50 protein-coding genes (2 of these 50 cut by a window edge) are annotated in these 57671 nt (G+C 62.7%); 25 read left to right on the top strand and 25 right to left on the bottom strand.

Features of this window, described 5'->3' with window-relative positions:
- Window positions 1-2585 carry the 3' portion of a mechanosensitive channel MscK gene (gene mscK, locus LOY35_RS02335; protein WP_258630259.1) on the top strand. Its footprint begins 778 nt before the window's first position, so 2585 of the gene's 3363 nt are visible here — the last part of the coding sequence; its start codon lies off the left edge, out of view; it ends in the stop codon at window positions 2583-2585.
- 36 nt (window positions 2586-2621) lie between these two features.
- Window positions 2622-4085 (top strand): protein adenylyltransferase SelO, encoded by a 1464-nt coding sequence (gene selO, locus LOY35_RS02330; RefSeq protein ID WP_258630254.1) that lies wholly within the window; start codon window positions 2622-2624, stop codon window positions 4083-4085.
- An 18-nt stretch (window positions 4086-4103) separates the two neighbouring features.
- On the opposite strand, the gene LOY35_RS02325 is transcribed toward selO, so the two are convergent.
- The 3 genes from LOY35_RS02325 to LOY35_RS02315 all read right to left on the bottom strand — a co-directional run bounded on the left by LOY35_RS02325 (window position 4104) and on the right by LOY35_RS02315 (window position 5245).
- On the bottom strand, window positions 4104-4505 hold the full coding sequence (locus tag LOY35_RS02325) for a type II toxin-antitoxin system HigA family antitoxin (RefSeq protein WP_258630252.1): 402 nt from the start codon (window positions 4503-4505) through the stop codon (window positions 4104-4106).
- A complete protein-coding gene (locus tag LOY35_RS02320; protein WP_258630250.1) occupies window positions 4502-4798 on the bottom strand; it encodes a type II toxin-antitoxin system HigB family toxin in 297 nt (98 codons plus the stop codon). The genes LOY35_RS02325 and LOY35_RS02320 overlap by 4 nt, the downstream gene beginning before the upstream one ends.
- Before the next feature lie 168 nt (window positions 4799-4966).
- Entirely contained in the window at window positions 4967-5245 is a 279-nt protein-coding gene (locus tag LOY35_RS02315) for a hypothetical protein (protein ID WP_258630248.1), read from the bottom strand.
- 147 nt (window positions 5246-5392) lie between these two features.
- Here LOY35_RS02315 and trxC point away from each other — a divergent pair, with 147 nt between their 5' ends.
- A complete protein-coding gene (trxC, locus tag LOY35_RS02310) occupies window positions 5393-5827 on the top strand; it encodes a thioredoxin TrxC (protein ID WP_258630247.1) in 435 nt (144 codons plus the stop codon).
- 120 nt (window positions 5828-5947) lie between these two features.
- Here the strand turns inward: trxC and LOY35_RS02305 are convergent, their stop codons facing one another.
- Entirely contained in the window at window positions 5948-6718 is a 771-nt protein-coding gene (locus tag LOY35_RS02305; RefSeq protein WP_258630244.1) for a ParA family protein, read from the bottom strand.
- 348 nt (window positions 6719-7066) lie between these two features.
- On the opposite strand from LOY35_RS02305, the gene LOY35_RS02300 reads away from it, so the two are divergent.
- The 21 genes from LOY35_RS02300 to LOY35_RS02200 all read left to right on the top strand — a co-directional run bounded on the left by LOY35_RS02300 (window position 7067) and on the right by LOY35_RS02200 (window position 29016).
- The gene (locus LOY35_RS02300) at window positions 7067-7795 is read left to right on the top strand and encodes a beta-ketoacyl synthase chain length factor (RefSeq protein ID WP_258630239.1); all 729 of its coding nucleotides are present in this window, start codon (window positions 7067-7069) and stop codon (window positions 7793-7795) included.
- The gene (locus tag LOY35_RS02295) at window positions 7771-8580 is read left to right on the top strand and encodes a 1-acyl-sn-glycerol-3-phosphate acyltransferase (protein WP_258630236.1); all 810 of its coding nucleotides are present in this window, start codon (window positions 7771-7773) and stop codon (window positions 8578-8580) included. Before LOY35_RS02300 ends, LOY35_RS02295 begins: the two co-directional genes overlap by 25 nt.
- Window positions 8561-8818, top strand: coding sequence for a phosphopantetheine-binding protein (locus LOY35_RS02290; protein ID WP_024779865.1), 258 nt, complete (start codon window positions 8561-8563; stop codon window positions 8816-8818). The genes LOY35_RS02295 and LOY35_RS02290 overlap by 20 nt, the downstream gene beginning before the upstream one ends.
- Before the next feature lie 9 nt (window positions 8819-8827).
- On the top strand, window positions 8828-9082 hold the full coding sequence (locus LOY35_RS02285; RefSeq protein ID WP_024779866.1) for an acyl carrier protein: 255 nt from the start codon (window positions 8828-8830) through the stop codon (window positions 9080-9082).
- A complete protein-coding gene (locus LOY35_RS02280; RefSeq protein ID WP_258630231.1) occupies window positions 9079-9639 on the top strand; it encodes a hypothetical protein in 561 nt (186 codons plus the stop codon). Before LOY35_RS02285 ends, LOY35_RS02280 begins: the two co-directional genes overlap by 4 nt.
- Window positions 9636-11315 carry an AMP-binding protein gene (locus LOY35_RS02275; RefSeq protein ID WP_258630229.1) on the top strand — a complete coding sequence of 560 codons (1680 nt, stop codon included), beginning with the start codon at window positions 9636-9638 and terminating at the stop codon, window positions 11313-11315. Before LOY35_RS02280 ends, LOY35_RS02275 begins: the two co-directional genes overlap by 4 nt.
- Before the next feature lie 176 nt (window positions 11316-11491).
- Window positions 11492-12226: a glycosyltransferase family 2 protein gene (locus LOY35_RS02270; protein ID WP_258630228.1), complete on the top strand. Its 735-nt coding sequence runs from the start codon at window positions 11492-11494 to the stop codon at window positions 12224-12226.
- Window positions 12223-13167 (top strand): glycosyl transferase, encoded by a 945-nt coding sequence (locus LOY35_RS02265; protein WP_258630227.1) that lies wholly within the window; start codon window positions 12223-12225, stop codon window positions 13165-13167. The genes LOY35_RS02270 and LOY35_RS02265 overlap by 4 nt, the downstream gene beginning before the upstream one ends.
- Window positions 13148-14692 (top strand): histidine ammonia-lyase, encoded by a 1545-nt coding sequence (gene hutH / locus LOY35_RS02260; RefSeq protein WP_258630225.1) that lies wholly within the window; start codon window positions 13148-13150, stop codon window positions 14690-14692. The genes LOY35_RS02265 and hutH overlap by 20 nt, the downstream gene beginning before the upstream one ends.
- Window positions 14685-15110, top strand: coding sequence for a thioesterase family protein (locus tag LOY35_RS02255; RefSeq protein WP_258630224.1), 426 nt, complete (start codon window positions 14685-14687; stop codon window positions 15108-15110). Before hutH ends, LOY35_RS02255 begins: the two co-directional genes overlap by 8 nt.
- Window positions 15107-15706, top strand: coding sequence for an outer membrane lipoprotein carrier protein LolA (locus tag LOY35_RS02250; RefSeq protein WP_258630222.1), 600 nt, complete (start codon window positions 15107-15109; stop codon window positions 15704-15706). Before LOY35_RS02255 ends, LOY35_RS02250 begins: the two co-directional genes overlap by 4 nt.
- A complete protein-coding gene (locus LOY35_RS02245; protein ID WP_258630219.1) occupies window positions 15690-18029 on the top strand; it encodes an MMPL family transporter in 2340 nt (779 codons plus the stop codon). The genes LOY35_RS02250 and LOY35_RS02245 overlap by 17 nt, the downstream gene beginning before the upstream one ends.
- A gap of 50 nt (window positions 18030-18079) precedes the next feature.
- Window positions 18080-19330, top strand: coding sequence for an NAD(P)/FAD-dependent oxidoreductase (locus tag LOY35_RS02240; protein ID WP_258630218.1), 1251 nt, complete (start codon window positions 18080-18082; stop codon window positions 19328-19330).
- 1 nt (window position 19331) lies between these two features.
- Window positions 19332-20060 carry a class I SAM-dependent methyltransferase gene (locus tag LOY35_RS02235; protein ID WP_258633446.1) on the top strand — a complete coding sequence of 243 codons (729 nt, stop codon included), beginning with the start codon at window positions 19332-19334 and terminating at the stop codon, window positions 20058-20060.
- The gene (locus LOY35_RS02230; RefSeq protein ID WP_258630216.1) at window positions 20057-20551 is read left to right on the top strand and encodes a DUF3261 domain-containing protein; all 495 of its coding nucleotides are present in this window, start codon (window positions 20057-20059) and stop codon (window positions 20549-20551) included. The genes LOY35_RS02235 and LOY35_RS02230 overlap by 4 nt, the downstream gene beginning before the upstream one ends.
- On the top strand, window positions 20548-21744 hold the full coding sequence (locus tag LOY35_RS02225) for a beta-ketoacyl-[acyl-carrier-protein] synthase family protein (RefSeq protein ID WP_258630215.1): 1197 nt from the start codon (window positions 20548-20550) through the stop codon (window positions 21742-21744). Before LOY35_RS02230 ends, LOY35_RS02225 begins: the two co-directional genes overlap by 4 nt.
- Complete coding sequence (locus LOY35_RS02220; RefSeq protein ID WP_258630214.1) at window positions 21741-22208, top strand: hotdog family protein; 468 nt, start codon at window positions 21741-21743, stop codon at window positions 22206-22208. The genes LOY35_RS02225 and LOY35_RS02220 overlap by 4 nt, the downstream gene beginning before the upstream one ends.
- Window positions 22205-22933, top strand: a complete 729-nt coding sequence (gene fabG, locus LOY35_RS02215; protein ID WP_258630210.1) for a 3-oxoacyl-ACP reductase FabG — start codon at window positions 22205-22207, stop codon at window positions 22931-22933. Before LOY35_RS02220 ends, fabG begins: the two co-directional genes overlap by 4 nt.
- Window positions 22933-24159: a beta-ketoacyl-ACP synthase gene (locus LOY35_RS02210; protein WP_258630207.1), complete on the top strand. Its 1227-nt coding sequence runs from the start codon at window positions 22933-22935 to the stop codon at window positions 24157-24159. The genes fabG and LOY35_RS02210 overlap by 1 nt, the downstream gene beginning before the upstream one ends.
- Window positions 24160-24189: 30 nt before the next feature.
- Complete coding sequence (locus LOY35_RS02205; protein ID WP_258630204.1) at window positions 24190-24636, top strand: excinuclease; 447 nt, start codon at window positions 24190-24192, stop codon at window positions 24634-24636.
- Between the two features lie 312 nt (window positions 24637-24948).
- The gene (locus tag LOY35_RS02200; RefSeq protein WP_258630199.1) at window positions 24949-29016 is read left to right on the top strand and encodes a dermonecrotic toxin domain-containing protein; all 4068 of its coding nucleotides are present in this window, start codon (window positions 24949-24951) and stop codon (window positions 29014-29016) included.
- 172 nt (window positions 29017-29188) lie between these two features.
- On the opposite strand, the gene LOY35_RS02195 is transcribed toward LOY35_RS02200, so the two are convergent.
- Window positions 29189-30103 carry a LysR family transcriptional regulator gene (locus LOY35_RS02195; protein ID WP_258630194.1) on the bottom strand — a complete coding sequence of 305 codons (915 nt, stop codon included), beginning with the start codon at window positions 30101-30103 and terminating at the stop codon, window positions 29189-29191.
- A 224-nt stretch (window positions 30104-30327) separates the two neighbouring features.
- Between LOY35_RS02195 and LOY35_RS02190 the strand changes: the two genes are divergently transcribed.
- Window positions 30328-31497 (top strand): MFS transporter, encoded by a 1170-nt coding sequence (locus LOY35_RS02190; RefSeq protein ID WP_408981238.1) that lies wholly within the window; start codon window positions 30328-30330, stop codon window positions 31495-31497.
- A gap of 1466 nt (window positions 31498-32963) precedes the next feature.
- On the opposite strand, the gene LOY35_RS02185 is transcribed toward LOY35_RS02190, so the two are convergent.
- The 20 genes from LOY35_RS02185 to LOY35_RS02090 form a co-directional block, all read right to left on the bottom strand.
- Window positions 32964-33419, bottom strand: a complete 456-nt coding sequence (locus tag LOY35_RS02185; protein WP_258630187.1) for a type II secretion system protein M — start codon at window positions 33417-33419, stop codon at window positions 32964-32966.
- Window positions 33419-34522 carry a type II secretion system protein GspL gene (gene gspL / locus LOY35_RS02180; RefSeq protein WP_258630185.1) on the bottom strand — a complete coding sequence of 368 codons (1104 nt, stop codon included), beginning with the start codon at window positions 34520-34522 and terminating at the stop codon, window positions 33419-33421. The genes LOY35_RS02185 and gspL overlap by 1 nt, the downstream gene beginning before the upstream one ends.
- Window positions 34522-35367 (bottom strand): type II secretion system protein GspK, encoded by an 846-nt coding sequence (locus LOY35_RS02175; RefSeq protein ID WP_258630181.1) that lies wholly within the window; start codon window positions 35365-35367, stop codon window positions 34522-34524. The genes gspL and LOY35_RS02175 overlap by 1 nt, the downstream gene beginning before the upstream one ends.
- On the bottom strand, window positions 35364-35897 hold the full coding sequence (locus LOY35_RS02170) for a type II secretion system protein GspJ (protein WP_258630176.1): 534 nt from the start codon (window positions 35895-35897) through the stop codon (window positions 35364-35366). Before LOY35_RS02170 ends, LOY35_RS02175 begins: the two co-directional genes overlap by 4 nt.
- Window positions 35890-36273, bottom strand: coding sequence for a type II secretion system minor pseudopilin GspI (gene gspI / locus LOY35_RS02165; protein WP_258630175.1), 384 nt, complete (start codon window positions 36271-36273; stop codon window positions 35890-35892). The genes LOY35_RS02170 and gspI overlap by 8 nt, the downstream gene beginning before the upstream one ends.
- Window positions 36266-36733: a type II secretion system minor pseudopilin GspH gene (gspH, locus tag LOY35_RS02160; RefSeq protein WP_258630174.1), complete on the bottom strand. Its 468-nt coding sequence runs from the start codon at window positions 36731-36733 to the stop codon at window positions 36266-36268. Before gspH ends, gspI begins: the two co-directional genes overlap by 8 nt.
- 2 nt (window positions 36734-36735) lie before the next feature.
- Window positions 36736-37191: a type II secretion system major pseudopilin GspG gene (gene gspG, locus LOY35_RS02155; protein WP_258630173.1), complete on the bottom strand. Its 456-nt coding sequence runs from the start codon at window positions 37189-37191 to the stop codon at window positions 36736-36738.
- 3 nt (window positions 37192-37194) lie between these two features.
- A complete protein-coding gene (gene gspF, locus LOY35_RS02150) occupies window positions 37195-38403 on the bottom strand; it encodes a type II secretion system inner membrane protein GspF (RefSeq protein WP_258630172.1) in 1209 nt (402 codons plus the stop codon).
- Between the two features lie 4 nt (window positions 38404-38407).
- A complete protein-coding gene (gene gspE, locus LOY35_RS02145; protein WP_258630171.1) occupies window positions 38408-39880 on the bottom strand; it encodes a type II secretion system ATPase GspE in 1473 nt (490 codons plus the stop codon).
- Entirely contained in the window at window positions 39877-41793 is a 1917-nt protein-coding gene (gspD, locus tag LOY35_RS02140) for a type II secretion system secretin GspD (RefSeq protein WP_258630170.1), read from the bottom strand. The genes gspE and gspD overlap by 4 nt, the downstream gene beginning before the upstream one ends.
- A gap of 8 nt (window positions 41794-41801) precedes the next feature.
- Window positions 41802-42317: a type II secretion system protein N gene (locus tag LOY35_RS02135; RefSeq protein ID WP_258630168.1), complete on the bottom strand. Its 516-nt coding sequence runs from the start codon at window positions 42315-42317 to the stop codon at window positions 41802-41804.
- Window positions 42318-42383: 66 nt separating this feature from the next.
- The gene (gene gbpA / locus LOY35_RS02130) at window positions 42384-43850 is read right to left on the bottom strand and encodes an N-acetylglucosamine-binding protein GbpA (RefSeq protein WP_258630167.1); all 1467 of its coding nucleotides are present in this window, start codon (window positions 43848-43850) and stop codon (window positions 42384-42386) included.
- A gap of 384 nt (window positions 43851-44234) precedes the next feature.
- Window positions 44235-45305: a uroporphyrinogen decarboxylase gene (gene hemE, locus LOY35_RS02125; RefSeq protein WP_258630164.1), complete on the bottom strand. Its 1071-nt coding sequence runs from the start codon at window positions 45303-45305 to the stop codon at window positions 44235-44237.
- Window positions 45306-45573: 268 nt separating this feature from the next.
- Window positions 45574-46992, bottom strand: coding sequence for an FAD-dependent oxidoreductase (locus tag LOY35_RS02120; RefSeq protein WP_258630162.1), 1419 nt, complete (start codon window positions 46990-46992; stop codon window positions 45574-45576).
- 33 nt (window positions 46993-47025) lie between these two features.
- Window positions 47026-51474, bottom strand: coding sequence for a glutamate synthase large subunit (gene gltB / locus LOY35_RS02115; RefSeq protein WP_258630159.1), 4449 nt, complete (start codon window positions 51472-51474; stop codon window positions 47026-47028).
- Window positions 51475-51823: 349 nt separating this feature from the next.
- Window positions 51824-53383, bottom strand: a complete 1560-nt coding sequence (locus tag LOY35_RS02110; protein WP_258630150.1) for an AAA family ATPase — start codon at window positions 53381-53383, stop codon at window positions 51824-51826.
- A 10-nt stretch (window positions 53384-53393) separates the two neighbouring features.
- Window positions 53394-54494 carry a 3-dehydroquinate synthase gene (aroB, locus tag LOY35_RS02105; protein ID WP_258630149.1) on the bottom strand — a complete coding sequence of 367 codons (1101 nt, stop codon included), beginning with the start codon at window positions 54492-54494 and terminating at the stop codon, window positions 53394-53396.
- 148 nt (window positions 54495-54642) lie between these two features.
- A complete protein-coding gene (aroK, locus tag LOY35_RS02100; protein WP_042731985.1) occupies window positions 54643-55161 on the bottom strand; it encodes a shikimate kinase AroK in 519 nt (172 codons plus the stop codon).
- 4 nt (window positions 55162-55165) lie between these two features.
- Window positions 55166-57238: a type IV pilus secretin PilQ gene (gene pilQ, locus LOY35_RS02095; protein WP_258630146.1), complete on the bottom strand. Its 2073-nt coding sequence runs from the start codon at window positions 57236-57238 to the stop codon at window positions 55166-55168.
- Window positions 57235-57671, bottom strand: the 3' portion of a protein-coding gene (locus LOY35_RS02090; RefSeq protein ID WP_258630143.1) for a pilus assembly protein PilP. 106 nt of this gene lie beyond the right edge of the window; the window shows 437 of its 543 coding nt (coding positions 107-543); its start codon lies off the right edge, out of view; it ends in the stop codon at window positions 57235-57237. Before LOY35_RS02090 ends, pilQ begins: the two co-directional genes overlap by 4 nt.

Here is a 57671-nt window from a genome sequence, read left to right as displayed (position 1 = left end):
AAGCCCAGAAGGCCGGCGGCAGCAGTCTGCTGGCAACCGAAAGCGCGACCAATCTGAAGCTCTCCGACTACCTGCTCAAGAGTACCGACCGCCTCAACGAAGTGACCCAGCAGAACCTGCGGACCAAGCAGTTGCTGGACAGTGTCACCCAGACCGACGCAGCCCTGGATGAGCAGATCAGCGTGCTCAAAGGCAGCCTGTTGCTCTCCAAGATCCTCTACAAGCAACGCCAGACCTTGCCGCGTCTGAAGCTGGACCAGAACCTCGCCGACCAGATCGCCGACATCCGTCTGTACCAGTTCGAAGTCAGCCAGCAACGGGAGCTGCTGAACAATCCGGGCACCTACGTGGACAACCTGTTGGCGTCCCAGCCGTCGGAGCAAGTCACGCCGCAGTTGCGCAAGACTCTGCTGGACCTGGCCCTGACCCGCATCGACCTGCTGGAACGCCTGAGCCGCGAATTGAGCGCGGTGCTCAACGAATCCATCACCCTGCAGCTCAACCAGAAACAATTGCTCAGCACCGCGCAAAGCCTGCGGGCGACACTCGAAGAACAGATGTTCTGGATTCCCAGCAACAAACCGCTGGATTTCGAATGGATGCGTGCCGTGCCGGCTCGCCTGGAAAAGCAGGTCAACTCGTTGCCCTGGACCTCGAGCCTCAGTGAACTGGCCGACGGCCTGACACAGCGGCCGCTGCTGTTTCTGCCCCTGGCTTTGGTGATCGGTGCGCTGCTGTGGCGACGCAAGCATCTCTATGCCCGGTTGAACAAGGTTCATCAGGACGTGGGCCACTTCAAGCGCGACAGCCAATGGCACACACCCCAGGCGATCCTGATCAATATCCTGCTGGCAATGCCAGTGGCCCTGGCGCTGGCCCTGTGCGGCCTTGCGTTGCAGATCGATGCCCGCGGCCAGAACGCCAACCTCGGCGCAGCCTTGTTGCAGATCGGCCAGGCCTGGCTGGTGTTCTATACCGCCTATCGCGTGCTGGCACCCGGCGGCGTGGCCGAGTTGCATTTCCGCTGGGAGAAACCGCAGGTCGAATTCCTCCAGGGCTGGATCCGTCGCCTCGGGCTGGTGGTGCTGGCGCTGGTAGCCGTGGTGGCTGTGGCCGAGTTGCAGCCTTCGACACTGGCCGATGACGTGCTGGGCATGCCAGTGGTATTGACCTGCTACGCCCTGATGGCCTGGCTGCTCAGCCGCCTGTTGCTCAGCAGCCCGACCCACCGCAATGCCTCCCTGTTCCGCAAGGCCGTCGGGGTGATTTTCACCGCGTTGCCCATCGCGCTGTTCGTCGCGGTGTGCTTCGGCTACTACTACACCGCGCTGAAGCTCAGCGACCGGCTGATCAATACCCTGTACCTGTTGATGTTCTGGCTGGTGATCGAGGCCACCTTCGTCCGCGGCCTGTCGGTAGCGGCCCGGCGCCTGGCGTACCAGCGTGCCCTGGCCAAACGCCAGGCGGCCAAGGAAGCCGGCGATGGCGAAGCAGTGGTCGAGGAACCGACCCTGGACATCGAGAAGGTCAACGAGCAGTCCCTGCGGCTGATCCGCCTGGCCCTGCTGGGCGGTTTCATCGCGGCGCTGTACTGGGTCTGGTCGGACCTGATCAGCGTGTTCTCCTACCTGGACAACATCACCCTCTACGAATACACCAGCGGCACCGGCGTCAACATGAGCATGGTGCCCATCAGCATCGGCGATTTGCTCGGTGCATTGATCATCGTCGGCATCACCTTCGCCCTGGCGCGCAACCTGCCCGGCCTTCTGGAAGTGTTCGTGCTGTCAAAACTGAACCTGGCCCAGGGCAGCGCGTACGCCACCACCACGTTGCTGTCCTACGTGATCGCCGGCGTCGGCTTCGTCACCACCCTGTCGACCCTGGGGGTGAGCTGGGACAAATTGCAATGGTTGGTGGCCGCGCTATCGGTGGGCCTGGGCTTCGGCATGCAGGAGATCTTCGCCAACTTCATTTCCGGGATCATGATCCTGTTCGAGCGTCCGGTACGGATCGGCGACACCATTACCATCGGCAACCTGTCGGGCACGGTCAGCAAGATCCGCATCCGCGCGACCACCATCACCGACTTCGACCGCAAGGACATCATCGTCCCGAACAAGACCTTCATCACCGGGCAACTGATCAACTGGTCGTTGACCGATACCGTCACCCGGGTAACCCTGAAACTGGGCGTGGACTACGGCTCGGACCTGGATCGGGTCCGGGAATTGCTGCTCAAGGCTGCCCGCGACAACCCGCGGGTACTGAAGGAACCGGAACCGATCGTGTACTTCCTGAACTTCGGGGAGAGTACCCTGGACCACGAATTGCGCATGCACGTGCGCGATCTCGGCGACCGCAACCCGGTACTGGACGAGATCAACCGTTTCATCAACCGTGAGTTCAAGAAGGAGCACATCAACATCTCCTTCCGGCAGATGGAAATCTATCTGAAGAACCTCAGCGGCCAGGAATACAAGCTGGTGCCCACCGAGCCCGACAAGAAAACCATTACGCCCGTGCCCTCGACCGTAGCCAGCATCAAACCGGTGCCAGAGCCGCCGCAAGACACACTCGACTGATGCGCGGTGCCACAAGGCATCGCGCCGGAGACGGCCATGAAAACGCTGGAAACCTTGTCCTTCGATAACCGCTTCGCTCGCCTGGGCGACAGTTTTTCGGCCCATGTGTTGCCCGAACCCATCGACAACCCACGACTGGTCGTCGCCAGCCCGGCAGCCATGGCGCTGCTGGACCTGGACCCGGCCGAAGCCCAGGCACCGCTGTTCGCCGAGCTGTTCGGCGGGCATAAGTTGTGGGCCGAAACCGAGCCCCGGGCGATGGTGTACTCCGGACATCAGTTCGGCCACTACAACCCACAACTGGGTGATGGCCGAGGCTTGCTGTTGGGCGAGGTGTACAACGAAGCCGGTGAACACTGGGACCTTCACCTCAAGGGCGCGGGCCAGACGCCGTTCTCCCGGATGGGCGACGGACGAGCCGTGTTGCGTTCTTCGATCCGTGAATTCCTGGCATCCGAAGCGCTTCATGCCTTGGGTATCCCCACCACCCGCGCCTTATGCGTGATCGGCTCGGACACCCCGGTGTGGCGTGAAAAGCAGGAGCGCGCCGCCATGGTGCTGCGCCTGGCGCCGAGCCATGTGCGTTTCGGTCATTTCGAGTACTTCTACTACACCAAGAAACCCGAGCTGCATGCAGCCCTCGCCGAACACGTGCTGAACCTGCACTTCGCCGAATGCCGCGAACAGCCGGAACCGTACCTGGCGATGTTCCGCGAAATCGTCGAACGCAACGCCGAACTCATTGCGAAATGGCAGGCCTATGGTTTCTGCCATGGCGTGATGAACACCGACAACATGTCGATCCTGGGCATCACTTTCGACTTCGGGCCGTTTGCCTTCCTCGATGACTTCGACGCCAATTTCATCTGCAATCACTCCGATGACCAAGGGCGCTATTCCTTCAGTAACCAGGTGCCCATCGGCCAGTGGAACCTCAGCGCCCTGGCCCAGGCCCTGACGCCGTTCATCAGCGTCGAAGCCTTGCGCGCGACCCTGGGCCTGTACCTGCCGCTTTACCAGGCCCATTACCTGGACCTGATGCGCCGGCGCCTCGGCCTGACCCGCGCCGAGGACGATGACCAGAAACTGGTGGAGCGCCTGCTGCAACTGATGCAGAACAGCGGCGTCGACTACAGCCTGTTCTTTCGGCGGTTGGGCGATCAATCTCCAGAACAGGCCGTCGCCAGGCTGCGGGACGACTTCGTCGACCTTATGGGCTTCGACGCCTGGGCCGCACTTTATATCGCTCGCGTCGGCCGTGAAGGCAGCGTCGATCAGGAGCAGCGCCGTATCCGCATGCACGCGGTGAATCCGCTGTATGTGCTGCGCAACTATCTGGCGCAGAACGCCATCGATGCAGCCGAGTCGGGCGACTACGAAGAGGTCCGCCGCCTGCATACCGTGTTGAGCCGCCCGTTCGAGGAGCAACCGGGCATGGACAGCTACGCGCAACGGCCGCCGGAGTGGGGCAAGCATCTGGAGATCAGTTGCTCGTCCTGAATGCCTGTGGCGAGATCATCAGATGAAGGTCTCGACCGATACGCCAAAGCGCTCGGCCAACCAGCGGATCTGCCGCAAGTTGAGCTGACGCTTGCCACTCAATATTTCCGAAACTACCGACTGGGTACCTACGCCCGGCAAATCACTCTGGCTCATGCCGTGCTCGCGCATCAGATAACGAAGCGCCTCGACACCGCTAGCCTTGGGCATGGGCCGGTGTTGATGGTCCCAGGCCTCGATCCATTCTCCAATGATGTCCACCAGGCTCATCAACGGATGTGCCTCATCTTCACCCACCCGCTCCAGCAACTCATCAAGAGCACCGGCCAGCCGATCGTAATCCTCTTCGTCCTTGGGTTTGCGCAGCAGAGGCGAGACAAACTCCCAATGGGCGGCCACTTGTTCTATTAGCGCACTCATTCCCTTTCCTCCTTCCACTTGCCTCTGTCGTATTCTTGATGATCCAGCACACATTTGATGTACAAGCGCTGAGGCCGGTATCGAACCACAGCGATCAGGCGCAACTTGTTTCCACCAATATCAAAAACATGCAGCGGGCCGACTTTATCGGTGGCGGGAAAAATGGCCTTCATCGCTGCGAAGTCCGACGGACTGTTGCGCTTGATCAGTCGATACCATTGGTCCAATGCACCGGCCGAGCGTGGCCACCTCTCCTTTGCTTCCCAAATGCGCTTCTCAGTGATCACATGCATGCAACGTCCTTATCGCATTTTGCTATGGAGGAGTTAAACACAAATTCGGAGTATCGCAAATTGCGATTAAACCGAAGAGGCAGACGCTAGGCTGCCGTCCTACTCAGCCTAGCTATCTGAAAGTTGAGGCCTCACTTAAAAGATGTGAGCAGATATGAAGAAACCCGCTTACCCGACCTTATCGTTCCCCTGCTCAGGCGTCTCGATTCCCGGCTCTGCCTCTGCGGCATCCTTGTCAGTTGGTTTGGCCGGCGTTTTTTTCTCGGGATAGCCGGGCAGGCCGCGGGCATCTTCCGGGGTCAGTTCGTCTCGTTCGTGACGACGATCAATGGCATAGGCTGGAGCGGCGTTCGGGTCTTCGTCGCGACCGGCGGTGCCGAGTACCCAGCCGTCGTCGTTGGGGTTGTCCTGCGGTGCGTGCGTGACAGGTTCTCGAGGATGGCTCATGGGACCTCCTTGGGTTGCGAACAGATGCGTTGTGGTCTTTTTGAGGCCATCGAAGGGCGTCAGTGCGGCGCATCTGATGAATGGCAACCTTGATAAACCGCCTCGGCGACACCAGATCAGCGTCATGACTGTTTTTTGGAGCCCACCATGTCTGAGCCGATGCTGATTCCCTGCCCCCATTGCAACGGGCTCAATCGCCTGGCTGCCGAACGTTTGGGCGACCAGCCCAAGTGCGGGCGCTGCAAGGCCCCGGTGCTATTGGACAAGCCGTTCGAACTGAAACAGGGTGACTACGCCAGCCAGGTCAAGGGCGACCTGCCGCTGTTGGTGGATGTGTGGGCGGATTGGTGCGGGCCCTGCAAATCCTTTGCGCCGGTATTCGAGCAGGCTGCCACGCAACTGACCGGCAAATGCCGGCTGGCCAAGCTCGACAGCGAAGCCAATCCCCAGCTGTCGGCACAGCTGGGGATTCGCTCGATTCCCAGTCTGATCCTGTTCAGGAATGGCAAGGAGGTCGCGCGCCAGAGCGGAGCGTTGCCCTTGCCGCAATTGATGAGCTGGCTGCGCAGCCAGGGGATCTGAAGCTACTTCATTGTGGGAGCGAGCCTGCTCGCGATGCGCAGGCACATTCAACATCAATGTGCCTGTCAGTCCGCTATCGCGAGCAGGCTCGCTCCCACATGGGCGGCAGAAGCCTGTTGATCAGGCGTTTTCCAGCAACCCATGCAACTCCACGAACTGCTGGGTCAGCTTGTGCCGTGCGTCCAGGTGAATCAGCGGGAGGCTGGCCTGATGGGATTCACGCATGCGCACCGAACTGCTCAGGTACACCGGCAGCACCGGCAAGCCCTCGGCGATCAGTTCGTCGAGTATCTGTTGCGGCAGGCTGGCCCGGGCCTGGAACTGATTGACCACGATGCCTTCGATCTCCAGGCCCTCATTATGGTCCTCCTTGAGTTCTTCGATTTCCGCCAGCAGGCCATACAACGCCTGACGGGAAAAACTGTCGCAATCGAACGGGATCAATACCCGATCTGCCGCAATCAACGCTGAAACCGCATAGAAATTCAGAGCCGGCGGCGTATCCAGGTAAATCCGATCGTAATCCTCGTCCAACTCTTCGAGCAGTTTGCGCAGCTTGTTGATCTTGTGTTTCGCCTCAAGCTTGGGCTGCAGATCCGTCAGCTCGGCAGTGGCGGTGATGACATGCAGGTTATCGAACGGCGTTTCGTAGATATCGACCTTGTTCTTCTTCGAAAAGGGGCCGGACGACAGGGTTTGCTTGAAGAATTCGGCAATGCCCATGGGGATGTCGTCGCCGGTGAGGCCGGTCAGGTATTGGGTGGAATTGGCCTGTGCATCCAGGTCAACCAACAACGTGCGATACCCTTCGCTGGCACTGACGGCCGCCAGATTGCAGGCGATGCTGGACTTGCCCACGCCACCTTTCTGATTGAATACCACGCGCCGCATGTCAAAACCTCCGTGTATCAAAGATCCCCGAGTGTAGTAGGCGATGACACCGCTTCGCTACCTTCAACACGGATGGCCTACAGCGTTAGTGGCTTTTTCCGGTCAATAAGCGTCAATTCGCCAGGAGGATGACGGAAGCAACTGACAGACAGCTTGGGCATAATCGCAATAATGAGATGGCCGAGCCGGGACGAACCCACCGTCAGGTTTTCCCGCTTAAATGTAACCATTGTTTGCTACAAGCCAACGGCACCGGGATAATGCGCGCCATTTGGGTCGCAAGGCCATGCTGGGTTGAACGCGGGTCAAACCACTGAACCGTGACAATAAAAAGCCCGCAGGGGTGGGATGAATCTTTTGCTCAATTTCAATATCGCCCAATGGCGCGCATGGGCCCCTGGGCTCGAAAGCGTGGACGACTGGCAGGCGTGGAGCCGACAGCCGGTGATATTGCCCGCCAACGATGTCGCCCCCGATGTCTCGTTCCTGCCGGCCATGCAGCGCCGCCGTCTCAGCCGCCTGGCGCGGATGGCCTTCAGCGTCGGCTGGCCCCTGGCCGAAGGCCGGCCGAACCTGCCGTTGGTCTTTATTTCCCGCCACGGCGAAACCCCGCGCACGTTCGAGATCCTCAAGGACCTGGCAGCCGACCAGCCGTTGTCGCCCACCCAGTTCAGCCTGTCGGTGCATAACGCAGTGATCGGCCTGTGGTCGATCATGCGCAACGAAACCAGCGAGATGACCGCCCTGGCCGCCACCGGCGACGGGCTGGAACATGGTGTACTGGAAGCCGCCGCGCTGTTGAATGAAGGTGCACCAGCGGTATTGCTGGTGATCACCGAAGAACAACCGCCCCAGGTCTATGCGCCTTGGGTCGACGACGTACCGTTTCCCTATGCGATGGGGCTTCTGCTGACCCGGGGCGACGACTGGCAACTGGCCCTGTCCACCCCGGAGGTTCAACCGCCGGGCAGCGACTGGCCCCATGCCCTGGATCTGCTGCGTACGCTGCTGAACAACGAAACCACCTGCCAACATGCCTGGAAGAATCGTGTATGGACCTGGCAACGCAACCGGTGACCGGCAAGCATCGCGACGCCTATTACTGGCGCCTGCTCGCGACCGCCGCAAGCTTCGCCCTGTTCGGGCTGGGCGGGCTGTGCCTGCGGTTGCTGGTGTTTCCGCTGCTGGCCTGGTGGCCCGGCGATCCCGAGGTCCATCGGCAACGGGCCCGGCGCACGGTTGGACGGCTGTTCTGGTTCTTCATCCGGTTCATGGCCCGCACCGGCGTGCTCACCTATCAGATCGACGGGGCAGACAAACTCGGCCGGCCCGGGCAGATGATCATCGCCAATCATCCGTCGCTGATCGACGTGGTGTTTCTGATCGGACTGGTGCGCGATGCCAACTGCGTGGTCAAGCAAAGCCTCTGGGACAATCCCTTCACCCGCGGCCCGTTGCGCTCCACCCAGTACATCAGCAACGACGGCAGCATGGACATGCTCGACGCCGCCAGCGACGCCCTGAAGAATGGCCAGACCCTGATCGTGTTCCCCGAGGGTACGCGCACCCAGCCAGGCAAAGCGCCGGCCTTTCATCGGGGTGCCGCGGCCATCGCCCTGCGGGGTGCGAAAATCCTTACGCCCGTGACCATCAAGGTCAGCCCGACCACCCTGACCAAGGCCGAACCCTGGTATCGCATTCCCCAACGCCGCGTGCACTTCAGTTTTCACGTGGGGGCCGATATAGATCCACAAGCGTTCACCACGCTCGGCCCACCGCCCCTTGCTTCGCGCAGGCTCAACGATTTTTTGCATCACTATTTCATCAAGGAGCTCGCCGAAGATGAGCGATCTGCACCGTGACATCAAACAGCTGATCATCGACGCCCTCGGCCTGGAGGACATCGAGGTCGACGACATCGGTGATCACCAGACCCTGTTTGGAGAAGGCCTGGGCCTGGACTCCGTGGATGCCCTGGAGCTTGGCCTGGCGATCCAGAAACAGTACGGCATCAAGATAGATGCCGACGCCAAGGACACCCGCAACCATTTCAGCAATGTGGCAAGCCTTGCGGCCTTCGTCACTGCAAAACGCGCTTGAGACCGGACCATGCAAACTCGTGACGACATTTTCAACACCCTGCGCGATGCCCTGGTGGAGCTTTTCGAACTGGACCCTGAGCGCGTGACGCTGGAATCGAACCTGTATCAGGACCTGGAAATCGACAGCATCGACGCAGTCGATCTGATCGACCACATCAAGCGCCAGACCGGGAAGAAAATCGCGGCCGAAGAATTCAAGACAGTGCGCACCGTCAACGACGTGGTCGAGGCGGTCTATCGACTGGTCCAACCGGCCGCATGAGCCGGCTGATTGGCCTTGGCCTGCTATTGGCGGGCCTGTTGTACCCCTTTGCGGTGTATTTCGGCATGGAGCATTTCGCCCCCTGGCAGTTCGGACTGCTGCTGGGTAGCCTGTGGCTGGCTCGGGCCTTGCTCGTCAACCGGAGGCTCGGCAAAGGCGGGCCGGGCAATTTCTGGATGGCGATCGCGGCGATCATGTTCTGCGGGTTGCTCGCGCTGTTCGATAACCCGCTCCTGCTGCGTTGGTATCCGGTACTGATCAGTGCCTTCATGCTCGGGATATTCGCCCTGAGCCTGAAATACGGCCCGCCGATGATCGAACGCATAGCCCGCCTGCGTGAGCCGCAACTGCCGGCAAAAGCGGTGGTGTATACCCGCCAGGTCACGGTGGCCTGGAGTGTGTTTTTCCTGTGTAACGGTTTGCTCGCCGCCGCCCTGACCCTCTGGGCACCGCTGAGTTGGTGGATGTTGTACACCGGCCTGATTTCCTACGGATTGATGGGGCTGCTGTTTGCCATTGAATGGCTCATACGACAAAGGGTAAGAGGCCGCCCATGAATTGGATAAAACTTGAGCAGGTGCTGCTCAAGGCTCAGCCGGAGCGCGCAGTTGCAGTCGATCCGGCGCTCAGTCATTCGCAGCTGCGGGACGAGGCGCTGTGCCTGGCCGCAGGCCTGCGCGCTCGCGGTGTACAGCGTATGGCCGTGCACCTGGAAGACGCCGCCGACCTGGCCATAGCCCTGCTCGGTGCCTGGGGTGCCGGGGTGCGCGTCCTGCTTCCGGCCGACCTTCAGGCCCAGACCCGCCAGCGCTGGTCGGCCGAGGTCGACCTGTGGCTGACCGACCAACCTGGCGACACCCAGCCTGGCGACCTGCGGCTGGCCCCCCTGGAGCCTGTCGAGCTGGACCTCGACCAATGCTGGCTGAGCCTGTGCACCTCCGGCTCCAGCGGCGAGCCCAAGCGCATCGAGAAAAACCTGCGCCAGTTGAGCAATGAAGTCCAGGCCCTGGAGCAGTTGTGGGGCGACGACCTGGGCACGGCCTGCATGATTGGCAGCGTCGCCGCCCAGCACATCTATGGGCTGTTGTTCCGGGTGCTGTGGCCGCTGTGCGCCGGACGGCCGTTCGTGCGCCGGCAATTGGCGTTCCCGGAAGACCTGCAACGCGCCAGCCGCGAGCACCCGGTCTTCGCCTGGGTCGCCAGCCCGGCGCTGCTCAAGCGCATGGGCGACAACCTCGACTGGGCGGCCCTGAGTAGCGTGCGTCGGGTGTTCTCCTCCGGCGGCGCCTTGCCGGTCGAGGCCGCCCGGAGCCTGCGGCAGCGCCTGGGCCAATGGCCGACGGAGATATTCGGCAGTTCGGAAACCGGTGGCATCGCTTGGCGCCAGGGTGATGAACGGTGGCTGCCCTTTGCCGGTGTCGAACTGAGCCAGGACAGCGACGGCGCCTTGCTGATCGTCTCGCCCTATCTGCCGCCCGGCCACGTGGAACACACCGCAGACGCAGCGCGGATTGACGCCGATGGGCGCTTCGAACTGCTCGGACGCCTGGACCGCATCGTCAAGCTCGAAGAAAAGCGCATCTCCCTGCCAATGCTGGAACAGGCACTCATGACCCACGACTGGGTAAGCGAAGCGCGGCTGGGCGTGGTGCGGGAGAATCGCGCCTCCCTCGGCGCTCTGTTGGTACTGAGTGAAACAGGCCTGCGCGCCTTGCGTAACCAGGGCCGTCGCGCCGTGACCGAAGCGTTGCGTCGTCACCTGAGCGGGCATTGCGAGACACTGGCCCTGCCACGGCGCTGGCGCTGGCTACGCCAGTTGCCCCTCAACGCCCAGGGCAAGCTGCCCCAGGCCGAGGTCGAAGCCCTGCTGATGGCAGCGCGTCCAAAGACGCCTGACGTGCTGGAGCAGGTCGAGACCGACGGCGAATGGAACCTGCAATTGGTCGTGCCACCGGACCTGGCGTACTTCAGCGGCCACTTTCCCAGCGCCCCTGTCCTGCCCGGCGTGGTGCAGGTCGACTGGGCCCTGAGCCTGGGCAGGCAACTGCTGAACCTGCCGCCGCGCTTCGTCGGGATGGAAGTGTTGAAGTTCCAGCAACTGGTACGTCCTGGCGATGAAATCCAGCTGCATCTGCGCTTCGACCGCGAGCGCGGCAAGCTGTACTTTGCCTACCGCAATGATACGGCGGCGTGCTCCAGTGGGCGGATTGTCTTGGGGGCGGCTGATGCCTGATTTTCCTGAACACACCGCCCCATTGTGGCGAGGGGATTCATCCCCGCTCGAGTGCGCAGCACTCGCCAACGAATTGTGGTGCTGCACAGGACTTGGGGTCGCTGCGCAACCCAGCAGGGCGGTGCGACGCTTCGCTGAATCCCCTCGCCACAAGGATTCGGTGGAAGGCAAAAGACATGTATAACCCCTGCGCCATCATCCCCGTCTACAACCACGAAACCGCCATTACGGCAGTGGTCCAGGCCTTGCTCGCCAATGGCCTGCCCTGTGTATTGATCGACGACGCCAGCAGCCCGGCCTGCGCGGCGGTGCTGGAGCAACTGGCGGTCGATGAGCGGGTTCATCTGGCCAGGCTGGCGGTCAACCAGGGCAAGGGTGGCGCCGTTATGACCGGCCTGCGGGAAGCCGCGCGCCTGGGCTTCAGCCATGCCTTGCAGGTGGACGCCGATGGACAGCACGATCTCGGCGATGTGAAAACTTTCATCGAACAATCCCGCGTCCACCCGGAAGCGGTGATCTGCGGTTACCCGCAATACGACGCCAGCGTGCCGAAAGGTCGCCTGTACGCTCGCTACCTGACCCACGTCATGGTCTGGATCAACAGCCTGTCCTTGCAGATCCGCGACTCCATGTGCGGCTTTCGGGTCTACCCCCTGCCGGCGACCCTGGCGCTGATCAACTCGACGAACATTGGCAAGCGCATGGATTTCGATTCGGACATCCTGGTGCGACTGGCCTGGCGCAACCAGCCGATGTACTGGCTGCGCACCCGGGTCCACTACCCCCAGGACGGGGTTTCGCACTTCCGTCTGTTCCGCGACAACGTACTGATTTCCAGCATGCACACCCGCTTGTTCTTCGGCATGCTGGTACGTTCTCCCCTGATTCTCTGGCGACGGTGGCGGACATGAGTCTTCAGGCAGACAAACAGCACTGGGCCGACCGTCAGGAGCGCGGCAGTTTCTGGCTGATGAAACTCACGGCGTTCGCCGCCAAAGTGCTCGGCCGTCGTTTGCTGAGCCCGGTGCTGTACGGCATCGTCCTGTACTTCTTCATTTTCGGTCGCAGCGCTCGCCAGGCAGCCTGGCAGTATCAGCAGCGCCTGGCCGACTGGAGCGGCCGTATCGAGCTGCGCCCGACCCACCGGAAAGTCTTCGGGCAGTTCATGGCGTTCGCCGACTCGCTGCTGGACAAGCTCGACGTGTGGAACGGCAAACTGAGCATCGACCAGATCGAAATCGTCGATACGGCACTGCTGCGCAATCATCTGCGTGACACTCGCGGGCAGATGCTGGTGGGCGCGCATCTGGGCAACCTGGAAATGTGCCGGGCCCTGGCCGAACTGGGCGAAAAAGTCACCATGAACGTGCTGGTGCACACCAAGCACGCCGAGCAATTCAATCGGCTGCTGGGTGAAGCCGGCGCCACGCATCTGCGGCTGATCCAGGTCAGCGAATTGGATCCGGCGGTGATGCTGCAACTGAGCGAGCGCCTGGAGCGTGGCGAGTGGCTGGCGATTGCCGGTGACCGCGTACCGCTGCATGGCGGACGCAGCGTGACCGTGGACTTCATGGGGCACCCGGCCGCGTTCCCCCAGGGGCCGTGGTTGATGGCCGGCCTGCTGAAATGCCCGGTCAACCTGCTGATGTGTCTCAAGCACGAGGGGCGTTATCGCGTCACCCTCGAGCCCTTCGCCGATGCCGTGGTGTGGAAACGCACCGAACGCGAGCGAGTGATTGCCCACTGGGCCGGTCGCTACGCCGAGCGCCTGGCGCAGTATTGCCTCCAGGCCCCCCAACAGTGGTTCAACTTTTACCCATTCTGGAAGACCGATGACGATGCCCACTCTTGAGCCGGTAACCTTCGGCGAACACGCCCTGCGCATCGAAGACGTGCTGGCCCTGGCCAACCGCCAGGCGCCGACGCAGTTGCAGGATGATCCGGCGTTCCGCCAGCGCATCGCCAAGGGTGCGCAATTTCTCGACTCCCTGCTGGACAAGGAAGGCGTGATCTACGGCGTGACCACCGGTTATGGCGATTCCTGCGTGGTGGCCGTGCCGTTGCACCACGTCGAGGCCCTGCCGCGCCACCTGTATACGTTCCACGGCTGCGGCCTGGGCAAGTTGCTGGATGCCCAGGCCACCCGCTCGGTGCTGGCCGCGCGCTTGCAGTCGCTGTGCCATGGCGTCTCCGGGGTACGGGTCGAATTGCTGGAACGCCTCCAGGCCTTTCTCGAACACGACATCCTGCCGCTGATTCCGGAAGAAGGTTCGGTGGGTGCCAGCGGCGACCTGACGCCGCTGTCCTATGTGGCCGCGACACTCTCCGGTGAACGTGAAGTCATGTACCGTGGCGAGCGCCGGCTGGCCGCCGATGTACACCGCGAACTGGGCTGGACCCCGCTGGTGCTGCGACCCAAGGAAGCCCTGGCGCTGATGAACGGCACCGCCGTGATGACCGGCCTCGCCTGCCTGGCCTTCGCCCGGGCCGACTACCTGCTGCAACTGGCGACCCGCATCACCGCGCTGAACGTCGTCGCCCTGCAAGGCAACCCCGAGCACTTCGACGAGCGCCTGTTCGCCACCAAGCCACACCCGGGACAGATGCAGGTTGCCGCGTGGCTGCGCAAGGACCTGGCGATCGATGCGCCGACCGCGCCGCTGCACCGCCTGCAGGATCGCTACTCCCTGCGTTGCGCGCCCCATGTGCTCGGCGTGCTGGCCGACAGTCTGAACTGGTTGCGCGCGTTCATCGAAACCGAACTCAACAGCGCCAACGACAATCCGATCATCGACGCCGAAGCCGAGCGGGTGCTGCACGGTGGGCATTTCTATGGCGGGCACATCGCCTTCGCCATGGACAGCCTTAAGAACCTGGTGGCCAACGTCGCCGACCTGCTCGACCGGCAACTCGCCCTGTTGGTGGACGAGCGCTACAACCATGGCCTGCCGAGCAACCTGTCCGGCGCCAGCGCCGAGCGGGCGATGCTCAACCATGGCTTCAAGGCCGTGCAGATCGGCGCCAGCGCCTGGACCGCCGAAGCCCTGAAAAACACTATGCCGGCCAGCGTGTTCTCGCGCTCCACCGAGTGCCACAACCAGGACAAGGTCAGCATGGGCACCATCGCCGCCCGGGACGCGATCCGCGTGCTGGAGCTGACCGAACAGGTCGCCGCCGCGACATTACTGGCGGCCAACCAGGGCGTGTGGCTGCGCAGCCGTGCCGAGGACGCGCGCCCGCTGCCCCCGGCCCTGGCCGCCATGCACGAACAGCTGGCCGGGGATTTCCCGCCGGTCATCGAAGACCGCGCCCTGGAAGCCGAACTGCGCCTGTGCCTGCAACGCATCGCCGAGCAACACTGGAGGCTGCATGCGTAGCCAGGGCGTGCTGCATGTCGAGACGCAGATTGTCGTGCCGTTTTTCGACGTCGATTCGATGCACGTGGTCTGGCACGGCCACTACGTCAAGTACCTGGAAGTGGCCCGCTGCGCCTTGCTCGACCAGATCGACCACAACTACAACGACATGCTCGCCGCCGGGTACGCGTGGCCCGTGATCGACCTGCAGTTGCGCTACGTGCGCAGCGCGGTGTTCGGTCAGGCCCTGACCGTGCGTGCCAGCCTGGTGGAGTGGGAGAACCGGTTGAAGATCAACTACCTGATCAGCGACACGCTCACCGGCGAACGCCTGACCCGTGCCAGCTCGGTGCAGGTGGCCGTGGACGTCACGACCCGCGAGATGCTGCTGGTCTCGCCCCGGGTGTTTGTCGACGCCGTCGAAAGGAAACTGTCATGAAACGCCTGTCCCTCTGGTTGCTACTGTTCTGCCTGTCGCCCCTGGCCGAGGCCCAAACCTTCGACTTGCAGCAACTGAGCGAACAGCTGGCCCGCCCGGATGTCATCCACGGTCAGTTCATCCAGGAAAAGCACTTGCGCGCCCTGCCTCAACCACTCGTCAGCAAGGGGCATTTCGTGCTGGCGAAAAAGCAAGGCCTGCTGTGGCTGCTGCGGACGCCGCTGCAACAGGACTACCGCATCACCGCCCAGGGCATCGCCCGGCGGGATGGCAATGCTTGGCAGATGCTGCCGAACAAGAGTGCCGGCGCCGAGCAGAACCGGCTGTTCCTGGCCGTTTTGCAGGGTGACAGCACTGGCCTGCTGCGGGATTTCGAGCTGAGCCTGTCTGGCGAGCCGCAGCAGTGGAGGTTGACCCTGACCCCGCGCTCGGTGTTGCTCAAACAGGTGTTCAACCAGATCAACATCGACGGCGGCGACCTGGTACAGCGCATCGAATTGCTGGAAACCCAGGGCGACAGCACGGTGTTGCGCATGCAGGACAGCGTCGCCACGCAACCCTTGAGCGAAGCGGAGCAACATGATTTTGCCGAGTGAACGCAGCCTGCCACGACTGTTCCTGATCCTGCTGCTGGCAGTGCTGGCGCTCGCCGGTTGGCAATGGCGCAACGGGGCGCCACTGTCGGTCAATCTCATGGAGTTGGTGCCGGGCACGTCCCCCGATGCCCTGGAGCTTGTCGCTGAACAGCGCATGCAGGAGCCGCTGAATCGCGAGGTGCTGGTGCTGGTCGGTCATGCCGACCGCCAGCAAGCCATCGCTCTGGCGCAAACCCTTGGCGAACAATGGCAGGCCAGCGGCCTGTTCGATAAGGTCCAGTGGACGCTGCAAGCCGATTTGCCGGCGTTGCGTACGCAATTGCTGAACGGACGACTGGCGATGCTCTCGGGTGCGGATCGTCAGCAACTGATCGAACAGCCCCAGGCGTTCATCCAGCAGCGGGTGCAGGCTCTGTTCGACCCGTTCAGCGGCTTCAGCCTGGTACCGAGCCAGGATGACTGGCTGGGCCTGACCGGGCGCATCCAGAACAGCCAGCCCCAACGCGGCTCGATACAACTGGATGTGGGCAGCGGTGCATTGATCGCCGATGCCGACGGAAAAAGCTGGGTGATGCTACGGGCTCGCACCCAAGGCAACGCCTTCGACATGAACCTGCCGCTGCAAGTGGCCGATCTGCTGCAACGCAGCCGCGACCAGGCAAGCCAGGCCCAGGGCCAGCTGTTGGCAGCCAGCGGCTTGCTGTACGCCGCCAGCGGCCAGCAACAGGCATCAAAGGAAATCACCTGGGTCGGCGGTGGCGCGACCGTCGGCATTCTGTTGCTGTTGTTGCTGGCCTTCCGACGCCTGCGGGTGTGGCTGGCGTTCGTGCCGGTGCTGGTGGGCATGCTGTTCGGTGCGGTGGCCTGCGTGGCGCTGTTTGGGCACATGCACATCATGACCCTGGTACTGGGCTCGAGCCTGATCGGCGTGGCGGTGGACTATCCGCTGCACTACCTGTCCAAGAGCTGGAGCCTCAAGCCGTGGCGCAGTTGGCCGGCCCTGCGCCTGACCCTGCCGGGGCTGAGCCTCAGCCTGGCGACCACCTGCATCGGCTATCTGGCCCTGGCCTGGACGCCCTTCCCGGCCCTGACCCAGATCGCCGTGTTTTCCGCCGCCGGGCTGGTCGGCGCGTACCTGACGGCGGTCTGTCTGCTGCCAGCGCTGCTCAAGGGCATGGACCTGCGTCCCGCTCAATGGCCGCTACGGTTCTGCGAGCAATTGCTCAAGGTCCGCGAAGCACTGCTGGCTCGGGTTCCCGCGCCGATCCTGCTGGCGCTGCTGCTGATTTTCTGCGCCGGTGGGCTTTGGCACCTGAACACGAAAAACGACATCCGCCAATGGATCGGCACGCCCCAGCACCTGACTGACGAGGCCCGCGACATCGCCCGCATCACCGGTTTCCAGCCCACCAGTCAGTTCTTCCTGATCCGTGCCGATAATCAACCCCAATTGCTGGAGCGCCAGACCGCCCTCAACGAGCGGCTGGAACAGTTGATCGGCCTGGAAAAACTCCAGGGCTACCTGTCGCTGAACCAACTGGTCAGCGCGCCAGCCGAACAACAGAAGGTTCGTGAAGCCCTGGCCCGGCTCCCGGCGTTCTGGCACCCCCTATTGGACCTCGGCGTACCGGTCGCTGCCTTGCAGGCGGAGCTGGCCCAATTGCAGGCCTTGCCGGTGGAAGACATCGATGCTGCACTGTCCGGTCCGTTGGCCGAGCCATACCGCACCCTCTGGCTCGGCCCGACCGCGCAAGGCGTGGCCGCGATAGTCAGCTTGCAAGGCTTGAACGACGCCGCGCTGCTGCGCTTGCAGGCGGTGGACCTGCCCGGTGTGCAATTGGTGGATCGCCTGGGCGATCTGAACCGGGTGTTCGCCGCCACGCAGATCAGCGCCGCCGAACTGAAACTGGCTTCCTGCGTACTGATCGTGCTGGTACTGATCTGGCCGTTCGGCGTCAGGGCAGCTTTGCGCATCGTGGTCCTGCCGCTGCTGGCCGCGCTGTGCAGCCTGGCGAGCCTGGGCTGGCTGGGGCAGCCGCTGACGCTGTTCAGTCTGTTCGGTCTGTTGCTGGTGACGGCCATCGGTGTCGATTACGCGATCCTGATGCGCGAGCAGATCGGCGGCGCCGCCGTAAGTCTGCTGGGCACCTTGCTCGCGGCGATCACCACCTGGCTGTCGTTCGGCTTGCTGGCGCTTTCCAGTACGCCGGCAGTGAGCAACTTCGGCCTGGCGGTAAGCCTGGGGCTGGCGTTCAGCTTCCTGCTGGCCCCGTGGGCCGGGCGCCAGGCGCATGCAACGCCGGTGATGGAACCCGCCCCATGATGATTACCCCTCCTCTTATTCGAACATCGCTGCCTCGGCAAGGAGTCCAAATGCCTGCAATTGAAATGGAACGTCGCCAGGTCGTCATCATCGGCGCAGGGCCGTCCGGCGCCATCGCCGCCGCGCTGCTCAAGCGCAAGGGCCACGATGTGCTGATCATCGAACGCCAGCATTTCCCCCGGTTCTCCATCGGCGAGAGCCTGCTGTCCCATTGCCTGGACTTCGTCGAAGAGGCCGGCATGCTCGACGCGGTGAATGCCGCGGGTTTCCAGCGCAAGAACGGGGCGGCTTTCGCCTGGGGCGAGCGCTACAGCGCCTTCGATTTCGGCGACACCTTCAGCGAAGGCAAGCCCACTACGTTCCAAGTACAACGCGCCGACTTCGACAAGCTGCTGGCCGACCAAGCCGCATTGCAAGGGGTGGAGATCCGCTATGGCGAAACCATCGCCAGGGTCGATTTCAACCTCGTCAAACCGCAGCTGTGCGTGCAGCGCGAGGACGGCAGCGAGTACTGGATCGAGGCCGATTTCGTCCTCGACGCCAGTGGCTACGGTCGAGTCCTGCCGCGCTTGCTGGACCTCGAGGCGCCGTCGAATTTCCCGGTGCGCCAGGCGGTATTCACCCATGTCGAGGACCGCATCGATGCGCCGGCCTTCGACCGGGAGAAAATCCTCATCACCACCCACCCGACCCAACGCGACATCTGGTTCTGGACCATTCCGTTCAGTGGCGGGCGCTGCTCGGTTGGCGTGGTCGCGGCGGCGGAACATTTTGCCGGCCGCACCGACGACCTCGACGCCTGCCTGCGGGGTTTCATCGATGAGACCCCAAGTCTCGCCCAGGTGCTGGACAACGCCGTGTGGGACACCCCGGCACGGACCATCGGCGGCTACTCGGCCAATGTCAAAACCCTGCATGGCCCCGGTTTCGCCCTGCTGGGCAACGCCGCGGAATTCCTCGACCCGGTGTTTTCCTCCGGCGTGACCATCGCCATGCGTTCGGCAAGCATGGCGGCTGACGTATTGCATCGTCAGTTGCAAGGTGAAAGCGTGGACTGGCAAAGCGAGTTCGCCGACCCGCTCAAGCGCGGTGTCGATACCTTCCGCTGCTACGTCGAGGGCTGGTACGCCGGCACCTTCCAGGACGTGATCTTCTATACCGAAGGTTCTTCCGACATCCGCCGCATGATCAGCTCGATCCTGGCCGGTTATGCCTGGGATCAACGCAACCCGTTCGTCAGCGAACCCAAGCGTCGCCTGCGCATGCTCTCGGAAATCTGTGCGAGCCCGGCCCATGAGTGAGATGAACTACCTGAGCGACAACTACGTCGAAGAAACCCGCTTCGGCTTCTGGTTCCTGCGCAGCCACACCTGGCAGCATCATGTGCTGCGCGTGGCGATCAATGACCTGCGCAGCCTGTTCAGCACACCCTTGCCGGCCGCCCCGGTGCTGCTGGATGCCGGTTGCGGCCAGGGCAAGTCGTTCCAGTACCTGCGCCAGGTGTTCGCACCACAACGGCTGATCGGCGTCGATGCCGATCCCCACAGCCTGGCGCTGAGCGCCGAAGAAGCGGCCCGCCAGGGCATGGCCGTGGAACTGATCGGCAGCGACTGCGCAACCCTGGCGGTACCGGATGCCAGCGTCGACCTGTTGTTCTGTCACCAGACCTTCCATCATCTGGTGGAACAGGAAAAGGCCCTGGCCGAGTTCTATCGCGTGCTCAAGCCCGGCGGCTATCTGATGTTCGCCGAATCCACCGAGGCCTACATCGACACCTGGGTCATCCGCTGGCTGTTCCGCCATCCCATGCACGTACAGAAAAGTGCCGCGCAGTACCTGGAGATGATTCGCCAGCAAGGGTTCCAATTCGAAGCCGGCAACGTGTCCTATCCCTACCTATGGTGGAGTCGCGCCAAGGACTTCGGCCTGCTGGAGCGTTTTGGCCTGCGCCGCCCCCGGCCGTTCGGCGAGCGGGAGGAAACCCTGGTCAACGTCGTGGCCCGCAAGCCCGCCGAAGGGGTTGGCACATGATTCGTACCTGTCTCGGCGGCCTGCTGATCGGCTGCCTGTTGCTGCTCGGTGCCTGCGCCAGCCACGCGCCACTGCCCGAGCGCACGCCCACCCTGGCGCTGCCGCTGCAATTGCACATCGAGCGACAACTGGCCGGGCAACGCCAGGACTGGTTGCTGGTGATCCAGCGCGAAGACGCCGGCATTCGCTGGTCGATGATGGATCCGCTGGGTATTCCCCTGGCCCGTCAGCGCCTGATCGACGGCCAGTGGCAAGCCGACGGTCTGCTGCCACCCAACGCCGAAGCCCGGGAGCTGTTCGCCGCGCTGCTGTTCGCCCTGACCCCTGGAAGCGAGCTGGCCGGCAATTACCCGACCGCCCGGCAACAGGCTGCGCAACGAACCCTGGATTCCCGCTGGCAGGTGCGCTACAAGCAGCCGCTGGATTTTCAACTGAACCTGCCCCAAGGTCCTCACTACCGCATCACATCGTTGACCGAGAGCGCGCCATGACCGCCTATTTGAATGCCCTCGGGGTGATCTGTGCCCTGGGCCGCGATAAACATGAAGTGGCGCGCAACCTGTTCGCCGGCGATTGCTCGGGCCTGCGTGTCGAAGCCGGGTGGGTGGCCGAGCGTGCCTTGCCGGTGGCCTCGGTGACGGGCGCATTGGCACCCATCCCCGATACCCTCGCCGCCCATGGCAGCCGCAACAATCAGTTGCTGCTGGAAGCCGGGTTGCAGATCCGTGCCGAGATCGACCGGGCCATCCAGGCCTATGGTCGTGCGCGCATCGGCATTGTCCTGGGCACCAGCACCTCGGGGATCGACGAGGCCAGTCAGGGAATCGCCCATTACCTGCGCGAACAGCGCTTCCCGGACGGTTACGACTACCAGCAGCAGGAACTCAGCGCACCGGCCAATTTTCTCTCCGACTGGCTCGGCCTGAGCGGTCCGTCCTATGTGATCTCCACCGCCTGCACCTCCAGCGCCCGCGCCTTGATGAGTGCCCGGCGCCTGCTCGACCTGGGCCTGTGCGATGCGGTGCTCTGTGGCGGGGTGGACAGTCTGTGCAAGCTGACCCTCAACGGTTTTTCGGCGCTGGAAGCGGTATCGAGCGAACGCTGCAATCCGTTTTCGGTGAACCGCAGCGGCATCAACATCGGCGAGGCGGCCGTGCTGTTTCTCATGAGCAAGACGCCAGGCAATGGAACGCCGATTGCCTTGCTCGGTGATGGCGCCAGTTCCGATGCCCATCATATTTCCGCCCCGGAGCCCAGCGGCCGCGGTGCTCGCCAGGCCATGGAAAAAGCCTTGCGTTGCGCGAGCCTCGAGGCCAGTCAGATCGACTACCTGAACCTGCACGGCACCGCCACGCAACACAACGACGCCATGGAAAGCCATGCGGTGGCCGGCCTGTTTCCCCACGGGGTACCCTGTTCCTCCACCAAACCCATGACGGGCCACACCCTGGGCGCGGCCGGAGCGTTGGAAGCGGCCTTCTGCTGGTTGAGCCTGAGCGCGGAAAACCCCGACGGGGCGCTGCCGCCTCAGGTCTGGGACGGCCAGGCCGATCCCGAACTGCCGGCCCTGGCCTGGACCCGCGCCGACAGCCGCCTGAACCCGACCGCCCCCCGTCGCCTGATGAGCAATTCGTTTGCCTTCGGCGGCAACAACGTCAGCCTGATTATCGGAGATGCCCCATGATTGACTGGCCACTCGCCGAACTGCTGCCCCACGCAGGCGACATGATCCTCATCGACCGCGTCGTGGCCTTCGATGACGAACAGATCCACACCCAGGCCACCGTCCAACCCGGTGGCCTGTTCAACCGCGACGACGGTGGCCTGCCGGCCTGGGTCGGCATCGAACTGATGGCCCAGAGCGTCGCCGCGTTTGCCGGTTGCCATGCGCGTCGACGCGGCGACGCCGTTGAACTGGGCTTCCTGCTCGGCACCCGCAAGTTCGAATGCAACGTCGATAGTTTTCCTGTCGGCACCGAGCTGGACATCCGTGGCGTGCGCTCGCTGGAAGACGACAACGGCATGGGTGTATTCGAGTGCCATATCGAAGCGCCCGGCATCCATGCCACGGCACGGCTGAACGTGTTCCGTCCGCCCCAATCCGCCCACTACCTCCATGAACCGTCCGCAACAGGAAACCAGCCATGACTGAATCCGTACTGGTCACCGGCTCCAGCCGTGGCATCGGCCGCGCCATCGCCCTGCGCCTGGCCCAGGCCGGGCATGACATCGTGCTGCACTGCCGCAGCGGTCGTGCCGAAGCCGACGCCGTCCAGGCCGAGATCCAGGCCCTCGGTCGCCAGGCCCGGGTCCTGCAATTCGACGTGTCCGACCGTGCCGCCTGCAAAGCCGTTCTCGAGGCCGACGTCGAAACCCACGGCGCTTACTATGGCGTGGTGCTCAACGCAGGCCTGACCCGCGACGGTGCGTTCCCCGCGCTGAGCGAAGAGGACTGGGACACGGTGATGCGCACCAACCTCGACGGTTTCTACAACGTGCTGCATCCGGTGATGATGCCGATGATCCGTCGTCGCGCCGCCGGACGGATCGTCTGCATCACCTCGGTCTCGGGGTTGATCGGCAACCGCGGCCAGGTCAACTACAGTGCATCGAAGGCCGGGCTGATCGGTGCGGCCAAGGCGTTGGCAATCGAGCTCGGCAAGCGCAAGATCACCGTCAATTGCGTCGCGCCAGGGCTGATCGACACCGCCATGCTCGATGAAAACGTCCCCGTGGAAGAACTGATGAAAATGATTCCCGCCCAGCGCATGGGCACGCCGGAAGAAGTGGCCGGCGCGGTGAACTTCCTGATGTCCGCCGAAGCCGGCTACATCACCCGGCAGGTCCTGGCCGTCAATGGAGGCTTGTGCTGATGAAGCGCGTCGTCGTCACCGGCATGGCCGGCATCACCTCCGTGGGCAGCGATTGGGCGACCATCGCCGCCAACTTCGCCGCCAACCGCAGCGGCATCCGGCGCATGGACGAGTGGGACCGTTTCACTGAACTGAACACCCGTCTGGCCGGCCCCATCGACGATTTCCAGGTCCCGGCGCACTGGACGCGCAAGCAACTGCGCAGCATGGGCCGGGTCTCGCGGCTGGCGGTGAGCGCGGCGGAACAGGCCCTGGCCGACGCCGGCCTGTTGGGCGACGAGTCGATCAAGGACGGGCGCATGGGCGTATCCTGCGGCTCGTCCACCGGTAGCACCGACGAGGTCAAGGCGTTCGGCAACATGCTGCTCAACAGCGTGGCCGAAGGCCTGAACGCCAACTCCTATGTGCGGATGATGCCGCATACCACGGCGGCCAATATCAGCATTTTCTTCGGGCTTACCGGACGGATGATTCCCACCTCCAGTGCCTGCACCAGTGGCAGCCATGGCATCGGCTATGCCTACGAGGCGATCAAGTTCGGGCGCCTGCCATTGATGATTGCCGGCGGCGCGGAAGAACTGTGCCCGACCGAAGCGATGGTCTTCGATGCGCTCTACGCCACCAGCCTGAAGAACGATGCGCCGCAAACCAGCCCACGCCCTTACGACAAAGACCGCGATGGTCTGGTGATCGGTGAAGGCGCCGGCATACTGGTGCTTGAAGAACTGGAACATGCCCTGGCCCGCGGCGCGCGAATCCACGCCGAAATCGTCGGCTTCGGCAGCAACGCCGACGGCCAGCATGCCACCCGTCCCGAGCAGGTCACGATGCGCCGGGCCATGGAGCTGGCCCTGGAAGATGCGGGCCTCGAACCCTCCGCCATCGGCTACGTCAACGGGCACGGCACCGCCACCGAACAGGGCGACATTGCCGAAACCCTGGCCACCAGCAGCCTGTTCGGTGAACGCATGCCCATCAGTTCGCAGAAAAGCTTCCTGGGCCACACCTTGGGCGCCTGCGGGGCATTGGAGTCCTGGTTCAGCATCGAGATGATGAATCGCGACCGGTATGTGCATACCTGCAATCTCGACGAAGTCGACCCTCAATGCGGCCAGCTCGATTACCTGCGCAACGAGTTCCGGTCGATGAGCAACGAGTATGTGATGAATAACAACTTCGCCTTTGGCGGGGTCAACACTTCGTTGATCTTCCGCCGCTGGCACTGACTCCCATTCCCTCTGGTCAAGGAGACCATGATGTCGCTGAAGAAAATCGCCGTTACCGCCGCCCTGTTGCTCAGCACCCTGCCGACCCTCAGCCAGGCCCGTGATACCGCGCTGTACCTGCCTTTCGACAAAGTCGTCGCCGAAGCCATCCGCACCGGCAAAATCGATGGCAGCGTGAAGTTCTACCTGGCGGGCAACAAGCCCGCCGGCAACGTCACCGTCATCAGTCCTGGTGCGGTGACCAACAAGAAAACCAACGCCTTCAACAAGTCCGACGAAGTGGCCTGCGAGTGGGTGCTGCAATCGGCGCTGATCAGCCTGCACCAGGCGGCCAAGAATGCCGGCGCCAACGCCGTGACCAACATCGTCAGCTTCTACAAGAGCAACGAGCGCAAGGACGCTACAACCTATGAATGCCATGCCGGCGCGATCATGGCTGGGGTTGCATTGAAAGGGGACCTGTCGAAGGTGCAGTGAGCCTTCAGGCATTGATGTAGCCTGGTCTGCCGTCATCGCGAGCAGGCTCGCTCCCACAAGGGTTTCTGTGCCCGGCGCAGATGTTTGGTTCACTGAAAATCCACTGTGGGAGCGAGCCTGCTCGCGAAGGCGGTATGCCAGACAACATTTTTGTCGACTGGTACGCCGCCTTCGCGAGCAAGCCCGCTCCCACAGAGATTGATGCCAATCCTCCTACCCCGCCCGACACCGCCACGTGCGGTATCTATCTACCACCCGGTCATCCCCTTTCTTCAATAGGTTGTTCTTCCGAAAACGTCTCAGGAAGAGCACATGTTGGAAAACACCCCCTCACGGACTGATAGCCCGCCAACCCCGAGTACCCCGCTGATAAACCTGCTGGAAACCTCGCAGCAACAGATGATCCGCCTGAACGGTGCCTTTCCACGTGCCTCCGGGGTGCTGGAGGAGTATCTGGATGACTGGTTCAGCAGAACCTTCCCCGCCCTGCCTGGCAACGTCACCGCCAAGGAAATATTCGTGTGCAGGCGAAAGGAAAAGGGCCGGACCACGACCCGCCTCGGCACGCTTTTCTGGCGGGCGATTGCGGGTAAGTTGAATGTCCGTGAGTTCTTCGACGAACCAGACAACATTGACCTCGTCATTCATCAGAATGACGCCACGGACATGCCAACTGCCCTGAACAGCAGTGACGCCAAGCAAGAACTCAAGCAGCTGCTGAGCATCACGCCGGGCTCGTGCAAACAACTGTTGACCCAGGCATTGGACGATTTCTGGGCCGGAGCCACCGATTTCAGGCAGGGCCGTAGCGTCAGCACCTGGCTGGCCGCAGAATTGGCCCTACAACTCAAGGCCCAGGCGGACCTCCACAAGCTGGACGGCACGCTGCGCCCGTCGATGCACAAGGCCTTGGTGGAGCGCGTCTTGTTGGCGCCAGACGCGGCGTCTCGTGGGCAACTCCCGCAGTACCAGCGGCCCGGCGTGCATAGCCTGAGCGTGATCCCGCAAGGGTGGTCCGTCAGCGTGCCGGTACCGATGGCCGTGGTGCTGACGCAACACGATAGCCCCAGCGAGTCAGGCGGTGCGGTGCTGTACCGTCCGGGCGAACCGCTGCGCATCCACGAGGACCTGGCGGCGCTCAAGGCCAGCCTGCAGGAAGACGGCGACCCTGGAGACGAGATTGAAACGACACCGATTGCCGAGCACTTCCTGGCCCGCTTGGTCACCGAACTGCGGACGGTGCAAAGGAACGCCGTCGGCAGCGTTTTTCTCAACGGCCCCGCAGAAGCGGAGGAAATCGACGCCTGGATGGGCCGGCTGGATACGATGGTGGAATTGGGCAATCGACTGGATCTGGCTGCGGCCATGGATGAGCGTGAGCTGCGGCTGAGCCTGAAAAAGCTCGATAACTGGTTGCACGCCAATCCCCACGTCACCGGTAGCGACCGTCTGGCGTGGTGGCAGGCGACCCATGCGGTGCAGACCACCCTGGTGGAAGCGGTTCCTGCGCCCGACCCCGTGACGCTGGCGACCCCGGATGCCCTGCATGCCCGGACCCGCACCTTGTTGGCCGGTGTCATCCGCGAGAAATACCCACCGGTCGACCCTGAAGACGTGTCATTGACTATCAGGAAGCAGGTGATCGATCCCCATGCCCCCACCGGCGGTTCGCCGTTTGGCTCCGGGATATCCCAAGGCAGCGTGAGGGGAGTCATCGATGACCGCCGTTCCCTGACGGAGTGGGCGATGTCCAACCTGACGCTTGATGAACGCAATGCCCCACGGCCCACCGTAGAAGGGCCGCTGAGTTTTGCGCAGATTGTAGAGATCCTCGAAAGGGCCAACGTCGGCGCCCGGCTGCCGACCGAGCTGCAAATCGTAGCCCGACAAACGCAGGCGCACTGGATGGTCCTGAAAGCACAGCAGATGCGAGCCCAGGTCTGGGCAGCGCACATCTCCGGCGACCTGCGGCACGACCGTGACAATACCGGACTGAAACTGGTACTGGCGGCGCTGGACAGCCCCACGGCGGCAGGCCGCGGCAAGGTTGGTGGGCATGAGGTGGTGGTCCATCAACTGCACTGGGGCAATAGCGTACTGAAAGAAATACTGGCATTTGGGGTCAAGGCCCTCGCGAGCCGCCCCTCGCTGACGCTGTACACGCCGGGCGCGCCGGACGGCAAGACGTTCCGCGACGTGGATGCGACCAGCAGCCGGACCTTGGAAACCACCCTGGTACAGACCCTGACGGCCACGCCGGAGATGACCCGCTGGCTCATCTCGCAGTTGCCGTTACTGGAACAGGCTGAGCAGTTTGCGAGCCTGGTACCGCTGTCGGAAGATCTGACATTCGAGCAGAAGATCAAGAAAGTCGCGCAGTCCGTCTTCGCGTGGGTGAAGGATCGGGCTCAGAACGATTTCGCCAGGAAGATCGCTTCGCCCGCGGTTGAAGCGAACCTGCTCCAGGTGCTGCATGAAACCCAGATAACCCACGCGATCAAAACCACAGAAATGTTGACGGTGAGCAATGCCGAGCGCGACAGCGCTGCCGCGCAGGAGGGGCGCCGAAACGGGGTCATGCTGTTGACCGGCGCCATGTCGATGTTCCCGGTAGGACGGCTGGGCGGCCTGTTGGGTCGTGCGATCCTGCCGACAGTGGCGGGCGGTGCTGCGGTGTCGGCGGTAGATGATGAAAATGGCAGCCTTCGCCAGTGGACTTCTGACTTCATCAGCGGGTTGGGAGAGGTCATGGCCGAGGCCGGACAGGATTTGATCATGGCCCGCGCGGGACGCCGCCGGCACCAGGTACGCCCGACGCTTTCCTCCATCCCCCGCATGCCGGATCCGGAGCTGGAGCCCTATCGTCTCAAAGGGTTTGACGGACATGGATTGACAGCCGAGGGACGCCACCGCTACCGCGACGCAAGCGGACAGGGCTACCTGAAGCTGGGGAAGGGTTACTACAAAACGGCGGTCCAGGCAGGCGAGCAAATCATTTACTCACCGAACAATCGCACGGACCAGCGGACAGTCACTTGGGGAAATGACGGCTGGCGCGTTGAAGAGCGGTATCGGTTACGCGGAGGTGGTGCGCTCCAGAGTCTGTTCGACCGGTCCTCGGAAACCCCGCAACAACGAACCTGCAATGCGTTGGTGGAGGGCGTGCTGGTCATGAATCGCTACCCTTCCCTCGAAGCAGTCAGCACCGCCAGGGACATTTTCCAGTCCATGCCTGAAGCATTGGCCGAGCGCCTTCTTCGCGAGAGCATGGCGGATATAGGTGCACTCGACATAAACCGCTACCACGCCCAAATACTCGATTGGACTCAGGGGCGAGGCAACCTGTCCAGGCGCAAAGCCTTCCAGCAGGAATTATTAGACAAGATGAACACGTGGAGCATCGTCGTCCTTAGCAGTAAGGACATCGAAGCAAATGTATTCAACGTTACTCTGAACGACATTCAGAAAATAAAAATCTACGACACGATACTGTCACACAGGAGCATGTTCTTTACCGAAGAGCGGATTCGGGTCAATACAACGATCATCACGGATAACATCACCGGCGCCATATTCATGGCCTTCACCTCCAAAGGAAGCAGGAAGAAGGTGGCCATGGACAAGATCGCGCAAGGCACCCGGGAAATGCTCAATGCCGTGGAGGCCAAGCTGGCTGCCAAGGCACAGGCGCTATTCCCGGGTAATGAGCCAGAAGCAAAGGCCGCCCGGGAAAAATACCTGGCCTCGGACGAATGCTATGACGAGTTGACGGCTGCTCTTCGGGAGGAGAAGCAGCGCAGGCACAAGCCCGGGCTGCTGACGGAGATCAGAAACAATCGAGTGCCCTACATCATCGCCAACAAAGGCCGGACCCAACGCAACGTCATGCTGCTCACCGGCGAAGACATCACGAACTTTAGCCGAACTTTGGCCAACTACGAACCGTTCGATATCGAGATCGTGACCCAGGCTCGAACCCACAAAGTGGAAGGTACGCCGTCCACCGTTACCCCCCCGGCTCTACCCAGCCCATCGCCGGCATCGGACAAATTCACCGTTACCACCAGCTCATTGGCCGAAACCCAGATGTCCTACGCCAGCTTCTCAGAGGCAGCTAAAACCAGGGTCCGAGTCATTACGAAAGATATTCGCGCGGGAAGGATAACCACCAAGAAGATCAACCGATATTACTGGTACACCATGGCCCAACTGACCCGGGCGGTGGCAAAGGCGCATGGCGCGCCGCGTTTGAACGCGAGGGCGATAACTGGATACTACGAGGGTTCTACGACTACCACGCCAATGGCCCTGCGACGGTTTGGGAAGGCTAGGCTCGGTGTGAAAAGTCTTGAGACGAAGGTCAGGCGCCGAAAGGCGTAATGCCAGTCAGTTAAGGATCAAAACGGCACAGACCCTGTGGGAGCAAAGCTTGCTCGCGATTGCGACAGATCAGTCAACATTGTTGCCGACTGACTTACCGCAATCGCGAGCAAGCTTTGCTCCCACAGGGTTGTGGCTTAACTGATCCGCATTAGCCGAAAGGCGCCCTTCTTCAAGCCGTCCTTCCAGAATTGGAAATACCCGTATTTTTAGCCAATAACTCCACAAACGCCTTCGCCATCGGCGAACGCTGGTCCTTACGCTGCACCAACCACACCGCCGACACCGCCGCCGGGTCGAGCAATGGCCGGTAGACCACGCCATCGACCCGGATCCGCTGGTAGGACGCCGGCAATACCGAGACGCCCAGCCCCGCCGCCACCAGGCCGATGATGGTCATGGCTTCGCCGGCTTCCTGGGCGAAGTGGGGGCTGAAGCCGGCGTCGCGGGCCAGGCTCAGCAGTTGTGCATAAAGGCCGCTGCCGTAGCTGCGGGGGAAGAACACGAAGGGTTCCTGGGCCAGGGCCGAGAGAAACAATCCCTCGTCACTGTTCTGGGCCAGCGGGTGCTTGGCACTGAGCACCGCCACCAGCGGTTCGCGGCTGAGTTCGATTTCGCTCAAGGCGTCGGGCAGCGGCAGGGGTCGCATGATGCCGATCTCGATCGTTTCGTCCAGCAACGCGTCGGCCACCTGGGTACTGCTCATTTCCCGCAGGTTCAAGTGCACGGCCGGGAACCGTTGGCGAAACGAAAAAATCGCCTGGGGAATGGTGGAGTTGAACGGCGCCGAAGAGGTGAAACCGATCTTCAGCTCACCCAGCTCCCCCTGCTGGGCACGACGAGCCACGTCGGCGGCCTTGTCAACCTGGGCCAGTACCCGCCGCGCCTCTTCGAGGAACAGCCGCCCGGCTTCGCTCAACTCGACCCGACGATTGGTGCGTTCGAACAGCCGCGCGCCGATCTCCTGCTCCAGCGCCTGGATCTGCTGGCTCAGGGGCGGCTGGGAGATCCCCAATGCCAGCGCGGCGCGGCCGAAATGCAGCTCTTCGGCCACGGCGATGAAGTAACGAAGGTGACGCAATTCCATGGACAATCCAATAGGTCGTAGAACGTCTTAAACAGGTCGAACAATATATTGGATAGAAACATTAGCCGGCTATATGCTTTTTTCATTGCTTGCCCTGATCGTGCCCTGCGAGGTCCATCGTGAAAACTGCTGTCGCGCCACTGGCCCATGAAATACCACCCCGCGTGCAGGACGACGTCACTGAACTGCAGGACATCTACATCGAGAAAGGCACGCCGTTGTTCATGCGCACGGTCCTGGCGCTGTTCTGCGGTGGCTTTGCAACCTTCGCCCTGCTGTACTGCGTGCAGCCGATGATGCCGTTGTTATCCAGGGAGTTTTCCGTCAACGCGGCGCAAAGCAGCCTGATCCTCTCGGTGGCGACCGGCCTGCTCGCCGTCGGCCTGTTGATCACCGGGCCGATTTCCGATCGCATCGGCCGCAAGTCGGTGATGGTCACCGCGTTGTTCGCCGCCGCACTGTGCACGGTGGCCAGCGCCATGATGCCGACCTGGCATGGCGTGCTTCTGCTCCGGGCCTTGGTGGGGCTGTCGTTGAGCGGATTGGCCGCCGTCGCGATGACCTACCTGAGTGAAGAGATCCATCCCAGGCACATCGGCCTGGCGATGGGGCTGTACATCGCTGGCAACGCCATCGGTGGCATGTGCGGGCGCCTGATCACCGGCGTGCTGATCGATTTTGTCAGCTGGCACACCGCGATGCTGGTGATTGGCGGCCTCGCCCTGATCGCCGCGGCGGTGTTCTGGAGGATCCTGCCCGAGTCACGCAACTTCCGCCCACGCTCGTTGCACCCACGCAGCTTGCTGGACGGCTTCACCCGGCACTTTCGTGATGCTGGCTTGCCGTTGCTGTTTCTCGAAGCCTTCGTGCTGATGGGCGCCTTCGTAACGCTGTTCAACTACATCGGCTACCGTCTGCTGGCCGAGCCTTATCATCTGGACCAGGCTTTCGTTGGACTGTTGTCGGTGGTGTACCTGTCGGGCATCTACAGCTCTGCCAAAGTCGGCGCACTGGCGGACAAGCTTGGCCGACGCAAGATGCTCTGGGCCACCATTGCCTTGATGCTGGCCGGTCTCGCCCTGACCATGGCGACGCCCCTGGCGCTGGTGATCCCGGGCATGCTGGTCTTCACGTTCGGCTTCTTCGGCGCCCACTCGGTCGCCAGCAGCTGGATCGGCCGCCGTGCCCTCACCGCCAAGGGACAGGCATCCTCGCTTTATCTGTTCAGCTATTACGCCGGCTCGAGCGTGGCCGGCACCGCCGGCGGCGTGGCGTGGCACCTGGGTGGGTGGAACGGTGTCGGCCTGTTCATTGGCGTGTTGCTGCTGGTGGCGTTGTCGGTGGCGGTAAAACTGGCGAAATTACCGGTGTTGCCTGGAAACATGCCGGTCTGAACACCTCCTGTGGGAGCAAAGCTTGCTCGCGATTACGGTAAGTCAGCCAACAACAATGTCGGCTGATCTGCCCCATCGCGAGCAAGCTTAGCTCCCACAGGGTTTGCGCCGTTTGATTTTTAACTGACTGGCATCAGGCACATGTCCAGCCAGTCACTGACGCAACACCACCCGTGCCTCCAGTTGCTGCTGGTGGCGTTGTCGGTGGCGGTAAAGCTGGCGAAGTTGCCGGTGTTGCCTGGAAACATGCCGGTCTGAGCCCCCGTGGCGAGGGGATTTATCCCCGTTCGAGTGCGCAGCGCTCGCCGTCGATCTGATCTATTCACAGCTCTTGGGGCCGCTTCGCAGCCCAGCGGGGATAAATCCCCTCGCCACAGGTCCCGGTTTTGACCATGGATATGACGGACACATGTCCAGCCAATCACTGACGCAACATCACCCGCGCTTCCAGTTGCTGCTGGTGGCGTTGGGGGTGGCGGTAAAACTGGCGAAGTTGTCGGTGTTGCCCGGAAACATGCCGGTCTGAGCCCCCTGTGGCGAGGGGATTTATCCCCGTTCGAGTGCGCAGCGCTCGCCGTCGATCCGATCTATTCACAGCTCTTGGGGCCGCTTCGCAGCCCAGCGGGGATAAATCCCCTCGCCACGGGTCCCGGGTTTGACCATGGATATGATGGACACATGTCCAGCCAATCACTGACGCAACACCACCCGTGCCTCCAGTTGCTGCTGGTGGCGTTGTCGGTGGCGGTAAACTGGCGAAGTTGCCGGTGTTGCCCGGAAACATGCCGGTCTGAGCCCCCGTGGCGAGGGGATTTATCCCCGTTCGAGTGCGCAGCGCTCGCCGTCAATCGGATCTATTACAGCTCTTGGGGCCGCTTCGCAGCCCAGCGGGGATAAATCCCCTCGCCACTGGTCTCGGTTTTGACCATGGATATGATGGACACATGTCCAGCCAATCACTGACGCAACACCACCCGCGCTTCCAGTTGCTGCTGGTGGCGTTGCCGGTGTTGCCCGGAAACAGGCCGGTCTGAGCCCCCTGTGGCGAGGGGATTTATCCCCGTTCGAGTGCGCAGCGCTCGCCGTCAATCTGATCTATTCACAGCTCTTGGGGCCGCTTCGCAGCCCAGCGGGGATAAATCCCCTCGCCACAGGTCTCGGTTTTGACCATGGATATGATGGACACATGTCCAGCCAGTCACTGACGCAACACCACCCGCGCTTCCAGTTGCTGCTGGTGGCGTTGTCGGTGGCGGTAAACTGGCGAAGTTGCCGGTGTTGCCCGGAAACATGCCGGTCTGAGCCCCCTGTGGCGAGGGGATTTATCCCCGTTCGAGTGCGCAGCGCTCGCCGTCGATCTGATCTATTCACAGCTCTTGGGGCCGCTTCGCAGCCCAGCGGGGATAAATCCCCTCGCCACGGGTCTCGGTTTTGACCATGGATATGATGGACACATGTCCAGCCAATCACTGACGCAACATCACCCGCGCTTCCAACACGCCATCGCGCGCTTCCAAGGCCAACGATCGCACGGCCGCGCCGTCCCGCTCGTGACGATCCAACCAATTGAGCAGCGAATTGGCATCGCCGGTGACGGTGAGCCGAAACGAATCGCCCTCGATCTCCATTTCGGCGATGTCCAAGCCCGCCGTTGTCGCACTGTCGTTGACTCGTACCGACAACGGGCGCAGTGCGGCGCTGGTGTCCCGGTCGGGCTCGGCGCGCTGGATCCGTGCGGTCAGTTGTGCCTGTTGGCGATATTGTCGCTCGGCGATCTCCAGGCGTTGGCGGGTGGGTTGCCAGATCGAGGTATAACCCACGACCACCAGGGTCAGCCCGGCGAGGCCCAGCAATAACCGTTGCTCGCGGCAGGACATGCTTTCCCAGACCTGCTTCAGGCGTGTCCATCCACTGAGGCTCATCAACTGTCCTCCAGGGTAAGGGTCGCCTGTACCCGGTTGTTCTGCTTGCTGGCGCTGCCCAAGGTGACGGGCAGGCCGTTTTGCTGTCCGCGCTCACGCAGCTGTTCAAGCTCGATGAAGTTGCTGGCCATCAGTTGGATTTTCCAGCCTTCGTGCTCTCGGAACTCGATCTGCTGCACCTCGACAGGACTGGCGCCAATCACTTGTTCCGTCAGGCGGACCAGCCGACCGACCTGGGTGAGTTGGTGTTGACCGCGACGCTGCTGCAATGCCTGGAACTGCGCCGCCAGATCAACAAGGTGATCCTGCCCGGGATACAGCGACCTGAATTGCTGCTCGGCTTGCGCATGCAGACGGCGGGTTTCGTTGTGCAGAAAACCGATGCGGGCTTCATCGAACGCCCAGGCAAGCAGGAACATCCCCAGCGCGGCCGTCGCCACACCGCGCCAGGGCAGACGCTGACGACGCCGTCGGAACTCGCCTTGCAACAGGTTGATGGGATGTCCCTCGGTACTCAGTAGCCACTCGTCGATGCCCGGGCGGTCGGTGGCCTCGTCCAGCCAGTGGATGTCCCCGGGCAGGCTCGGTTTGAGTGTTGCCAAGGTTTGGGCCGACAGCGCCATCCGCGCCGGCAACGCCCCGCCCAACAGCCAGCGACCGAACCAGCGCACCCCGAAAGCCTTGTCCTCGGCGATCAGTTCGGCATCGACATGTATCGCCCGGACATCGATGTCATGATCGTCGAGCAGCGCCAGTAGCGCCTGGAGTCGGGCCCGCTGGATCACCAGCAGCGGATAGCACTGTTGACGATCCCGTAGACCGATGCCGATGTGCAGCGCTTCGAGGTTCTCGCTCAACTGCTCTTCGATGGCGAATGCCAGGGCCTGGGGTCGGGGCTGGCGTCGAGAGGGCCAGGGATCGCTACGCATCCAGCTGCACATTTCCATCGGCAACAGCACATCGACCACCCGCCCGTGCAACTCGCGAGCGGCTTCGTGCAACGGCAGACAATGGCGTTCACCCGAGGGCGACCACACGCAACAACGCCAATTGGCACAAGGGGCGCCCGCGCCTTCGGCGGTCAGGTAAAGCCAGGTTTTCATCAAGGAAGCTCACTGGGGCTGAGGGGTAAGAAACGGCGCTGGCGAACACTCCAGTGCCCGGTCACGGGATCACGCTCGATGTCCGAGGCCAGGCGCAGGTGGCGGTCCGCTTGAGTCACGCTCACGGTGATCCGGAACCAGCGGCTGCTCACCCCCAGGCCATGGCTGCTCAGGCCCAGGCCGGACAACAACGGGTCGCCGGTGAAGGCCTGGACACTGGCGTAGGGGGAGTCGGAGCGTCGCTCGATCACGGCGTTTGCAGCGCCGGCGTCCATGTCGTCCAGGGCCATCAGGACACGCTGCGGTGCGGTATTGATATTCAGCCGCGCGTCCACGGGTAGCACTGCCACCCAGGGTTCCAGGCGTTGCAGGGTCTGACCGTCGATGCCGGGCAACAGACGCAGCTGACTCAACTCCTGAACAGCTCCGACCTGGGGCAACGACAGCGCCGGTAAATCCAGCAGGGTGAGCAACCGGGCCCACCGTCCCAAGGTCACTTGATCGATCTGCCCACGGGTCAACAACGGATTGAGGTTCAGACGCCCGGACAGGTCTTCGATATCAACCTCGATCCCGGCGTCGTCCAGCGTCAGGGCAGACGCCAGCCGGGCCCAGTCCTGGCTCAGGTCAATGGACCCGGCCTGATTGTCCACGCTGCCTTCCAATACGGCGCGCGCCCAGGCTTCAGCGGCCAGGCCCAGTTGGCGCAACTGGACCTGTTGCAGTTGCTGCGCGCTGCTGTGCAGCAACAGGCGATGGCTGCGCAGCATTCCACCGACCAGCAGCAACGCCAGGCTCAGCACCAGCAGCACACTGATCAATGCCACTCCGCGTTGATGCGTCATGGCAGCGCTCCCGGCAACAGCAGCACCCGACGGATCCGTTCGAAGCGCCCCGCCGACACGATGAGTTCCAATGCCAGCGGCCAGCCGTCGTCCGCGGTTTCGCCTTGCCAACCCTGCTGCGGGTCAAACAGGCGCCAGCTCAAACTGCGGACATCATCGAGCAGTTTCTGCCGCTGCAGGGTGGCCGTTCCCTCGCCAAAGCTATCGCGCCACAACGCTGCGCCTTCGAGCCGATAGCTCACCGTCTGCCGTTCGCTGCGGGGCTGGTCCAGTGGATTGCGCCAATGGCTGCGCTGCAATTGCAGGCGCCCCGGGGCGAGTACGACAGACCCGGCCACGGCCTGCCAGGCATCGCGCTCGATCACGCCCACGGCGCGCTGCAAGGCCCTGATTTCCCGCTCATGCTGACCGGCCCCTTGCTGGGTACGTACGACAGCGTCGAACAGACGCCAACCGGCGAGGCCGAGCAGCGCAAAGAGGGCGATGGCGATAACCAATTCCAGCAAGGTGAACCCCGACTGCCTATTCATGACGGTTGCGGATCCACCCGGTCATTCGGTGTACGACGGATGCGCTGCCAGCGCGGCCGACCTGGATCTCGACGTGAAGCAGACGGGGGTCGCGGGCCGGGGCGATACGCTGTTGCAGGGTCCAGTCGCGACGATCCATAGACCGGGTCAGGTGCTGTCGGCCCGGCGCAGTGGCGGCTTGCAGGCGCAGCTCGCTCAACTGGTTGTCGGCCAGCCAGGCACCGAACAGGCGGTCCTCGAGCGCGACACTTTGCCTGAGCACGAACTGGCTGGCCGACAGCGCCGCCGCTGCCACCGTGGCAAAAATCGACAGGGCGATCATGACCTCCAGCAAGGTAAATCCCTGGCAGGCGGCCGGTCGGCGAAACTCACTCATCAATCGACGGCTCCGCCAGGCCATCGCTCGACACCCGCGCAATACGCTGGCCGGCGATTTTCACCAGCAACCTGAACGGGCTGATCTCATCGCTGCTGAGCATCAGCAATTGCGGTGTGCCTGGCGTGTCGTCGAGGACCCAGGCATGACCGTCCTGCTCCAGCCCCAGCGTCATGCCTTCAGGTAACCGGTGCATGGGCGCCACGGCGGTCCACCCCCGGGGGCCGAGTCGCAACGCCTGATAGCCGCGAGGCTGTACCCGCACACCGTATTCCAGCCCATCCAGCACCGCTCGCTCGCGCAACCGCTGCACCACACGGATGAAGTCCTGTGCCTGCTGCCTCGCCTCACGCGCCGGGCTTGGCCCGATGGCGAGGCTGACCATGCCTGCCAATACCCCGATCAGGACAATGACGACCATCAGTTCAAGCAACGTGAAGCCCCAGCAGCGCCGGCCCATGCTCATTCGACCCAGTTGCCGATATCGGCCGCCACGCCCTCACCGCCCGGCTCGCCATCGGCACCCAGCGAGTACAGGTCGTAGCTGCCATCGGCAGCCTTGAGGCCAGGGTGGAGATATTGATAGGGCGTGCCCCAGGGATCGATCGGCAGGCTTTTCAGATAGCCCTTGGGGTTCCAGTTTCTTGCCACTGGCGTGCCGGACGGACGTTTGCTCAGTGCCTCGAGGCCCTGTCGGGTCGACGGGTAATGGAAATTGTCGAGCCGGTACATTTCCAGCGCGGTGGCAATCGCCTGGATATCGGTGCGGGCCGCCGTGACCTTGGCTTGATCGGGCCGGCTCATGAACTGCGGCACCACCATGGCGCCCAGCACGCCGATGATGACCACTACCACCATGATTTCGATCAGCGTAAAGCCGCGTTGCAGGCGTGCGGGCCGGTAGTTTTGAAGTTTCATCGATCAATTCACCAATTGGTTGAGGCTCAAGATAGGCAGGAGAATGGCCATGACGATCAGCAACACAACGCTGCCCATCACCACCAACATGGCCGGTTCGAAAAGGCTCACCACCAGCGCGATCCGCGCCGCGAGGCTGGCCTCCTGTTGTTCGGCGGCACGGGCCAGCATGCGATCCAGCTCGCCGACCCGTTCACCACTGGCGATCATGTGCAGCATCAGCGGTGGAATATCGCCGCCCAGTTCCAGGCCTCGGGTCAGGGTCCCGCCCTCGCGCACCGAACGGGCAACGTCGGCCATGCGGGCGCGGATGGTCAGGTTGCCGATGACCTGTGCGGCGATGTGCAAAGCCTCGACCAGGGGCACGGCGCTCTGGCTCAGGATCGCCAGGGTGCTGGCGAATCGGGCGGCTTCCATCGCCCGCAACACGTCGCCCAACAGCGGCAGCCTGAGCAGCAGGCGATGCCAGCGCAGGCGCCACACCGCCTGGCGCAGACTCCAGCGCCACAGCCCGAACATCCCGGCCAGGGCTACCAGCATCAGCGCCCCATAGCGGCGCACCCCATCGCTCAGCGCGATCAGCGCCTGGGTGAGCCAAGGCAACGGCTGGCCACTGTCGATGAAAATCCTCACCACATCCGGCACCACATAGCCCAGCAGAAACGCGACAATCGCAACGCAGGCCAGCAGCAGAATCAGCGGGTACACCAGCGCCAATTGAATACGCTGGCGAGACGCCTGACGTGCCTGGGTGTAAGTCGCCAGTTGCTCCAGCACCTGGCCCAGGTGACCGGATTGTTCGCCCGCCGCGACGGTGGCGCAGAACAGTTCGGGGAACGCCTGGGGGAACGCTTTCAGTGCCGTGGCCAATGCGTGGCCTTCCATGACCCGCGTGCGCACCGCCGACAACAAGTGGACGACGCGACGCTTCTGGCTCTGTTGCGCCACGGCTCGCAGGGATTCTTCAAGAGGTAACCCGGCCTGGATCAGCGTCGAGAGCTGCAACGTCAACAACGCCAGGTCGGCCGGGCTCAGGCGTCCCCCGGCAAAGCGGGCGCCCAGGCTGGCTTGCGCCTCGCCCTCGCGCAATTCCCAGGGCAGCAACCCGCGCTCGCGCAATAACCGACGGGCATGACGGGCGCTGTCGGCGTCCACCCGTCCCTTGCGGCGCCGGCCCTGGGTGTCTTCGGCCCGATAGTCGAAAGTCGGCATCGCGCTAATCCTCCTGGGTGATGCGCAGCAGTTCATCGACACTGGTCAGGCCTTCCAGGACCCGCTGGCGTCCGTCCTGAAACAGACTGCGGGAGGTCTTGCGTGCCTCGAACGCCAGCGCCTGTTCGGTAGCCCCCTGATGAATCAGCTGCGACAACGGACTGCTGACACTGATCAGCTCATAGATGCCGAAACGCCCCCGGTAACCTGCCTGGCATTCATCGCAGCCCCGGGCCCTGAACAGCCGAGGCCCGGCGTCGGCGTCGAGCCCGAGGCGCCGACAGGTGGCGGCGTCGGCGACATAGGCGGTCTTGCAGGACGGACACAGGGCCCGCAACAACCGTTGGGCGACGATGCCGGCCAGGGACGAGGCCAGCAGATAGGCATCCACGCCCATGTCCACCAGACGCGTGATCGCGCCGACGGCGCTGTTGGTGTGCAGGGTCGACAGCACCAGGTGACCGGTCAGGGAGGCCTGGACTGCGATTTCCGCCGTCTCGCGGTCACGGATCTCGCCCACCATCACCACGTCCGGGTCCTGGCGCAAAATGGCTCGCAAGCCACGGGCGAAGGTCATGTCGACCTTCGGGTTGACCGGCATCTGGCCGATGCCCGGCAGGTGATATTCGATCGGGTCTTCGACGGTGAGGATGTTGCGGCTCTGGTGGTTGAGGCTGCTGAGCGCCGCGTACAGGCTGGTGGTTTTCCCCGAGCCCGTGGGCCCGGTCACCAACACGATACCGTGGGGTTTGGCGAGCAACCGAAGCAGGCTCGCCAGGGTATCGTCCGGCAGGCCCAGGCGTGGCAGTTCCAGGCGCCCGGCCTGCTTGTCGAGCAGGCGCAACACCACGCGCTCGCCATGGGCCGACGGTAAGGTCGAGACCCGTACATCGACCTCATGCCCGGCCAGCCGCAACGCCATCCGGCCGTCTTGAGGGACTCGCTTTTCAGCGATATCCAGGTGCGCCATGACCTTGATCCGCGATACCAGCAGGCTGGCCAGCTCCCGGCGCGGACGGAGCATTTCTCGCAGCTGGCCGTCGACTCGCATGCGGACCGACAGGTATTGCTCGTACGTTTCCAGGTGCACGTCCGACGCCTGTTCGCGGACCGCTTCGCTGAGCAGCGCGTTGATCAAGCGGATAATCGGCGCATCGCCCTGCTGCTCCAGCAAATCGGCGGTCTGCGGCAGCTGATCGGCCAGGCTGAGCAAGTCCAGTTCCTCGTCCAGCCCCTGGGCCACCTGTTCGGCAGCGCTCTGGCCCTGGCGATAGACACAGGCCAGACGCGTGGCGAATTGCGCGGGCTCCAGCACCTGGATCGGCAGTTCCCGGCCGCATAGCCGGCGAACCTCGGCCAGTGCAGTCAGCGGCGCGTCGCAACGCATCACCAGGCTCACGGCAGCCCCTTCGCCGTCCAGCAGCACGCCGTGGCGCCGGGCAAAGCCGAAGGGTAGCGGGGCCTGGGACTCGCTCACAGGTCACCCCGACTCTGCGGCAACGGATCTGCCGACGAAGCCTCCCTGGAGGACTCGAACAACTGGCGAGCGTCGCGGGGCAGCAACAGCGAATTATTCTGTCGCGAGCCCGGCTTGCTCAGCTCCCGGAGCGCGTCGTAGCGCTGGCGACTGACATCCGCCAGGTCTTCCTTGCCACGCACGATAGTGGGCCGCAGGAACACCATCAGGTTGCTTTTGGTCTGGGTGTCGCGGGTCCAGCGAAACAGGGCACCCAGGTACGGAATGCCGCGCAACAACGGCACGCCGCTTTCCTGGGAGCGGACATCGTCGCGGATCAGGCCGCCGATCACGATGATTTCGCCATCGTCCGCCAGGATCGTGCTCTTCAGGGCCCGCTTGTTGGTGATCAGGTCCGAGGAGTCCACGCCGGCAACAGACGGGGCAATGTCCGAAACTTCCTGCTGGACCTCCAGGCGCAGGGAGGAACCTTGATTGATGTAGGGCTTGATCTTGAGACTGATGCCGACGTCCTTGCGCTCCACCGTGGTAAAGGGATTGTCCGCACCGCTGCCGTTGGTGGCGTAGGAGCCGGTCTTGAACGGCACGTTCTTGCCGACAATGATCTCCGCTTCCTGGTTATCCAGGGTCAGCAGGCTGGGCGTGGACAGCAGGTTGCTGCGGGTATTGCTCGCCAGCGCCGATATCAGTGCACTGAAGCGATCGCCCCCCAACCGCAGGAGCACGCCATCGACGTCCTTGGGGTTCAGCTCGCCGAGGATCGGAGTGTTGGTCCCCGAAAAACTGATGACCCCCGTCGCGCTGCCACTGTTGATCCCCCACTGCACTCCCAGCGCTTCGGCAATGTCTCCGGAAATTTCAACGATGGCGGCGTGGATGAGCACCTGGGCCCGGGGTTGGTCCAGCTCCCGGACGATATTCTCGATGGTGCGGACCTGGGCCGGTTCGGCGATCAACACCAGGGCATTCTGGCTTTCGTCGGCCTTGATCATGAACGGGTTGGCGCCAGCGCTTTCCCGCAGGCCGGCCTGAGCCGGTACGGCCTTCTTGTCTTGCCCGACGCCTTCCAGCACCGCGGCCAGTTGCTTGGCGTCGCTGTGGCGCAAGCGGATGACCCGTGCAGTGTCCTCGACCGCAGAGGCCGGAACGTCCAGGGTCCGGGCCAGCCCGGCCAGGCGTTGACGCACCCGAGGCGCGCCGATGATCACCAGGCGATTGCCGCGCGCGTCGGCGATCACCGAGCCTGCGGTGTCGGCCTCGCGCTTACTGCCGGAAGCGTCCAGGATCGACGCAACATCCCCGGCCCTGGCATGACGCAACTGCACCACCTCATGATTGCGGTTGCGCCCCGAGTCCAGCTGCTGCGCGACCCGGGTGATGCGCTGCACATTGGCGGCCGTGTCGGTCACCACCAGCGCGTTGGAGGAAACCGAGGGCCCGATGTAGCCAGCGCCCGATACCAGAGGGCGAATCAGTCCGGCAACGTCGGCCGCAACGCTCGACTGCAAGTCGATGACCCGGGTGACGAACTGCGAGGGCGCCGGGTCCTTCGTGTTGTCGGCACCGGCCCGGGTCCTTCCATCGGTAACCGGGGTGATCAGGATCCGCTCGCCTTCATCGATCACGGTGAAGTTGTGGGCATCGAGCACCGAATAGAACAACCGACGCACGCCTTCGCGATCCAACGCTTCGCGGGACATGACGGAGATGCGTCCCGACACCCTCGGATCGAGCACCACGGTCTTGTCCAGGATCGCGGACATTTCTTCGACCACGTCGCGCAATTCGGCATTGTTCATCGCCAGCTGCCAACGTGCCTCCTCGGCCCGCGCCACGTCGGCAAACACCAGCGGACAGGACACGGCAAGGCAGAGCAACACGTGGGAGACACGGCTGCGGATAACGCTGTTCATGAATTCGATCACTCTGAATGCCCGGCCACCGGGCGTATGTATTGCGAGGAATGAGCCGTTGCAGGGCGCTCATCTTCAGGGCTCAACCGGCGCAACCAGGGCTTTGCCTCTTGTTGCAGGGCCAGGCGTTCTTCACGCCCGTTGCGCCACAACGTCACATGATCGGCCTCCACCCGGCGCAGCACGCTGCCACTGGGCAAGCGCTCGCCCACCCGGTAGATGCGCGCGCCCGCGGTGTCAGCCAGCAATGCCCGCGACAAGTCGTGGGTGACGACAAAACTGGCTTGCAAGGTCATCGGCTCGGCACTGGGCAAGTGCGCGCCCGCAGGCGCGAGGCCGAGCACGGTAGCCACGGCTTGGACGTTGGGCGAGCGCTCAACCGCAACGACCGGCGATTCGCCAACCACCGGCACTTCACGACCCAACGCTTGGCGAAAACGCCATTCCTGCCCGGCCAGGAATACGCCATGCAACAGCGGCACGAGCCACAATGCGTGTCGTGCGAAGAAATAACTTGAATACATCACGCACTCTCGCTTGAAGGCTTAAGGCAACCCGTGCGGATTGCCTGAAACCATTCCTGTCAGGACTTACAGCTTGTCCCAGGCGCTTTGCCAGGAAGCACCGACACCGGGCTCGAAGCCGTTCGCCGTCGGGCTGTACTGCTTGCAGTAACCGGACGCGGGGAACGGTTTGCACTCGAAGACCTCGTTGGTCTTGGGCTGCAGCACCTTCGTACCGGCGGTGTACTCTCCGAGACTTTCAGGGAACACGAAATCGTATTCGACGTCTGCGCCTTCACCGGTCAGGGTGACACTGCGAGTCTCCTGGCGCGTGGTCCGCCCGTCCTCGGTGGTGCCTACCAGCGTCAGGGTGTGGGCACCCGGGGCACTGCGCACGTCCATGCTCAGCCCGGTGTTGCCTTCACCCGCGGATTGGCTCACGACCCCGACCGGCTTGTTCTTCTCATCGAGCAACGTGGCTTCCAGGTTCATCCGGCGATTTGTCTGCGCCGCGAACGTCATGTTGACGCGCCCCTTGTCGAGTACATATTCCGGCTGCAAGGACGCAATCGTCATGCTGGCGCCAGCGTCTTCCTGCATGTCCAGTTGCACTTCATACCGGCTCACACCGCTTTCTTTCTGGGCGTACAGGTTGTTGGTGCCGCGGACCGGAGTGATATTGCCTTCATCGTCGCGAATACCTGCACGAATCAGCGGATGGGCCTGGTTGATGGCTTCGGCCAGTTTGAACGACCAGTTTTCAGGCCTGCCCTCCTCGGCGGAGTCGATGCCGATCGTCACGCTGTAGGAAGGATTTTCGCCGGTGGCGGAGAACGCTCGCGCCTTGACCCTGTCGCCAACCAGCAGTGGGGTCGACGATGCAATGCTGCCCACCGGCGACCAGCCCCCCGGCAGCGCGGCTTCAGCGAGGATGTTCACGTCCGCCGGGTCGTAGAAGGCATTGTCGGTGTCACCCACCGTCCAGACCGCCAGGATCACATGATGTCCCGACTTGCTGTCGGGTATGACGCAGTTGTGCCGGGCACCCGGTTTCGGGGTCTGGTTGCCGCCATCCACCGTGCAGAACGGCGTACTGTCGAACGCGGCACGCTTGAGCCCTTCGTTCGGGTTCCAGCCATCGCGGGTAATGAAATACTCATGCCGGGTCGCCGGGTGCACGGCGGTGTATTGCCACTGGAAGGCAATATTGCGGTCGCGGATCTCGGTTTGATGCCAGCGCGTGGCCGACTGCGCATCAAGGGCGGAAAACAGCGGATGACCACCGCTGGCAATTTTTCCGTCGATGGGCCCTTGCAGGGGCGCCCCGCCTGCTCCGTTGGGGAAACCCTTGAAGGTTTCACCCGTGCTCTGGGGTTCGTATTGCGCGCCGCCGCAGTTCTTGTTTTCACCTTTCTGGCACAACAGCGCACGCGAGGGCGGTACTTCCAGGAAACCATGGGCAAGCGCGCCCTGGGACACTATCAAGGTCGACAAGAGAACCAGGGAGGAAGCACATCCCGTCAATACCGTGCTCTTGTTGAAGTTGTTTCTCATATAAGTTCCAGGCTAGTCATTCGAGATTGGGGAGACGTATCACCGTCATCTTGAAAGGCATGCAGGAGTGCTCAGCGCCGTACCTTTCAAGCGCCGAACCTTATAGAAAACTCAAAGTTTGCTATGTAGGGTAAATCTCTCTAGGAAGAAGGAAGGATCTCTGAATCTATTTTTCTTACATGGCGAAAGAAATCTCTTACACATAAGAAGCCAGCCGACATAAACAACAAACACGTCGGACCAAACAACTGACTAGTTGATGTTGAATAGATAAACAGCACATACAAAAAAGCCTGTCCGACGCCGGGCCGGACAGGCTGCTTGAGCGGGATGGGACTGATGACCTGCGCGATTAACCCGAGTGCAGGGAATTAGCCATACAGATCACTGGGCATGATATTGCGCCGACAGCTCATGCACCGCCCGCAGGAATGCACCGGCATGTTCCGGATCGACCTCCGGGGTAATGCCATGGCCGAGGTTGAACACATGGCCGCTGCCCTTGCCATAACTGGCGAGGATACGCCCGACTTCAGCGCGAATGGCTTCGGGCTTGGCGTAGAGTACGGTCGGGTCCATGTTGCCTTGCAGCGCGACCTTGTGACCGACCCGTTCGCGAGCGTTGCCGATGTCGCAGGTCCAGTCCAGACCCAGGGCGTCGGCACCGGCATCGGCGATGCTTTCCAGCCACAGGCCGCCGTTCTTGGTAAACAGGATCACCGGGACCTTGCGCCCCTCATGTTCGCGGATCAGGCCGCTGACAATCTTGCGCATGTAGGCCAGGGAGAACTCCTGGTACGCCGCCGCCGACAGGTTGCCACCCCAGGTATCGAAGATCTGCACCGCTTGCGCACCGGCCAGGATCTGGCCGTTGAGGTAGGCCGTCACCGACTGCGCCAGCTTGTCCAGCAACAGGTGCATGGCTTGCGGGTTGTCGTAGAGCATGGCCTTGGTCTTGCGGAAATCCTTCGAAGAGCCGCCCTCGACCATGTAGGTGGCCAGGGTCCATGGGCTGCCGGAGAAGCCGATCAGCGGCACGCGGCCATTGAGTTCGCGGCGGATGGTGCTGACCGCGTCCATGACGTAGCCCAGGTCTTTCTGCGGATCGGGAATCGGCAGCGCTTCGATATCGGCCAGGGTGCTGATGACTTTCTTGAAGCGCGGGCCTTCGCCCGTCTCGAAGTACAGACCCTGGCCCATGGCGTCGGGAATGGTGAGGATGTCGGAGAACAGAATGGCCGCGTCCAGCTGCGGGTAGCGATCCAGCGGCTGCATGGTCACTTCGCAGGCAAACTGGGGGTTCATGCACAGGCTCATGAAGTCGCCGGCCTTGGCGCGACTGGCGCGGTACTCCGGCAGGTAGCGGCCCGCCTGGCGCATCATCCACACCGGGGTAACGTCTACGGGTTGCTTGAGCAGGGCGCGCAGGAAACGGTCGTTCTTCAGGGCAGTCATGTCGGCATCCGGAAAAAAAGTGCGGGCATTTTCTCAGAGCGCGACGCAAAAGGCACGGCAAGAGCCGTGCCTTTTATCTATCGGGGCAATTTGTCGCGGTGCAACACGGCCTACTCAACACTACCAAACGACTGTGGGAGCAGCTTTTGTGGGAGCAAGGCTTGCCCGCGATGAGAACACCGCGGTCTCTTGAGTACCGCGGCGCCTGGATCGCGAGCAAGCTTTGCTCCCACAAAAGCTCGCTCCCACAGGGTTGTGTGTCGCCTGGTCAGACTTGCAGGTAATCCAGGATCCCTTCAGCCGCGTTGCGGCCTTCGAAGATCGCCGTTACCACCAGGTCGGAACCACGGACCATGTCGCCACCGGCGAAGATCTTCGGGTTGCTGGTCTGGTGCTTGTACTGGCCTTGTTCCGGGGCCACGACTCGGCCCTGGTTGTCGGTCTGGATGCTGAACTGCTCGAACCATGGCGCCGGGCTTGGACGGAAGCCGAAGGCGATCACCACGGCGTCGGCCGGGATGATCTCTTCAGAGCCGGGGATCGGCTCGGGGCTGCGGCGGCCACGGGCGTCCGGCTCGCCGAGACGGGTCTCGACCACTTTCACGCCTTCGACCTTGTCTTCACCCACGATGGCAATCGGCTGGCGGTTGTAGAGGAACTTCACGCCTTCTTCCTTGGCGTTCTTCACCTCTTTACGCGAACCGGGCATGTTGGCTTCGTCACGACGGTAGGCACAGGTCACCGACTTGGCGCCCTGGCGGATCGAGGTGCGGTTGCAGTCCATCGCCGTGTCGCCACCGCCGAGCACCACCACCTTCTTGCCTTTCATGTCGACGAAATCTTCCGGCGACTTTTCAAAGCCCAGGTTGCGATTGACGTTGGCAATCAGGAAGTCCAGGGCGTCGTACACACCCGGCAGATCCTCGCCGGCAAAGCCGCCCTTCATGTAGGTGTAGGTGCCCATGCCCATGAATACGGCATCGTATTCTTCGAGCAACTGCTCCATGGTCACGTCCCTGCCCACCTCGGTGTTCAGGCGGAACTCGATGCCCATGCCGGTGAAGACTTCGCGACGATTGCTCAGCACGGTCTTTTCCAACTTGAACTCGGGGATGCCGAAGGTCAGCAGGCCACCGATTTCCGGGTTCTTGTCGAACACCACCGGGGTCACGCCACCGCGCACCAGCACGTCGGCGCAACCCAGGCCCGCCGGGCCGGCACCGATGATTGCAACCCGCTTGCCGGTCGGCTTGACCTTGGACATGTCCGGACGCCAGCCCATGGCGAACGCGGTGTCGGTGATGTACTTCTCCACCGAACCGATGGTCACCGCGCCAAAGCCGTCGTTCAAGGTGCAGGCGCCCTCGCACAGGCGATCCTGCGGGCACACCCGGCCACAGACTTCCGGCAGGGTGTTGGTCTGGTGGGACAGCTCGGCGGCCTGGAGAATGTTGCCCTCGGCCACCAGCTTCAGCCAGTTGGGAATGAAGTTGTGCACAGGGCACTTCCATTCGCAGTACGGGTTACCGCAACCCAGGCAGCGGTGGGCCTGGTCGGCCGACTGCTGGGGCTTGAACGGTTCGTAGATCTCGACGAACTCTTTCTTGCGTTGACGCAACAGTTTCTTCTTCGGATCCTTGCGCCCGACATCGATGAACTGGAAGTCGTTATTCAGACGTTCAGCCATTGTTAAAACCTCATCAAACTCTTCAGGCGCATATCACTGCGGGTTGGCACGAGTGCTGGAAAGCAACGACTTCAGGTTGGCAGCCTTCGGCTTGACCAGCCAGAAACGACGCACGTAGTCATCGAGGTTCTCGGCGAGTTCACGACCCCACTCGCTGTCGGTTTCCTCGACGTACTCATTCAGCACGCGTTGCAGGTGGCTGCGGTAGGCTTCCATCGCTTCGCCGCTGATCCGCTGGATTTCCACCAGTTCGTGGTTGACCCGGTCAACGAAGCTGTTGTCCTGGTCGAGCACGTAGGCGAAACCACCGGTCATGCCAGAGCCGAAGTTGTAACCGGTCTTGCCCAGAACACAGACGAAACCACCGGTCATGTATTCGCAGCAGTGATCCCCGGTACCTTCCACCACGGTGTGGGTCCCGGAGTTACGCACGGCAAAACGCTCGCCCGCGGTGCCGGCGGCGAACAGTTTGCCGCCGGTGGCGCCGTAGAGGCAGGTGTTGCCGATGATGGCACTGTCCTGGGTCTTGTAGGCGCTGCCCTTGGGCGGAACGATGACCAGCTTGCCGCCGGTCATGCCCTTGCCCACGTAGTCGTTGGCATCGCCTTCCAGGTACATGTTCAGGCCGCCAGCGTTCCAGACACCGAAGCTCTGGCCGGCGGTCCCCTTGAAGCGGAACGTGATCGGCGCTTGGGCCATGCCCTGGTTGCCATGCTTGCGGGCGATTTCGCCGGAGATCCGCGCGCCGATGGAACGGTCGCAGTTGCAGATGTCCAGGCTGAACTCGGCACCGCTCAGGTCGTTGATCGCCGAAGCGGCCATGTCGACCATCTTCTCGGCCAGCTCGCCCTTGTCGAACGGCGGGTTGCGGTCGACCTGGCAGAACTGTGGCTTGTCCGCCGGGATCAGATCGCTGCCCAGCAACGGGGTCAGGTCCAGGTGATGCTGCTTGGCGGTCTGCCCTTCGATCACGTCCAGCAGATCGGTACGGCCGATCAGCTCTTCGAGGGAGCGCACGCCCAGCTTCGCCAGCCACTCGCGGGTTTCTTCGGCCACGTAGGTGAAGAAGTTCACCACCATGTCGACGGTGCCGATGTAATGGTCCTTGCGCAGCTTCTCGTTCTGGGTCGCCACGCCGGTGGCGCAGTTGTTCAGGTGGCAGATGCGCAGGTATTTGCAGCCCAGGGCGATCATCGGCGCGGTGCCGAAGCCGAAGCTCTCGGCGCCGAGGATGGCGGCCTTGATCACGTCGAGGCCGGTCTTCAGGCCACCGTCGGTCTGCACCCGGACCTTGCCGCGCAAGTCGTTGCCGCGCAGAGTCTGGTGAGTTTCAGCCAGACCCAGCTCCCACGGCGCACCGGCGTACTTGATCGAGGTCAGCGGCGATGCACCGGTGCCGCCGTCGTAGCCGGAGATGGTGATCAGGTCGGCGTAGGCCTTGGCCACGCCGGCGGCGATGGTGCCGACCCCGGCTTCCGCCACCAGCTTCACCGAAACCAGTGCCTGCGGGTTCACCTGCTTGAGGTCGAAGATCAGTTGCGACAAGTCTTCGATCGAGTAGATGTCGTGATGCGGCGGTGGCGAAATCAGGGTCACGCCGGGAACCGCGTAACGCAGCTTGGCGATCAGGCCGTTGACCTTGCCGCCGGGCAACTGGCCGCCTTCACCGGGCTTGGCGCCTTGGGCAACCTTGATCTGCAGCACTTCGGCGTTGACCAGATACTCCGGCGTCACACCGAAGCGGCCCGTGGCCACCTGCTTGATTTTCGAGCTCTTGATGGTGCCGTAGCGCGCCGGATCTTCGCCGCCCTCACCGGAGTTGGAACGCGCACCGAGGCGGTTCATGGCTTCGGCCAGGGCTTCGTGGGCTTCCGGGGACAGGGCACCCAGGGAAATACCGGCGGAGTCGAAGCGCTTGAGCACCGACTCCAGGGGTTCCACTTCGTTGATGTCCAGCGGCGTGTCCAGGGTCTTGACCTTGAGCAGGTCGCGGATCATCGACACCGGGCGGTTGTCCACCAACGCCGTGTATTCCTTGAACTTGCCGTAGTCACCCTGCTGCACGGCGGCTTGCAGGGTGTTCACGACGTCCGGGTTGTAGGCGTGGTATTCGCCGCCGTGGACGAACTTCAGCAGGCCGCCTTGCTGGATCGGCTTGCGCGGACTCCAGGCTTCAGCTGCGAGGGCCTTCTGTTCGGCTTCGATGTCGACGAAGCGCGCACCCTTGATGCGGCTCGGCACGCCACGGAAGCTCAGTTCGCAGACTTCTTCGGACAGGCCGATAGCCTCGAACAGTTGCGCGCCACGGTACGAGGCGATGGTCGAGATGCCCATCTTCGAGAGGATCTTGAGCAGCCCCTTGGTGATGCCCCTGCGGTAGTTCTTGAACACCTCATAGAGATCGCCCAGCACTTCACCGGTACGGATCAGGTCGCCGAGCACTTCGTAGGCCAGGAACGGATACACCGCCGAAGCGCCAAAACCGATCAACACCGCAAAGTGATGCGGGTCACGGGCGGTGGCGGTTTCGACAAGGATGTTGGAATCGCAGCGCAGGCCTTTTTCGGTCAGACGATGGTGCACCGCACCGGTGGCCAGGGATGCGTGGATCGGCAACTTGCCCGGCGCAATGTGACGGTCGCTGAGCACGATCTGGGTACGACCGGCGCGCGCGGCTTCTTCAGCCTGATCGGCCACATTGCGGATAGCCGCTTCGAGGCCGACGCTTTCGTCGTAGTTCAGGTCGATGACCTGACGCGCGAAGCCCGGACGGTCGAGGTTGGTCAGCGAACGCCACTTGGCCGGGGAGATGACCGGCGAGCTGAGGATCACCCGCGAGGCGTGTTCCGGCGACTCCTGGAAGATGTTGCGCTCGGCGCCCAGGCAGATTTCCAAGGACATCACGATCGCTTCGCGCAGCGGGTCGATCGGCGGGTTGGTCACCTGGGCGAACTGCTGGCGGAAATAGTCGTACGGTGTGCGCACGCGCTGCGACAGCACCGCCATCGGCGTGTCGTCGCCCATGGAGCCGACCGCTTCGTAGCCCTGCTCGCCCAGCGGACGCAGCACCTGGTCACGCTCTTCGAACGTCACCTGGTACATCTTCATGTACTGCTTGAGCTGATCGACGTCGTAGAAAGCCGAGCCGTGGTCGTTGTCTTCCATGGTCGCCTGGATGCGCAGGGCGTTCTTGCGCAGCCATTGCTTGTATGGATGACGGGACTTGAGGCGGTTGTCGATGGCGTCGGTGTCAAGGATCTGGCCGGTTTCGGTGTCCACGGCAAAGATCTGGCCCGGGCCGACGCGGCCCTTGGCGATGACGTCTTCGGGCTGGTAGTTCCAGACGCCGATTTCCGAAGCCAGGGTGATGAAACCGTTGGTGGTGGTGACCCAGCGCGCCGGGCGCAGACCATTACGGTCCAGCAGGCACACGGCATAGCGGCCGTCGGTCATGACGATACCGGCCGGGCCGTCCCACGGCTCCATGTGCATGGAGTTGTATTCGTAGAACGCCCGCAGGTCCGGGTCCATGGTCTCGACGTTCTGCCATGCCGGCGGAACCAGCATGCGCACGCCACGGAACAGGTCGATGCCACCGGTCACCATCAGTTCGAGCATGTTGTCCATGCTCGAGGAGTCCGAGCCCACGCGGTTGACCAGCGGGCCGAGTTCTTCGAGATCGGGCATCAGGTCGTTGGCGAACTTGGTGCGACGGGCCAGGGCCCAGTTGCGGTTGCCGGTGATGGTGTTGATCTCGCCGTTGTGGGCGAGGAAGCGGAATGGCTGGGCCAGCGGCCATTTCGGCAGGGTGTTGGTGGAGAAGCGCTGGTGGAACACGCAGATCGCGGTTTTCAGGCGCTCGTCGCTCAGGTCCGGATAGAAGGCGGTCAGGTCCGCCGGCATCATCAGGCCTTTATAGATGATGGTCTTGTTGGAAAAGCTGCAGATGTAGTGGTCGGTGTCGGCGGCGTTGGCCACGGACGAGCGACGACGGGAGCTGAACAGCTTGATCGCCATTTCCTGGTCGCTCAGGCCTTCGCCGGCGATGAACACTTGTTCGATCTGCGGCAGGCGCGCCAGGGCCAGGCTACCGAGGACACTGGTGTCGATCGGCACTTTGCGCCAGCCGACCAGTTGCAGGCCGGCGGCCAGGATCTCGCGGTCCATGTTTTCGCGAGCGGCCTGGGCTTTCACCGGGTCCTGGTTGAAGAACACCATGCCCACGGCGTACTGCTTGGGCAGGGTAACGCCAAACGTTTCCTGGGCAATGGCACGCAGGAATTCATCAGGCTTTTGAATCAGCAAGCCACAACCATCACCGGTCTTGCCGTCGGCGTTGATCCCACCACGGTGGGTCATGCAGGTCAGGGCCTCAATGGCCGTTTGCAAAAGGGTGTGGCTGGGCTCGCCCTGCATGTGGGCTATCAGGCCAAAACCACAGTTATCCTTGAATTCATCTGGTTGGTACAGACCTGCTTTCATAGACACTTTCTCACCAGGCTGCCTCTTATCGAGACAAATTTCTTTTCAATTCAGCCAGTTGCATGTCGCGCCGAACGTACGCCGGCTTTGCGGGGGCAAAAGGAAGGTCATTGTACATGCCGACACAGACACCCACAAATTTGACGACGAAACGTCGCAAATTCATGTCGCATTTGTGAAAGGTTTAAAGCTATATGCTGTGCTAGTCAAAACTTTTTTGGGTTCGACCGCTACGACTCAAACGCTACTGTGACGCAGACACCACAAGGCGCGCGGCCGAAAGGCCGCTCGCTCTTGCAGAAATATTGAGGTTGCCGGGAGAGGCGGCCTGGGTAAGGCCGCCGAATCTTCAGCGAGTTGCAGCCAGTTCCTGTTGGACGCTGGCGACAGTGCGAGGCCAAGGTTTACCAGCCTGGACCTTCGCTGGCAAGGCCTTGATGGCGGAAACGGCTGCATCATGGCTGGCAAAGCTGCCGTAGGTGATGACATACAGCGGCTTGCCGTTGAGGATTTTCTTGAAATAACGATACTCGCCGCCCTGCTGCTTGACGAAGTTCTGCGCGGAAGCTTCGGAGCTGGTGCCGAGAATCTGTACGACGTAGTTGCCCGGTGCCTGGCCGGCATACCAGTTGCCACCCGCGGCCTTGGCCGGTGCAGCAGGCTTGGCCGCCGGGGCAGGCGTCGGTTTGGCAGCCGGCGCCGGAGCAGGCTTGGCCGTCGCCACCTGGGTCGGAGCCGGGGTCGGCTTGGCGGCCGGAGCGGGTGCCGGGCCAGCTGGTACACCCTCAGGCGGCGCCGTGGTGGTCACGGTTGGCGGCGTGTCGCCGTCGTCGATCGGTGGCGCCGCGCCATCGTCGCCCTCGGTGATTCCACCGGCGGCTTCGGCCAGGGGCCCGCGCATGACCGGTTGCGACTGGCCGACCAGCGGCAACGGCATCGGCTGGGTGCTGCCGGCAAATTCCACCGCCGGCGCGCCGCCATTGGGTTTCGGCGCCTCTTGGCCGAGGGGCAGTTGTGCCTGTTCGTTGGCAGGTGCGCCGGTCGTCGGCGCCTTGTTGTGACCCGGCATCAGCCAGGCCGCGACGACCGCGACCACGACGACGGCGGAAATCGCCAATACGTGTTTCTTCGGCATGTTGAACCCCATGGTTGGACGCTTCACCGCTGAGCGGCTGGCAATCATGACTTCGATCAAGGCATCACGAGCGACCTGGTTGATGTTGCCAGGCCAGCCGCCGGAGCCTTCGTGAATCTCAGAGATCTGATCGGCGGTAAAAAGTTCGATACCCCGGCCCGCACCTTCAAGACGCTGATCCAGGTATTCACGGGTCTCTTCTTCGGTGTAGGGCGCCAGTTCGATGACATGGAAACGCTCCTCCTCGAGTTCCAGCTGGTCCAGATCGGCGATCAACGACGACTCGCCAAACAGGAACACATGGGGACGCCCTTCCGGCGCACCGGCCGCCAGCGCCAGCAAGGCTTCCAGGGCCGACTCGTCGAGCTGCTCGGCGTCATCCACCAGCAGGTAGACTTCCTGCCCGGTCAGCGCCAACTGGACGATCTGGTCGAGAATCACGCCCACTTCGGCCTGGGCCAGGTTCAGCGCCTGGGCGACCTGGCGCAGCACGCCGGCGGCATCGCCGGCACCACGGGCCGAGACCACCACGCTTTGCACCGATTGCTTGTTGGTGCTGGCCACCAGGGCCTGGCGCAGCAAGGTCTTGCCACTGCCCTGGGGACCGGTGACGACCAGCAGCAATTGGCTGTAGCGCGCCAGGTGATGCAACTGACCCAGCACCGGCTTGCGCTGGGCCGGGAAGAACTTGAAGCCGGGGACCCGTGGCGCGAAGGGGTCGTGACTCAACTGGAAATGGCCGAGGAAAGCCTCGTCGGCATGCAAACTAGTCATCGGAATCTTATTAACCTTTAAGCTGAGCCAGGGCGTGGTAATCCGCGCCCAGCGTGGCCTGTAGAACCTCTTTCGGATAATCGTCGGTCACCACCGCTTCGCCCATGCGGCGCAGCAGCACCAGACGCAGACGACCATCGATCACTTTCTTGTCGATTGCCATGTGTTCGAGGAAATCGGCCTCGGTCATTTCCTCGGGAGGCACCACCGGTAGCCCGGCGCGCTGGAAGAGACGAATGCCGCGATCACGCTCCTGCTCGCTGATCCAGCCCAGGCGCGCGGACATTTCCAGGGCCATGACCGTGCCGGCCGCGACCGCCTCGCCATGTAGCCAGACACCATACCCCATGTGGGTCTCGATGGCGTGCCCAAAGGTGTGGCCCAGGTTGAGCGTGGCCCGCACACCCGACTCCCGCTCATCGGCACCGACCACCGCGGCCTTGGCCGCGCAGGAGCGCTCGATGGCGTAGGTCAGGGCTGCCTGGTCCAGCGCCCGCAGGCGATCGACGTTCTCTTCAAGCCAGCCCAGGAACGGCTCGTCGCAGATCAGCCCGTACTTGATGACCTCCGCGAGCCCCGCGGACAACTCACGGGCCGGCAAGGTATTGAGGGTAGCGGTATCGATCAGCACCACGTTGGGCTGATAGAAAGCGCCAACCATGTTCTTGCCCAGTGGATGGTTGATCCCGGTTTTGCCGCCCACCGACGAGTCGACCTGGGACAGCAACGTGGTAGGAATCTGGATGAAGTCGACGCCACGCTGGTAGCAGGCCGCGGCAAAACCGGCCATGTCGCCGATCACGCCACCGCCCAGGGCCACCACCGTGGTGCGACGGTCATGCCGCGCGGTCAGCAGGCCGTCGAAAATCAATTGCAGGGTTTCCCAGTTCTTGAACGCCTCGCCGTCGGGCAACACCACGGAAATGACCGAAAAGGCTGACAGGCTGCGGGTCAGGCGCTCCAGATACAACGGCGCGACGGTTTCGTTGGAGATGATCGCGACTTGCCGCCCAGCGATATGTGGCACCAGCAGTTGCGGCTGGTCCAGCAAGCCTTCGCCAATGTGAATCGGGTAGCTGCGCTCGCCCAGGTCAACCTTTAGTGTCTGCATGTGTCCCCACGGTGAAGATGGAATCAGGCGTCCTGCCTGCAATTAACGAAAAGTCCACGGTGTCTGCTGTGACGCCACTCGACGGCCATCCGCCACGCCCCGGCGGATGACGGCGAGACGCCGAGGATAGCGCATTTCCCGTGGTGCATTAACGGGGAGGCAGCTGCTGCAGACGTTCGAGAATGTCCAGCACCACCATCCTCGGAGGCCGTTCGTCGGTTTCCACCACCAGATCGGCGATCTCCCGGTACAGCGGATCACGCAGCTCCAGCAGGTCCCGCAGGGTCTTGGCCGGATCGGCGGTGCGCAACAGCGGACGGTTGCGGTCCCGGGCGGTACGGCCGACCTGCTGTTCGACGGAGGCGTGCAGGTAGACCACCCGTCCGCCAGCATGCAGCGCCCGACGGTTGGCTTCGCGCATCACGGCGCCGCCACCGGTGGCCAGCACCACACCTTCGAACGCGCACAGCTCGGCGATCATCGCCTGCTCGCGATCACGAAAGCCTGGTTCGCCTTCCTTGTCGAAAATCCACGGGATATTGGCGCCCGTGCGCAATTCAATTTCCTTGTCGGAATCTTTGAACGGCAGGCGCAGCTCTTTGGCCAGCAAACGGCCGATGGTGCTTTTTCCAGCGCCCATCGGCCCAACAAGAATCAAATTTCGCACAGAATCAACGACTCACAGCAATCGCCTGGTTATTCATGATACGCGGAGTGAGGAATACCAGCAGCTCGGATTTTTTCTCCGAAACCAGATCACGCCGGAAAAGGCGGCCAAGATACGGCACATCGCCAAGAAATGGCACCTTATCTACAACCTTGCTCTGAGTATTTGAGAAAACCCCGCCAATCACAATGGTCTCGCCATCATTGACCAACACCTTGGCGTTGACTTCGTTCTTCTTGATCGGTGGTACTTCCTGGACCTTGTTCAGGTAGTCCGGCTCATCCTTGGTGACCTTGACCTCCATGATGATGCGGTTGTCCGGTGTGATTTGCGGGGTGACCTCCAGCGATAGCGAGGCTTCCTTGAACGACACCGAGGTGGCCCCACTGGAACTGGCTTCCTGGTAGGGAATTTCCGTGCCCTTGAGGATTTTTGCGGTCTCCTTGTCGGAGGTCACTACCTTGGGCTGGGAAACGATTTCCCCGTTACCGGTTTTTTCCATGGCTGTCAGTTCCAGATCCAGCAGTACGTTGTCGGTGATGAACGCAATGCCGATACCCGAGGTATTGCCCGACGCGCCCATGTCGACGAACGGCTGGTTGGTGCTGGTGCTGCCCGGCGTGCCGATGGTGGTGGAGCTGCCGTTGGTCACGCCCGAAGTGTTCCAGTTGCCCTTGTTCTGCACCGAGCCGCCCCAACGCACGCCCAGGCTTTTATCGTAATCGACGTTGGCCTCAACGATCCGGGCCTCGATCATTACCTGGCGCACCGGAATATCCAGCTGCGCCACGATCCGGCGCAATTCGTCGAGCCGGTCCTGGGTCTGGTAGGCAATGATGTTATTGGTTCGCTCATCCACCGTGATCGTACCGCGCTCATCGGCTTTCGCTTCGGCGCTGGTCACCGACTGGAACAGCTTGGCGATGTCCGCCGCCTTCGCATAGTTGACCTGCAACAGCTCTCGCCGCAGCGGCGCCAGGTCGGCAATCTGCTTCTGGGATTCCAGTTCCTGGCGCTCGCGAGCCGCAATCTCATCGGCGGGGGCCACCAACAGCACATTGCCGACCTTGCGCTTGTCCAGCCCCTTGGTCTTCAGCACCAGGTCCAGCGCCTGGTCCCAGGGAACATTCTGCAACCGCAAGGTGATACCGCCCTGCACCGTGTCGCTTGCCACCAGGTTCAGGTTGGTGAAATCGGCAATCAGCTGCAGGACCGAGCGCACTTCGATGTCCTGAAAATTCAGGGACAGCTTTTCACCGTTGTAGGCCGCACGGTCGGTATCGCGCTTGCGCAAGTCCTCGACCGTCATGGGCCGGACGCTGACGGTCAGCTTGTTGTCGGTCTGGTAGGTCGAATAATCGAAGGTACCGCCGGGCTCGATGCTGACGGTGGCCCGGTCGGAACCGGCGCTGGCGTTGACGAACTGCACCGGGGTGGCGAAGTCCTTGACGTCCAGGCGCACCCGCAACGGTTCGGGCAATTGGGTCCTGGCGAAGTTGAGAATGATCTTGCCTTCCCGCTCCTGGATATCCGGCGCAATGGACGGGTCGGACAGGTCGATCACCACGTTGCCTTCACCCTGGGTCCCGCGCTGGAAGTCCACGCCACGAATGGCCCGGCCCACCGGCGCGTTGCTCCTGGCTGGCACCACACCGGCAGCCGCCGGACGTGGGGCCTGGGCGGTAGATTTCGGCTCCGCGCCCTTACCGACCACCACGAACAGATTATTACCTTCGACCCGAGCGTTATACGGCACCAACTGGGTGAGGCCGATGATCAGCCGGGTACGGTCCCCCGCCTCGACCACGGTGGCGCTGCGTGCATTGCCGCTGCCCAGGTCCTGGGTCTTGCGCGCCAGCTGATTGGTCACCCCTGGCAGGTCCAGGGCAATCCGGGCCGGTTGTTCGGTGGTATAGCCACGGGGCGTCGGCGGTGGCCCATCGAAAGAAAGCTTCAACTCGACCCGGTCCCCCGGCAAAGCCGCGACATCCAGCGTCTTCAGGCTCGCCCCAAGCACCATCGGTGACATCAGCGCCATCCATAGCGAAACACCGAAGGCGGTAAAAATCCTGTTCATTGTTCGAGTTCCACTGAGTGCTCTTTCAAAGGAATGGTCCGTGGTCGCTCCAGCCAGGCACCATCGCCATCGGGAACGATTTCGACCACATCGACCTGGGTGGCACCGATGGCGACGATTCGCCCGTCGTTGCGCCCCAGGTAGTCACCGACCTTGAGCCGGTGCACCCCGCCCGCGCCGCGTAGCAGCGCATAGGAGCCACTGGCATTGGCGATCGTGCCAACCATTTCAAACTGTTCGATGTTGAAGCCTTCGAGGTACTGCTTGACCCGGTTCGGATCAGGCCGGACATTGCGCGAGCCTTTTTGCCGTTCGGCCTGGTCCACCCGGACCTGCCGCGAGAACGGGCTGCGCAGGTCGGACGCGCTGTAGGTAAAGGTTTCATTTGGCTTGAAGGTCGGCGTCGGCTCGATCTTGCCGGGTGGGCGCAACC

Origin of the sequence: Pseudomonas sp. B21-028 (assembly GCF_024749045.1) — a bacterium.
In the GTDB taxonomy this organism is placed as follows: Bacteria; Pseudomonadota; Gammaproteobacteria; order Pseudomonadales; family Pseudomonadaceae; genus Aquipseudomonas.
The sequence above is the reverse complement of the archived record's forward strand: the minus strand, read 5'-3'. Positions and strand labels throughout refer to the sequence as shown.

Excerpts from the sequence above, each read along its gene's own strand:
- LOY35_RS02285 (WP_024779866.1), top strand. The coding sequence starts at position 8,828 with ATGCAAACTCGTGACGACATTTTCAACACCCTGCGCGATGCCCTGGTG.
- hutH (WP_258630225.1), top strand. The coding sequence starts at position 13,148 with ATGACGATGCCCACTCTTGAGCCGGTAACCTTCGGCGAACACGCCCTG.
- gspG (WP_258630173.1), bottom strand. The coding sequence starts at position 37,191 with ATGAAACTTCAAAACTACCGGCCCGCACGCCTGCAACGCGGCTTTACG.
- gbpA (WP_258630167.1), bottom strand. The coding sequence starts at position 43,850 with ATGAGAAACAACTTCAACAAGAGCACGGTATTGACGGGATGTGCTTCC.
- LOY35_RS02325 (WP_258630252.1), bottom strand. The coding sequence starts at position 4,505 with ATGAGTGCGCTAATAGAACAAGTGGCCGCCCATTGGGAGTTTGTCTCG.
- LOY35_RS02270 (WP_258630228.1), top strand. The coding sequence starts at position 11,492 with ATGTATAACCCCTGCGCCATCATCCCCGTCTACAACCACGAAACCGCC.
- LOY35_RS02225 (WP_258630215.1), top strand. The coding sequence starts at position 20,548 with ATGACCGCCTATTTGAATGCCCTCGGGGTGATCTGTGCCCTGGGCCGC.
- aroB (WP_258630149.1), bottom strand. The coding sequence starts at position 54,494 with ATGCAGACACTAAAGGTTGACCTGGGCGAGCGCAGCTACCCGATTCAC.
- LOY35_RS02280 (WP_258630231.1), top strand. The coding sequence starts at position 9,079 with ATGAGCCGGCTGATTGGCCTTGGCCTGCTATTGGCGGGCCTGTTGTAC.
- LOY35_RS02185 (WP_258630187.1), bottom strand. The coding sequence starts at position 33,419 with ATGAGCCTCAGTGGATGGACACGCCTGAAGCAGGTCTGGGAAAGCATG.
- LOY35_RS02135 (WP_258630168.1), bottom strand. The coding sequence starts at position 42,317 with ATGTATTCAAGTTATTTCTTCGCACGACACGCATTGTGGCTCGTGCCG.
- LOY35_RS02205 (WP_258630204.1), top strand. The coding sequence starts at position 24,190 with ATGTCGCTGAAGAAAATCGCCGTTACCGCCGCCCTGTTGCTCAGCACC.
- LOY35_RS02175 (WP_258630181.1), bottom strand. The coding sequence starts at position 35,367 with ATGACGCATCAACGCGGAGTGGCATTGATCAGTGTGCTGCTGGTGCTG.
- LOY35_RS02110 (WP_258630150.1), bottom strand. The coding sequence starts at position 53,383 with ATGACTAGTTTGCATGCCGACGAGGCTTTCCTCGGCCATTTCCAGTTG.
- LOY35_RS02305 (WP_258630244.1), bottom strand. The coding sequence starts at position 6,718 with ATGCGGCGCGTGGTATTCAATCAGAAAGGTGGCGTGGGCAAGTCCAGC.
- LOY35_RS02190 (WP_408981238.1), top strand. The coding sequence starts at position 30,328 with ATGCGCACGGTCCTGGCGCTGTTCTGCGGTGGCTTTGCAACCTTCGCC.
- LOY35_RS02170 (WP_258630176.1), bottom strand. The coding sequence starts at position 35,897 with ATGAATAGGCAGTCGGGGTTCACCTTGCTGGAATTGGTTATCGCCATC.
- LOY35_RS02265 (WP_258630227.1), top strand. The coding sequence starts at position 12,223 with ATGAGTCTTCAGGCAGACAAACAGCACTGGGCCGACCGTCAGGAGCGC.
- LOY35_RS02200 (WP_258630199.1), top strand. The coding sequence starts at position 24,949 with ATGTTGGAAAACACCCCCTCACGGACTGATAGCCCGCCAACCCCGAGT.
- gspI (WP_258630175.1), bottom strand. The coding sequence starts at position 36,273 with ATGAGTGAGTTTCGCCGACCGGCCGCCTGCCAGGGATTTACCTTGCTG.
- fabG (WP_258630210.1), top strand. The coding sequence starts at position 22,205 with ATGACTGAATCCGTACTGGTCACCGGCTCCAGCCGTGGCATCGGCCGC.
- gspH (WP_258630174.1), bottom strand. The coding sequence starts at position 36,733 with ATGGGCCGGCGCTGCTGGGGCTTCACGTTGCTTGAACTGATGGTCGTC.
- LOY35_RS02195 (WP_258630194.1), bottom strand. The coding sequence starts at position 30,103 with ATGGAATTGCGTCACCTTCGTTACTTCATCGCCGTGGCCGAAGAGCTG.
- LOY35_RS02320 (WP_258630250.1), bottom strand. The coding sequence starts at position 4,798 with ATGCATGTGATCACTGAGAAGCGCATTTGGGAAGCAAAGGAGAGGTGG.
- LOY35_RS02235 (WP_258633446.1), top strand. The coding sequence starts at position 19,332 with ATGAACTACCTGAGCGACAACTACGTCGAAGAAACCCGCTTCGGCTTC.
- LOY35_RS02210 (WP_258630207.1), top strand. The coding sequence starts at position 22,933 with ATGAAGCGCGTCGTCGTCACCGGCATGGCCGGCATCACCTCCGTGGGC.
- LOY35_RS02220 (WP_258630214.1), top strand. The coding sequence starts at position 21,741 with ATGATTGACTGGCCACTCGCCGAACTGCTGCCCCACGCAGGCGACATG.
- LOY35_RS02300 (WP_258630239.1), top strand. The coding sequence starts at position 7,067 with ATGAATCTTTTGCTCAATTTCAATATCGCCCAATGGCGCGCATGGGCC.
- LOY35_RS02295 (WP_258630236.1), top strand. The coding sequence starts at position 7,771 with ATGGACCTGGCAACGCAACCGGTGACCGGCAAGCATCGCGACGCCTAT.
- LOY35_RS02290 (WP_024779865.1), top strand. The coding sequence starts at position 8,561 with ATGAGCGATCTGCACCGTGACATCAAACAGCTGATCATCGACGCCCTC.
- LOY35_RS02250 (WP_258630222.1), top strand. The coding sequence starts at position 15,107 with ATGAAACGCCTGTCCCTCTGGTTGCTACTGTTCTGCCTGTCGCCCCTG.
- pilQ (WP_258630146.1), bottom strand. The coding sequence starts at position 57,238 with ATGAACAGGATTTTTACCGCCTTCGGTGTTTCGCTATGGATGGCGCTG.
- hemE (WP_258630164.1), bottom strand. The coding sequence starts at position 45,305 with ATGACTGCCCTGAAGAACGACCGTTTCCTGCGCGCCCTGCTCAAGCAA.
- gspL (WP_258630185.1), bottom strand. The coding sequence starts at position 34,522 with ATGAAAACCTGGCTTTACCTGACCGCCGAAGGCGCGGGCGCCCCTTGT.
- gspD (WP_258630170.1), bottom strand. The coding sequence starts at position 41,793 with ATGAACAGCGTTATCCGCAGCCGTGTCTCCCACGTGTTGCTCTGCCTT.
- LOY35_RS02275 (WP_258630229.1), top strand. The coding sequence starts at position 9,636 with ATGAATTGGATAAAACTTGAGCAGGTGCTGCTCAAGGCTCAGCCGGAG.
- gspF (WP_258630172.1), bottom strand. The coding sequence starts at position 38,403 with ATGCCGACTTTCGACTATCGGGCCGAAGACACCCAGGGCCGGCGCCGC.
- gltB (WP_258630159.1), bottom strand. The coding sequence starts at position 51,474 with ATGAAAGCAGGTCTGTACCAACCAGATGAATTCAAGGATAACTGTGGT.
- LOY35_RS02245 (WP_258630219.1), top strand. The coding sequence starts at position 15,690 with ATGATTTTGCCGAGTGAACGCAGCCTGCCACGACTGTTCCTGATCCTG.
- LOY35_RS02240 (WP_258630218.1), top strand. The coding sequence starts at position 18,080 with ATGCCTGCAATTGAAATGGAACGTCGCCAGGTCGTCATCATCGGCGCA.
- LOY35_RS02230 (WP_258630216.1), top strand. The coding sequence starts at position 20,057 with ATGATTCGTACCTGTCTCGGCGGCCTGCTGATCGGCTGCCTGTTGCTG.
- LOY35_RS02255 (WP_258630224.1), top strand. The coding sequence starts at position 14,685 with ATGCGTAGCCAGGGCGTGCTGCATGTCGAGACGCAGATTGTCGTGCCG.
- LOY35_RS02315 (WP_258630248.1), bottom strand. The coding sequence starts at position 5,245 with ATGAGCCATCCTCGAGAACCTGTCACGCACGCACCGCAGGACAACCCC.
- trxC (WP_258630247.1), top strand. The coding sequence starts at position 5,393 with ATGTCTGAGCCGATGCTGATTCCCTGCCCCCATTGCAACGGGCTCAAT.
- LOY35_RS02120 (WP_258630162.1), bottom strand. The coding sequence starts at position 46,992 with ATGGCTGAACGTCTGAATAACGACTTCCAGTTCATCGATGTCGGGCGC.
- selO (WP_258630254.1), top strand. The coding sequence starts at position 2,622 with ATGAAAACGCTGGAAACCTTGTCCTTCGATAACCGCTTCGCTCGCCTG.